General features: G+C 36.7%; 62 protein-coding genes (2 of these 62 cut by a window edge). 43 read left to right on the top strand and 19 right to left on the bottom strand.

Annotated features, from left to right (window positions below; genetic code table 11):
* On the top strand, positions 1–205 hold the 3' end of the coding sequence (locus HNP36_RS03595; RefSeq protein ID WP_184160340.1) for a transposase. Its footprint begins 233 nt before the window's first position; only the last 205 of its 438 coding nucleotides appear in the window; its start codon lies off the left edge, out of view; the stop codon is at positions 203–205.
* Positions 206–1,085: 880 nt separating this feature from the next.
* Complete coding sequence (locus HNP36_RS03600) at positions 1,086–2,522, top strand: tetratricopeptide repeat protein (protein WP_184160338.1); 1,437 nt, start codon at positions 1,086–1,088, stop codon at positions 2,520–2,522.
* Positions 2,523–2,744: 222 nt separating this feature from the next.
* On the opposite strand, the gene HNP36_RS19355 is transcribed toward HNP36_RS03600, so the two are convergent.
* From HNP36_RS19355 to HNP36_RS03610, 3 genes are all read right to left on the bottom strand, one after another.
* Entirely contained in the window at positions 2,745–2,891 is a 147-nt protein-coding gene (locus HNP36_RS19355) for a bacteriocin-like protein (protein WP_410494152.1), read from the bottom strand.
* Between the two features lie 28 nt (positions 2,892–2,919).
* Positions 2,920–3,063 (bottom strand): bacteriocin-like protein, encoded by a 144-nt coding sequence (locus HNP36_RS03605; protein WP_184160336.1) that lies wholly within the window; start codon positions 3,061–3,063, stop codon positions 2,920–2,922.
* 166 nt (positions 3,064–3,229) lie between these two features.
* Complete coding sequence (locus tag HNP36_RS03610) at positions 3,230–5,071, bottom strand: tetratricopeptide repeat protein (RefSeq protein WP_184160334.1); 1,842 nt, start codon at positions 5,069–5,071, stop codon at positions 3,230–3,232.
* A 237-nt stretch (positions 5,072–5,308) separates the two neighbouring features.
* On the opposite strand from HNP36_RS03610, the gene HNP36_RS03615 reads away from it, so the two are divergent.
* The 7 genes from HNP36_RS03615 to HNP36_RS03645 are packed head-to-tail and all read left to right on the top strand — an operon-like array spanning position 5,309 to position 8,221.
* Complete coding sequence (locus tag HNP36_RS03615; RefSeq protein WP_184160332.1) at positions 5,309–5,632, top strand: DUF4870 domain-containing protein; 324 nt, start codon at positions 5,309–5,311, stop codon at positions 5,630–5,632.
* 27 nt (positions 5,633–5,659) lie between these two features.
* Positions 5,660–5,836 (top strand): hypothetical protein, encoded by a 177-nt coding sequence (locus tag HNP36_RS03620; protein WP_184160330.1) that lies wholly within the window; start codon positions 5,660–5,662, stop codon positions 5,834–5,836.
* Between the two features lie 14 nt (positions 5,837–5,850).
* A complete protein-coding gene (locus HNP36_RS03625; protein WP_184160328.1) occupies positions 5,851–6,315 on the top strand; it encodes a hypothetical protein in 465 nt (154 codons plus the stop codon).
* On the top strand, positions 6,312–6,800 hold the full coding sequence (locus HNP36_RS03630; RefSeq protein ID WP_184160326.1) for a hypothetical protein: 489 nt from the start codon (positions 6,312–6,314) through the stop codon (positions 6,798–6,800). The genes HNP36_RS03625 and HNP36_RS03630 overlap by 4 nt, the downstream gene beginning before the upstream one ends.
* Positions 6,797–7,258: a hypothetical protein gene (locus HNP36_RS03635; RefSeq protein WP_184160324.1), complete on the top strand. Its 462-nt coding sequence runs from the start codon at positions 6,797–6,799 to the stop codon at positions 7,256–7,258. The genes HNP36_RS03630 and HNP36_RS03635 overlap by 4 nt, the downstream gene beginning before the upstream one ends.
* A gap of 2 nt (positions 7,259–7,260) precedes the next feature.
* The gene (locus HNP36_RS03640; RefSeq protein ID WP_184160322.1) at positions 7,261–7,725 is read left to right on the top strand and encodes a hypothetical protein; all 465 of its coding nucleotides are present in this window, start codon (positions 7,261–7,263) and stop codon (positions 7,723–7,725) included.
* The gene (locus HNP36_RS03645; protein WP_184160320.1) at positions 7,709–8,221 is read left to right on the top strand and encodes a hypothetical protein; all 513 of its coding nucleotides are present in this window, start codon (positions 7,709–7,711) and stop codon (positions 8,219–8,221) included. Before HNP36_RS03640 ends, HNP36_RS03645 begins: the two co-directional genes overlap by 17 nt.
* A gap of 97 nt (positions 8,222–8,318) precedes the next feature.
* Here HNP36_RS03645 and HNP36_RS03650 read toward each other — a convergent pair whose 3' ends face one another.
* The 5 genes from HNP36_RS03650 to HNP36_RS03670 are packed head-to-tail and all read right to left on the bottom strand — an operon-like array spanning position 8,319 to position 12,617.
* A complete protein-coding gene (locus tag HNP36_RS03650) occupies positions 8,319–8,786 on the bottom strand; it encodes a cupin domain-containing protein (RefSeq protein ID WP_184160318.1) in 468 nt (155 codons plus the stop codon).
* A gap of 9 nt (positions 8,787–8,795) precedes the next feature.
* Positions 8,796–9,863 carry an alpha/beta hydrolase gene (locus HNP36_RS03655; protein ID WP_184160316.1) on the bottom strand — a complete coding sequence of 356 codons (1,068 nt, stop codon included), beginning with the start codon at positions 9,861–9,863 and terminating at the stop codon, positions 8,796–8,798.
* 19 nt (positions 9,864–9,882) lie between these two features.
* Positions 9,883–10,602 carry a carboxymuconolactone decarboxylase family protein gene (locus HNP36_RS03660; RefSeq protein WP_184160314.1) on the bottom strand — a complete coding sequence of 240 codons (720 nt, stop codon included), beginning with the start codon at positions 10,600–10,602 and terminating at the stop codon, positions 9,883–9,885.
* Positions 10,603–10,611: 9 nt separating this feature from the next.
* Positions 10,612–11,721: an alpha/beta hydrolase gene (locus HNP36_RS03665; RefSeq protein ID WP_184160312.1), complete on the bottom strand. Its 1,110-nt coding sequence runs from the start codon at positions 11,719–11,721 to the stop codon at positions 10,612–10,614.
* 44 nt (positions 11,722–11,765) lie between these two features.
* On the bottom strand, positions 11,766–12,617 hold the full coding sequence (locus HNP36_RS03670) for an aldo/keto reductase (RefSeq protein ID WP_184160310.1): 852 nt from the start codon (positions 12,615–12,617) through the stop codon (positions 11,766–11,768).
* 178 nt (positions 12,618–12,795) lie between these two features.
* On the opposite strand from HNP36_RS03670, the gene HNP36_RS03675 reads away from it, so the two are divergent.
* From HNP36_RS03675 to HNP36_RS03725, 11 genes are all read left to right on the top strand, one after another.
* On the top strand, positions 12,796–13,692 hold the full coding sequence (locus HNP36_RS03675; RefSeq protein ID WP_184160308.1) for a helix-turn-helix domain-containing protein: 897 nt from the start codon (positions 12,796–12,798) through the stop codon (positions 13,690–13,692).
* 532 nt (positions 13,693–14,224) lie between these two features.
* Complete coding sequence (locus HNP36_RS03680) at positions 14,225–15,040, top strand: hypothetical protein (protein WP_184160306.1); 816 nt, start codon at positions 14,225–14,227, stop codon at positions 15,038–15,040.
* An 18-nt stretch (positions 15,041–15,058) separates the two neighbouring features.
* Positions 15,059–15,937 (top strand): hypothetical protein, encoded by an 879-nt coding sequence (locus HNP36_RS03685; RefSeq protein ID WP_184160304.1) that lies wholly within the window; start codon positions 15,059–15,061, stop codon positions 15,935–15,937.
* A gap of 18 nt (positions 15,938–15,955) precedes the next feature.
* On the top strand, positions 15,956–16,729 hold the full coding sequence (locus tag HNP36_RS03690; protein ID WP_184160302.1) for a hypothetical protein: 774 nt from the start codon (positions 15,956–15,958) through the stop codon (positions 16,727–16,729).
* Positions 16,730–16,879: 150 nt separating this feature from the next.
* Entirely contained in the window at positions 16,880–17,635 is a 756-nt protein-coding gene (locus tag HNP36_RS03695) for an SDR family oxidoreductase (protein ID WP_184160300.1), read from the top strand.
* A 94-nt stretch (positions 17,636–17,729) separates the two neighbouring features.
* Positions 17,730–18,080 carry a DoxX family protein gene (locus HNP36_RS03700; protein ID WP_184160298.1) on the top strand — a complete coding sequence of 117 codons (351 nt, stop codon included), beginning with the start codon at positions 17,730–17,732 and terminating at the stop codon, positions 18,078–18,080.
* A 2-nt stretch (positions 18,081–18,082) separates the two neighbouring features.
* Complete coding sequence (locus HNP36_RS03705; protein ID WP_228456240.1) at positions 18,083–18,517, top strand: nuclear transport factor 2 family protein; 435 nt, start codon at positions 18,083–18,085, stop codon at positions 18,515–18,517.
* Between the two features lie 18 nt (positions 18,518–18,535).
* Positions 18,536–19,909: an aldehyde dehydrogenase family protein gene (locus tag HNP36_RS03710; RefSeq protein ID WP_184160296.1), complete on the top strand. Its 1,374-nt coding sequence runs from the start codon at positions 18,536–18,538 to the stop codon at positions 19,907–19,909.
* Between the two features lie 33 nt (positions 19,910–19,942).
* The gene (locus tag HNP36_RS03715; RefSeq protein WP_184160294.1) at positions 19,943–20,599 is read left to right on the top strand and encodes a potassium channel family protein; all 657 of its coding nucleotides are present in this window, start codon (positions 19,943–19,945) and stop codon (positions 20,597–20,599) included.
* A 6-nt stretch (positions 20,600–20,605) separates the two neighbouring features.
* Entirely contained in the window at positions 20,606–21,622 is a 1,017-nt protein-coding gene (locus tag HNP36_RS03720) for a bestrophin family protein (RefSeq protein ID WP_184160291.1), read from the top strand.
* A 17-nt stretch (positions 21,623–21,639) separates the two neighbouring features.
* A complete protein-coding gene (locus HNP36_RS03725; protein ID WP_184160290.1) occupies positions 21,640–22,383 on the top strand; it encodes a hypothetical protein in 744 nt (247 codons plus the stop codon).
* Between the two features lie 76 nt (positions 22,384–22,459).
* On the opposite strand, the gene HNP36_RS03730 is transcribed toward HNP36_RS03725, so the two are convergent.
* Entirely contained in the window at positions 22,460–23,764 is a 1,305-nt protein-coding gene (locus HNP36_RS03730; protein WP_184160288.1) for a T9SS type A sorting domain-containing protein, read from the bottom strand.
* A 779-nt stretch (positions 23,765–24,543) separates the two neighbouring features.
* On the opposite strand from HNP36_RS03730, the gene HNP36_RS03735 reads away from it, so the two are divergent.
* The 6 genes from HNP36_RS03735 to HNP36_RS03760 all read left to right on the top strand — a co-directional run bounded on the left by HNP36_RS03735 (position 24,544) and on the right by HNP36_RS03760 (position 30,140).
* Positions 24,544–26,286, top strand: coding sequence for an ATP-binding protein (locus tag HNP36_RS03735; RefSeq protein ID WP_184160286.1), 1,743 nt, complete (start codon positions 24,544–24,546; stop codon positions 26,284–26,286).
* 3 nt (positions 26,287–26,289) lie between these two features.
* On the top strand, positions 26,290–26,943 hold the full coding sequence (locus HNP36_RS03740) for a LuxR C-terminal-related transcriptional regulator (RefSeq protein WP_184160284.1): 654 nt from the start codon (positions 26,290–26,292) through the stop codon (positions 26,941–26,943).
* Positions 26,944–28,438: 1,495 nt separating this feature from the next.
* Positions 28,439–28,990, top strand: a complete 552-nt coding sequence (locus tag HNP36_RS03745; protein WP_184160282.1) for a thermonuclease family protein — start codon at positions 28,439–28,441, stop codon at positions 28,988–28,990.
* 111 nt (positions 28,991–29,101) lie between these two features.
* Positions 29,102–29,272, top strand: a complete 171-nt coding sequence (locus HNP36_RS03750) for a hypothetical protein (protein ID WP_184160280.1) — start codon at positions 29,102–29,104, stop codon at positions 29,270–29,272.
* Between the two features lie 96 nt (positions 29,273–29,368).
* Positions 29,369–29,695 carry a Crp/Fnr family transcriptional regulator gene (locus HNP36_RS03755; RefSeq protein ID WP_184160278.1) on the top strand — a complete coding sequence of 109 codons (327 nt, stop codon included), beginning with the start codon at positions 29,369–29,371 and terminating at the stop codon, positions 29,693–29,695.
* A gap of 67 nt (positions 29,696–29,762) precedes the next feature.
* Positions 29,763–30,140: a hypothetical protein gene (locus tag HNP36_RS03760; protein ID WP_184160276.1), complete on the top strand. Its 378-nt coding sequence runs from the start codon at positions 29,763–29,765 to the stop codon at positions 30,138–30,140.
* A gap of 119 nt (positions 30,141–30,259) precedes the next feature.
* Here the strand turns inward: HNP36_RS03760 and HNP36_RS03765 are convergent, their stop codons facing one another.
* From HNP36_RS03765 to HNP36_RS03775, 3 genes are all read right to left on the bottom strand, one after another.
* Positions 30,260–30,676, bottom strand: coding sequence for a hypothetical protein (locus HNP36_RS03765; protein WP_184160274.1), 417 nt, complete (start codon positions 30,674–30,676; stop codon positions 30,260–30,262).
* A gap of 224 nt (positions 30,677–30,900) precedes the next feature.
* Positions 30,901–32,082, bottom strand: coding sequence for an MFS transporter (locus HNP36_RS03770; RefSeq protein WP_184160272.1), 1,182 nt, complete (start codon positions 32,080–32,082; stop codon positions 30,901–30,903).
* 111 nt (positions 32,083–32,193) lie between these two features.
* On the bottom strand, positions 32,194–32,805 hold the full coding sequence (locus HNP36_RS03775) for a response regulator transcription factor (RefSeq protein ID WP_184160270.1): 612 nt from the start codon (positions 32,803–32,805) through the stop codon (positions 32,194–32,196).
* A gap of 620 nt (positions 32,806–33,425) precedes the next feature.
* Between HNP36_RS03775 and HNP36_RS03780 the strand changes: the two genes are divergently transcribed.
* The 11 genes from HNP36_RS03780 to HNP36_RS03830 all read left to right on the top strand — a co-directional run bounded on the left by HNP36_RS03780 (position 33,426) and on the right by HNP36_RS03830 (position 44,263).
* Positions 33,426–33,776 carry a helix-turn-helix domain-containing protein gene (locus HNP36_RS03780; protein WP_184160268.1) on the top strand — a complete coding sequence of 117 codons (351 nt, stop codon included), beginning with the start codon at positions 33,426–33,428 and terminating at the stop codon, positions 33,774–33,776.
* Positions 33,777–34,181: 405 nt separating this feature from the next.
* Positions 34,182–35,438: an aminotransferase class I/II-fold pyridoxal phosphate-dependent enzyme gene (locus HNP36_RS03785; RefSeq protein ID WP_184160266.1), complete on the top strand. Its 1,257-nt coding sequence runs from the start codon at positions 34,182–34,184 to the stop codon at positions 35,436–35,438.
* A gap of 6 nt (positions 35,439–35,444) precedes the next feature.
* Complete coding sequence (locus HNP36_RS03790; protein ID WP_184160264.1) at positions 35,445–36,086, top strand: TetR/AcrR family transcriptional regulator; 642 nt, start codon at positions 35,445–35,447, stop codon at positions 36,084–36,086.
* A gap of 98 nt (positions 36,087–36,184) precedes the next feature.
* A complete protein-coding gene (gene dnaX, locus HNP36_RS03795; RefSeq protein WP_184160262.1) occupies positions 36,185–37,270 on the top strand; it encodes a DNA polymerase III subunit gamma/tau in 1,086 nt (361 codons plus the stop codon).
* Positions 37,271–37,368: 98 nt separating this feature from the next.
* Positions 37,369–37,881 carry a hypothetical protein gene (locus HNP36_RS03800; protein ID WP_184429252.1) on the top strand — a complete coding sequence of 171 codons (513 nt, stop codon included), beginning with the start codon at positions 37,369–37,371 and terminating at the stop codon, positions 37,879–37,881.
* A 429-nt stretch (positions 37,882–38,310) separates the two neighbouring features.
* Positions 38,311–39,390, top strand: a complete 1,080-nt coding sequence (locus tag HNP36_RS03805) for a chorismate mutase (RefSeq protein ID WP_184160258.1) — start codon at positions 38,311–38,313, stop codon at positions 39,388–39,390.
* Between the two features lie 121 nt (positions 39,391–39,511).
* The gene (gene rsgA / locus HNP36_RS03810) at positions 39,512–40,441 is read left to right on the top strand and encodes a ribosome small subunit-dependent GTPase A (protein WP_184160256.1); all 930 of its coding nucleotides are present in this window, start codon (positions 39,512–39,514) and stop codon (positions 40,439–40,441) included.
* 653 nt (positions 40,442–41,094) lie between these two features.
* The gene (locus HNP36_RS03815) at positions 41,095–41,511 is read left to right on the top strand and encodes a nucleoside-diphosphate kinase (protein WP_048507564.1); all 417 of its coding nucleotides are present in this window, start codon (positions 41,095–41,097) and stop codon (positions 41,509–41,511) included.
* Between the two features lie 421 nt (positions 41,512–41,932).
* Positions 41,933–42,145: a hypothetical protein gene (locus tag HNP36_RS03820; RefSeq protein ID WP_184160254.1), complete on the top strand. Its 213-nt coding sequence runs from the start codon at positions 41,933–41,935 to the stop codon at positions 42,143–42,145.
* Between the two features lie 3 nt (positions 42,146–42,148).
* Positions 42,149–43,243 (top strand): DUF692 family multinuclear iron-containing protein, encoded by a 1,095-nt coding sequence (locus HNP36_RS03825; protein WP_184160252.1) that lies wholly within the window; start codon positions 42,149–42,151, stop codon positions 43,241–43,243.
* 390 nt (positions 43,244–43,633) lie between these two features.
* Positions 43,634–44,263, top strand: coding sequence for a DUF4082 domain-containing protein (locus tag HNP36_RS03830; protein WP_184160250.1), 630 nt, complete (start codon positions 43,634–43,636; stop codon positions 44,261–44,263).
* A 74-nt stretch (positions 44,264–44,337) separates the two neighbouring features.
* Here the strand turns inward: HNP36_RS03830 and rpe are convergent, their stop codons facing one another.
* Complete coding sequence (gene rpe, locus HNP36_RS03835) at positions 44,338–44,988, bottom strand: ribulose-phosphate 3-epimerase (RefSeq protein WP_184160248.1); 651 nt, start codon at positions 44,986–44,988, stop codon at positions 44,338–44,340.
* A 132-nt stretch (positions 44,989–45,120) separates the two neighbouring features.
* Complete coding sequence (locus HNP36_RS03840) at positions 45,121–46,194, bottom strand: M42 family peptidase (protein WP_184160246.1); 1,074 nt, start codon at positions 46,192–46,194, stop codon at positions 45,121–45,123.
* 51 nt (positions 46,195–46,245) lie between these two features.
* Here HNP36_RS03840 and HNP36_RS03845 point away from each other — a divergent pair, with 51 nt between their 5' ends.
* Entirely contained in the window at positions 46,246–46,950 is a 705-nt protein-coding gene (locus HNP36_RS03845) for a DUF4294 domain-containing protein (protein ID WP_184160244.1), read from the top strand.
* A gap of 22 nt (positions 46,951–46,972) precedes the next feature.
* Here HNP36_RS03845 and HNP36_RS03850 read toward each other — a convergent pair whose 3' ends face one another.
* Positions 46,973–47,389 carry an NUDIX domain-containing protein gene (locus HNP36_RS03850; RefSeq protein ID WP_184160242.1) on the bottom strand — a complete coding sequence of 139 codons (417 nt, stop codon included), beginning with the start codon at positions 47,387–47,389 and terminating at the stop codon, positions 46,973–46,975.
* Positions 47,390–47,490: 101 nt separating this feature from the next.
* Positions 47,491–48,165, bottom strand: coding sequence for a tRNA (5-methylaminomethyl-2-thiouridine)(34)-methyltransferase MnmD (gene mnmD, locus HNP36_RS03855; protein ID WP_184160240.1), 675 nt, complete (start codon positions 48,163–48,165; stop codon positions 47,491–47,493).
* An 85-nt stretch (positions 48,166–48,250) separates the two neighbouring features.
* Here mnmD and HNP36_RS03860 point away from each other — a divergent pair, with 85 nt between their 5' ends.
* The 5 genes from HNP36_RS03860 (at position 48,251) to HNP36_RS03880 (ending at position 54,014) form a co-directional block, all read left to right on the top strand.
* Positions 48,251–49,324: a branched-chain amino acid aminotransferase gene (locus HNP36_RS03860; protein WP_184160238.1), complete on the top strand. Its 1,074-nt coding sequence runs from the start codon at positions 48,251–48,253 to the stop codon at positions 49,322–49,324.
* A 151-nt stretch (positions 49,325–49,475) separates the two neighbouring features.
* On the top strand, positions 49,476–50,714 hold the full coding sequence (locus tag HNP36_RS03865; RefSeq protein ID WP_228456242.1) for a spondin domain-containing protein: 1,239 nt from the start codon (positions 49,476–49,478) through the stop codon (positions 50,712–50,714).
* Positions 50,715–51,049: 335 nt separating this feature from the next.
* Complete coding sequence (locus tag HNP36_RS03870; RefSeq protein ID WP_184160234.1) at positions 51,050–51,562, top strand: FKBP-type peptidyl-prolyl cis-trans isomerase; 513 nt, start codon at positions 51,050–51,052, stop codon at positions 51,560–51,562.
* An 81-nt stretch (positions 51,563–51,643) separates the two neighbouring features.
* Positions 51,644–52,681: a peptidylprolyl isomerase gene (locus tag HNP36_RS03875; protein ID WP_228456323.1), complete on the top strand. Its 1,038-nt coding sequence runs from the start codon at positions 51,644–51,646 to the stop codon at positions 52,679–52,681.
* Positions 52,682–52,832: 151 nt separating this feature from the next.
* Complete coding sequence (locus tag HNP36_RS03880) at positions 52,833–54,014, top strand: retropepsin-like aspartic protease (RefSeq protein ID WP_184160232.1); 1,182 nt, start codon at positions 52,833–52,835, stop codon at positions 54,012–54,014.
* Positions 54,015–54,116: 102 nt separating this feature from the next.
* On the opposite strand, the gene HNP36_RS03885 is transcribed toward HNP36_RS03880, so the two are convergent.
* The 3 genes from HNP36_RS03885 to HNP36_RS03895 all read right to left on the bottom strand — a co-directional run.
* Positions 54,117–54,380 (bottom strand): hypothetical protein, encoded by a 264-nt coding sequence (locus HNP36_RS03885; protein WP_184160230.1) that lies wholly within the window; start codon positions 54,378–54,380, stop codon positions 54,117–54,119.
* Positions 54,381–55,107: 727 nt separating this feature from the next.
* On the bottom strand, positions 55,108–56,466 hold the full coding sequence (locus tag HNP36_RS03890) for a M20/M25/M40 family metallo-hydrolase (protein WP_184160228.1): 1,359 nt from the start codon (positions 56,464–56,466) through the stop codon (positions 55,108–55,110).
* A 3-nt stretch (positions 56,467–56,469) separates the two neighbouring features.
* A protein-coding gene (locus tag HNP36_RS03895) for a M20/M25/M40 family metallo-hydrolase (protein ID WP_184160226.1) crosses the window boundary here: on the bottom strand, positions 56,470–56,629 show its 3' end. Its footprint extends 1,199 nt past the window's final position; only the last 160 of its 1,359 coding nucleotides appear in the window; the start codon falls outside the window, past its right edge — the gene reads right to left on this strand; the stop codon is at positions 56,470–56,472.

Genomic DNA, 56,629 nt, shown 5'->3' on the forward strand with positions numbered 1-56,629 from the left:
TTCATGCGGAGTGAAAAAAAATGCCGCCACTAAATCTTCTCTCCCGAATTTCCGTAAAAATATATATACAAAAGAAATCATCGATTTCATTCTTGAAATGATAGAATCCGGGGAAAAAACAAAGAGGCAGGTGATAGAACAGTACAGAATCCCTAAAACCACCTTACACAAATGGATAAACAAGTACAACAACTTAAAAAGCTGATTAATGAAAACCTTCACAGGTCTAAATCTCAAATTCTGAGTGTTTTTGGAAAGCCATCCAAAAAATCGGATTGTGAAATTTGGTTTTACAGAAAATTCTACATTAGTTTTTTTAATGATGAAATAGCTTTTTTATTTGAAGAAGATACAGTTGTGGATATTTGCATAACCCGGTATTTTCTTTGGAAAGAAGTGAAAAGCATTTATTATTTTGAAGGTAAAAATCCGGAGTATAAAGTGGTTTCATTATTAATTCCCGGCAGATACAAAAGAACTTAGATCTTCCTTTGGTAAATCGTATTATTCTGTTTATAAGTTATATGGTTTTTTTAATAACTGTATATCAGTAAGATATACTAAAATAGATACTGTATAGATATGCCTTTTTTGTTACTGATTATGCTATTTAGCTTTCTTTGCCATCTTAAAATACGATTAAGAAATTAAAAAACACCCGATAATATTAATATGAAAAAATGGAATCTGTTATTTTCTCATCTGTCTCTTGAACATTGATTCACAAGTTGGTATTAATACAGGCAGATTATCTTTTTTGTAAAGAAATCATCACGGGAGTTTTGAAAAAATAAACCGCCATTTATATGATAAAACGTAAAATAGGTAAACTGATAGCTCAAAGATAATCCAAAAGATAAATAGTAACATGAACATAAAAATATTGTATGATTTTAAAATAAGTTATAAAAGGATCTGCTTTCCGGCAGAATAGAAATATTGAGTGTGTGTTGCACTTCAATAAAATTAAAATATTTCTAAATAATTAAGAAATATATTTTATTAATTAGGTTTTTTTAATAATATGATTAATTAATTTAGTTTTTAATAGCTTTATTGTTGATTGTAAGCCATGTGTGAAATTTATGTATTCAAGGAAATTATTAGTCATAGTTACAGTATTATTCTTAGGGTTTTGTTTTGGGCAGAACACGAAAAAAGAGCTTGATTCCCTATTTGTAAATAATGTCTCCCGTCTTTTCAATGACGGCAAACTGAAAGAATCACTTGCTTTGTGCGAAAAACTGATTGAAGGGTATGAAAAGATAGATGAAAAAAAAGAAGTGGTAAAAGTATATGTTTTTGCAGCTAATATTAATACCAATCTTTTTGAAATAAAGGAAAGCTTAAAATATCTGGATATAGCTCTCATAAAAAACAGCGATTTGAATAACCCGGCCATTGAAGCAAGAATATATGCAGAATTGGGACGCAATTATAAAATACTAGGCTTCCGGGATAAAGCCATTGAAAATTATAATCAGGGCTTAAGTATCGCGAAAACACTTCCTGTTCAGAATGTAAAAAGCATTCTCAAATATATTTACAGTGCCAGAGGAGTTATTTATGAAGAGGAAAATAACATCAAAGCTTTTGAAGGAGATCTGTACAGAGCCCATAAATTGGCACCTGATGTTTACACTTCCGCAAGACTTGCGAAGTTTTTTATTTCTTACAAAAAGAATTTGGATTCTGCGAAATATTATTTGGATTTCGGTAAGAAACTGTATCGTAAAAATATTACTCCATTATTTCAATACTCTGTTCTTCAGAGAAATTATGGGCGTTATTTCTTTGAATTACAAGACTATACTAAAGCAATTGCTTTATATGAAGAGTCCCTTTCCATATCCAGAAAGCTCAATAAACCCCAGGATATTAAAGATACCCATAAATTGTTGTTTGATGCCTATAAAGCAATGCAGAATGAAAAAAAAGCAGTTGAAAATATTGAGATTTATACAAGAATAAATGATAGCCTGGTAAATGAAACCCGAAGAGTCCAGGGAATTCCGGTAGAAAGGTTTATCAAAGAAAAAGAAGTTCATACCGAAAAATCCAAAAACAGATTCTACGTAATAATAGGTGCAATCATAGCATTGTTTTTAGCGGTATATATTTTCACCAGGAAAAAATACAATTCCAGAAGAAAAGAAAGTGACAACCTGATCAATATAAAAGAAGAAGAAAACCAGCAGCTTCAACAGAAGGTAAACGAATCATTTGATGATATTATTCAGCTTGCAAAAAATAACAGCCCCGAATTTTTCACCCGCTTTCAGGAAGTATATCCCGAGGTAATCAGTGAACTGCTAAAAATCAATTCTAAGCTGAGAGTATCGGAGCTTACGCTTTGCGCTTTTATTTATCTTGGGTTTAACACAAAAGATATTGCAGCATTTACGTTCAGGACAATAAGCACGGTGCGCAACCGTAAACATAACCTCAGAACCAAACTCAATATTCCCATCGAAGAAAGTACAGAACTATGGTTTAAAAATATCAGCAATAAACTATACTAAGGATAATAGCAGCGGTGCTTCTGCTGTAATAGTTATTCTTACAATTATTATCGTTTTTTTCAGTTTTTAGCAGGGAAGGAGTGATATGATACCTTGTAATTGATAAAGTGCAGTAATACATAGCATTATGAGGGAAGGCTCAAATTTCTCACTTTCCGCAAAAATCCCTTAGAATCTTTGATTCTAAGGGATTCCATTTCTGAATAATAATGTATTTAATTTCTAACTTAATATATCACACGGTGCCACGCAGATTATCCAGGGGCATCTTTTTATTCCCGGAGGAGGGCAGCATGCTTCAGAACAGCTCAGTGCTCCGCCATTAATACTCTTCAACTGATCTCTTGAAATTTTTTTAGAATTTTTCATAATAAAGTAATTTGGTTAGGTTTGAAGTTTAGGGTTGGTTTCCACCGCCACACCCGTCGTATGCTCTGCATTGCCATTTCCCATTGATCAGGCAAAGCTGCCCGCCTGTACAGTTAATACCGCCTTTAATGGCTTTCATTTCCTGTCTGTTGATTTTCTTTAAATTTTTCATAATAATTGAGTTTAGTTCTATTCGAAATTAATCAATTTTTACCAATTGAAGTGAAATTATTCTAAAAAACGTTTATTTTAAATGAATTTATTAAGGTTTAAATGGTTCTTTTCTCAGCATCAATGCACTTCTTTTTTCTTCCCTGAATACTTTCAATAACAGTTTCTTATCCTATTTCTTTAATATAATTCACAAGATCCTTTTCGGCATCCAGATCAAATTTTTGCTTGAGGCGGTATTTTGTCATTCGTACACTTTTGGGTTCAACATTCAGTAAGCCTGCAATTGTTTTGGTATCCATTCCAAGATAGAGATAGGCGCAATACTTAAGATCCAAAGTGGTTAGCTTTTGTTTTGCATGTTTGTTCAGATTGCCGAAAAAATCGGGATGCATTTCCTGGATATGGAATTTTGCTTTCTCAAAATCATTGTCATTCAGGGTTTCTTCCCGGATGATCTGCTGTATGTTGACAGGTTCCTGATTGGATAATTTCTCTTTAAGCTGCTGCAATACATCATTTTTGTGTTGCAGATGAAGCTGATTGGCCATTACTTCATTCTGCAGTTTTTGTTGCTGAAGGGCCAGCAATTCCTGTTCTGCTTTTAAGCGTGCCTGCTCTTCCTTTTCATATTTTATCTGTATAGCGGCTTCATTTTTCTCGGCAGTAAGCTGCTTCTCTCTGGCCAGAGAATACCTGAGATTGAAATGGTAGGAACGGAACATAAAAACGGCACCAAGCCCGCCAATAGTTATCAAGGCTATTAAAAGATATTTCTGTTTTTTCTGGCCGGAAGCTTTTTCCTGTAAAGATTCTATTTCCCGTTCTTTTTTACTCAGTTCAAACTGGGCTTCCAGTCTTTTGGTGACCGCTGCCGATTGTTCGTCAAAAAGCAGGCTGTTATATTCCGTTATTTTCTGCTGGTAAGTGAGTGCTTTTTCATAATCTCCCTTCTTTGTACTGAGCTTCACTAAAGATGTAAGTACATTGATAAGTGTATGATAATAAGGTTTTTTTCTTTGTGCTATCTGGTCATAAGCTATGGTAAGATATTTTTCAGCGGCCGGGAGATTGTTTTCTCTCATGCTTAGTTCACTCAGCATGCCATAGCTGTTGGAAATCACTACATCATTTCCCGAAGGGGTGGCCCGCAGTGCTTCTTTTATATTGTCGCGCATTTTCTGCTTAATAACAGGATCATCGGCATTATAATATTTAAGGTAATAACTCGCTTTGTTATTCAGGCAATGGGAATAGGTATTATTCATAACCTGTCCCGGATACCGGTGAAACAGCTCAATAGCTTTGTCCAATGGCTGCATGATGCTGTCCAGGTATTTTTTCTGTTTTGTTTTTTCATAACGGAAAGTATACACAACAGATATAGCCGAATAGACATTGGCAAGCATATTTTTATTGGAAGATTTTTGTGCATATGTTAATGCTTTATGGATATATTCCATTGATTTGTGCTCATCATTCCATTCAGTATAAATGCCATATAGAAAATAATAGATGCGGGCTGTAAGCAGGGGTTCTTTTTCCGGATCAGGAATGTTTGTAAGGGCAAGATTAAGATACTTTAAGGTAGCTTCATTGTCAAAAAGAGTACTTCTTAGCATAGCTGCAGCGTAGTTTGCATAAGCAAGCGCTAAAGGATTGTCCTGTTTCTTCGCCGAAATACTGGCCTTATCAATATATTCTTTGGCTTGATCAAATTTTTCAGTATTCGTATAAATGTTTGACAGTATCCAATACGCTTTTACAGTCCCCAGATTGTCTGCTGAAATCTTTTTACTGTTCCTGAGGCTGAGTTCGGCCATTTGTATAGCTTCAGGATAACGTTCGGCGGCGCGGTACCAGTCTGCCAATTGCTGCTGGACAGTGATTGCCTGTTCAGTTGCAGGATGGGTATTCAAAATATGCTGCAAACTGTCGGCAAAATTCTGCTGTGCCTGAATACTAACTGAAAAAAGAATGAAAAAGAGGAGTTGAGGGAATTTTTTCATATTCAAATGTACAGAAATCTGTAGTCATTAAAAACAAGAGGTAAAAATTTCTGCTATAATGATTTATTTGTATTGATTTGATTTATAATGGATTGTATTTTATTGTAGACATTCTGTAGTATCCAGGTTTTGTCATTGTAAGAATTTTGTAGTTGTAAAAGAATAGGATTATGGATTATAGCAGAGCATTTTTGTCCTGTAAAACTTTCACACAATTCTAATCCTAAAACTTTTATTATGAACAACAAAACTCTTTCAATTGTATCCTACATCACCCTTATCGGATGGCTGGTTGCTTATATCAGTGGAAAAGACAATGTAGACAGTCTTCTAAAATATCATTTGAAACAGTCACTCGGGTTGCTTGTTACAAGTATCGTTTTCAATATTGTACTGGGTATTCTGATAAGCATTATGCCTTCTTTATCCCTATTAAGCCTTATTGGGTTTGTTTTTCTTGCCTTGCTGGTTATTGGTATCATCAATGCTGCTAATGAAGTGCAGAAACCATTACCGATAATCGGGAAAATGTTTGAAGACAAATTTTCTTTTATCAGATAGCAGGAGTATAAATTTAAAACCGGAAAAATGAAAAAAGTAATTGGAATAATTCTTATTGTCATCGGAGCCTGTCTGGCTTTTATTATGAAAATGGGCCCTGCCGAAGAAACCGTGTGGATGTTTACTTATGGTATATGGCCGGTGATCATTGCTGCTCTTATTTTACTGATAACAGGCCTGTCATTATATAACAGAAACAGATAAATTATAATACATTAATGATGAATGAATATAAATACTACCAGGAAGTAAGCTCCGGGGTTTACAAAAGAGCAGACCGGAAATTACAGTATCTCTTATCTGCATTTATTCTGTTTGCCGTAGGAGGATTCTTTTTTATTAAATGGCCCGGTATTGAAGGATATATAGTAACCGTTATTACCACTGCATTCGGGCTTGGGTTGCTTAACAGAATGTTCAATAGCCTGCATATTGATGTCAACAGTAAGATCTTGATCCAAAAATCCGGTTTACTGGCCGGAACACGAACTATTTCTTTTGCAGATGTCCAAAACCTGAATATTAACAACAGCATTTATGTTTTGATATTGATATCGTCTGCGCTGGCTTTAACGGAAAAAAATGGTAAACGTGAACAAATCCTTTTAGGACAAAGCTTTATGAACAGCAAACATATGGAACAGCTTCTGCTGGAAACAGAAAAAATTACAGAAATACAATGAAAGATCAGATGATGCACTGGATGGGCAGCGATTTGGTACTGACTCCCAACCGTATTTATCGCAAAATAGGCAACCGTATTCTTATCGTTGCATTGCTGTTTCTGATCCTGGGATTATTCCTGTTTATCCGGTTGCACGATTTCTGGCAGATGCCCTTAGCCATCGCATTTTGCCTGGGACTACCCACGTTCATACATAAGATTGCTGTTGTACAGCAAAAGGTTATTATTCCTCCAGGGAAAGATGGTCAGATTGTCTTTTGTATAGGAAACCTTTATCAGTGTAATGTTGTACGGAAAAATGAAGCTGTTATTGTCCGCAATACACTCAATGGCAGGGCTTTTTATGCTGTTGCAGATCAACAGAACCGCTATGGGAAATCTTACCAGATCAGTCCTTTCCTGAACAGGCGGAAAAGAGCTGTTCAGTTTGAAGAAGAGGTATTTCCGGTGATTCGTAAACAATTAGAAATCTGGCATTCATGAAAACATTTCAATATCTTATTCCGGAAGGTGAAACCTATAAAATAAAACAGTTCTTTTCCTTTCATCATCTTATACTTTGTATGTGGTTTCTTATAGGAATTGCCGTTCTTACATACAGCGACTATATCAAAACAGGAATAGCCATCATAGTTATTTCCTCTCTAATCATTGTTCTACTGCTTTTGAAACCTTCAAAAATAAGAGTTTACCCTTACGGTAAGATCCTTAAAGTAGATGTACCAGGGAGAGGGCGGTATCAGGACACGTTTGATTTCAATCAGATATTGGGATTTGAGCTGGAAGCATTAAGTTTTGCCAGGATTCCACTGGGTGCCTATTTATATGTAAAAGCTACGGATAATACAGGGAAGGAAACGAAGCATTTCCTAGGAAGCTCTTTTGGGAAAAAGAAAATGCAGGAACTTTCCAATGAACTCGATCAGATTTTTAAGCAATAAAAATGCAGGAATTAAAAAATTTTAAACGGACAGGTAATCAGTATAAACTTACCTCTTCCAATAGTTTTAATATTGCATTGTGCAGTATTATGATGATGCTTTCAGTTCTGGGATTTGTAAAAATACCTGAATCCGGTTTCAAATGGTGGATGCTGGTACTTACCGTTTTACTGATTCTGTCTGTTGCAGCAAGCTATTGTATTATTGATATGGATGCAAAAGAAATCCGGATCAGGGTTGGATTTATTAGAGGCCCAGGAATTATTCCCATATCAGATTTGCAGGGATTTACTATCTGCAAAATAAGGCAATTGGGAATTCTTACCATTAATGTAAGCCTGATAGCAAATTATACTAAAAATGGTAAAGAATATGAAGCAAATATTGCCCAAAGAATTTTTACAAGACCTATCCAGAGTATATTAAATGATATTGAAGAAATCCTGGGTAATGAGTATAAAAGATAAGCTAAAGGTTGAAATCAGAGACGGCAGCATTTCACTGGAACCTAACAGGGGAATCTTTTCGAGCCTTATCAGGTTCGCCGTTACTATGGTAGGATCAGCCGTTATCCGGGCTGTTTTTCACGAGCAGCTGGGAGAGGGGGGAAGATTGCTCTGCCTTGGGATTATTGTTTATTTTTTTGTACATGGAGTCATAGACTTTGTTTTCCGTCTCAATATACGGTATGAGTTTAACCGTTATGACAATGCAGTTTACAGGGATAATCCTTTATTTGGCAGGAAGCATATTATGAATTTGGATGAAGTGGTGATCTTTGTAAATAACAGTTCCGGAGACTGGTATTACGCCATAGGAATTAAAAAGAAACAGTTTCTGAAGAGTTATAAAATAAGCCCCGGCTTCGGTGGAGGAAAGATTTCGCAAAGGAATGCTTTTGAGTATGAAAAAGAAATATTGGAGCCTATTGAAGAACTTATTTCAAAGGTACAACTGAGATAGTCTGCAATATTCTCATAATGTGATCAGATTACAACCGGAGATAAAAATTTTTAGTTAAATCGCTCAGATAATATGCATTGGTTTTTAATTCAAAAAATTAATTTACATAAGTATATTCTTCATCTGTTACGGGTTTCATCCAGACAGTTTCTCCTTTCTCCCTCCCTGTAATGGCTACCTGAACAAAAGCCATATCAGTACTTGCTCCGTGCCAGTGAGGAATATTGGGAGGGCATTTTATTGCATCCCCTTTGCGGAGTGTTTTTTTAGGTAGTCCTTTTTCCTGATAATAACCCACTCCATCTATAACAAGCAATATTTGTCCTGCCGGGTGTGTATGCCACTTACTTCTTGCTCCCGGCTCAAAGGTTACGTTTCCAACGGATATAGAATTAAGGCTATCGGCATCCATAAGCACTTGCAGGTAGGCCGTTCCGGTAAAATTTTCGTTCGTTATTTTCTTCCCTTTCGGAAATATGAGCGAATCGTTCGTTTCTTTCTCTTTATTACAGGCTACAAAAAGAATCATTAGGATAATAAGAATATATTTTAAACTATATTTCATTTTTCTGTTTTAAAGGTTGCTTTGATAAAAATCCACAAGCTTATGTACAGCCTGCGATACATATTCCGGCTTCCAGTAGGTTTGTATGTGAGTGGCTCCTTCTATCAGAAAAAGTTCCTTGTTTTTTACATTTTTTGCTTTGCTAAAGGCTTCATCCGTCATATATTTTGTATCTGCCTTACTTCCGGCCATCATTAAAAGAGGCTGATTAATCAGGTCCATGTCTGCAGTGGCATCCCAGGTCATTAAATCAAGCAGGCTGCTCATGGTATACAGAAAGGTTGAATTAGGATGGGCATGAGTTCTAAAATAATACTCATAACCTTCACGATATAAATCGGTCGGTATTTTAGCAATTTCCTCTTTTGTTAAATTGGGATTTGCTTCACCTGCATACATTATTTTGCCTCCTGCAGCTTCCTGGGCACGGGCCTCCGAAGCTTGCTTTAAACGTTCCTGAATAGTATTCAGCTGCGAATTTTGAAAACCATTCCGTCTTACTTCTCCCGAGTTGAACATACTCAATGTCGCCACCGCTTTAAACCGCTTATCCGATTGTGCTGCTTTTAAAGTATAACCGCCGCCGCCGCAGATGCCTAAAACACCTAATCGCGCTGTATCAACCCCCTTGTATTGGGAAATAAAATCCGCCATACCATGGATATCTTCAGTCCGGTTTGCCGGTTTATCCGTATGGCGTGGTTCACCGCCACTTGCCCCTTGATAGGCTGCATCGGCAGTAATGGTTATATATCCCGATTCTGCCAGACGCTGGGCATACAAACCTGCTGTTTGCTCTTTTATACCTCCGTTAGGATGGGCTACCACTATGGCCGGATATTTCTTTGAAGCATCATAATTTGCCGGTGTATAAACATTGGCAACAATTGTAATTCCATTCAGTTTATAGGTTACGGGATGGATATTTACTTTCCCCTTTTCATTCCTGGTTATTGCGTCATCATATACCAGTGTAAAAGGGTTCTGTTCATATTTTTTTTGAATAGATTGTGCGTCTGCAGTTTCTGTTGCCGCTACAGACATTGATAATGCAATTATTGAGGTTAGCTTTTTCATTTTTCTAATAGTTTAAAATTTATTTACTCTTTAACACTTCGTGCAAGACGGTCTGTGCTGCACTTGCTTCTTTACTGCCAATGGTTTGTTTGATAACATCTACAAACTGCAGGAGCTGTTCCGGCGTTAAACCAACATTCAGACAAATATTTAGATGGGAGCGGAGCATTGGTTCTACACCGCCAATACTGCTGAGTACAGATATGGTTACCAGCTCTCTTTCTGCGTATGACAAAACATCACGTTCAAAAATGTCCGCAAAAAGATGTTCTTTGAGGAATATCTCAATTTCCGGTGCGAATGCTGCATATCCGGTTTTAAGCTGAGTTTCCGGAATCCCGGTTAATTTTTCCAATATTGCTTTACCTCTTTCATACTTGCTGGCAGCGCTGTCAATTGGTGATGATTCTATTCCCGGCTCATCGGTAATACCACTGGTTTTCCTTTTATCCAGCACGACCATAAAAGTCTGCAATCCCCGGAGGCTTCTGGGAAATCCGGCATAAGCATAAACGTGAATAATGACTTCTTTAATCTGGTTTACCGTTAGTCCGGTTTCAAGTCCTGCGTTTAGCTCTGTTTTCAGCTCTGGTAATTTACCTTTGCCGGTGAGTGCAGAAATACGGATAATTGCTTGCTGTTTATCGTCCAGACTCTGTTTGACATTGGTTTGTGCATTTATAGTTGTTGATGCAATTACTGCTGTGCCAAATGCTATTAATTTTAAAAGCCTTTTCATTTTTTATTACTAATTATCCAATCCTTTTTCTTTTAACCATTTTGCGATCAGATTGGCTATTTGCCTATTGTTTAAATCCGACATTATGAAATGAGTATTGCCCTTAATTCCCATTTCAGGTAAATGAACAATCGTTGCATTACCACCGTGAGCATTGACAATTTTAGCCCATTGTTTTGCCGTGGCCAACACATTACGCCAGAAGTTGAGGGAAGCAGCGTTGGTTTCTTCTGCGGGAATGTAGTCCCCATAATAGACCACGATAGGGATCTCAGTAAGTTTCAGAAATTCGTTGAGCGGAACACCTTTTCCTCCACGGTTGCCTTGTGGAACTTCACCTTCAGGAAAGGTAAACCCGCCTGGTTCAATAGCTACAATAGCTTTCACACGATCATTCTTAATCGCAGTTTTCCAGCCCGGAGCCCCTCCTGCAGAATGGGTGAAGAGAATTCCATCACCTGATTTGTCAAATACGGCCGACAGAGCATTTACTATAGTTTCTTCGTCTGCATTACCTGTATTAGGTGTCATCATGCGGAAAAAACTGTCAAGATATTTTTCGCCTTTGGGAAACTGAACGCCTTCGTTGAATTTTGGATAAAGGCCGATACGGAACTGGGTATACCAGGTCTGATCATCGGGTGATGCTGAGATCTGAACAGGTTTTGTGGTTTGCCCCGCATCGCCACGGCCTGGCTGATCAACCAGATATACACCATAACCTGATTTTAAAAATATATCGGAAAAACCTTCTCTGCCATCGGCTGTAGTTTGCCAACTGCGGCGGGACTGCCCATAGCCATGCAGGAATACCATGGAATTATGTTTCTTGTTGACAGGGATTTGGTAGAAGACATCGGCGTGGTCACCATGACGTGTTTGTCCTCCTTGCTGCTCGTTCCATGGTTTTAATGGGTCAAAAGTGCCTTCGCTTTTGATGATGGTACCACCTGCTGAAAATGCGCCCTGTTCTTTAAGAATTATATTTCCACTTTGATTTGTCTTTGATGTAGCACATGATGAAATTATGACAATGGAACAGGATAACAGGGTATTCAAAAGGATCTTTTTACCAAATTTCAAATCGCTGTGCTTAATTTTTTCAACTGTTCTCTGCATGATTTTTTAAGTTTAGGTTTTTCGATTATTTTAGATATTAGTTTCTATATATCCAGCTTTCTTTCACTCAGCCATTTTACCATTGCTGGATCTCTATGATCAAAGAACAGGCTTGTACCTGTTTCCAGTAGAGTTATTGTTTGTAAATCTTCTGAAGAAAGCTCAAAATCGAAAATGTTGAAATTTTCAGCTATTCTTTCTTTACGGACAGATTTTGGAATGGCAACGATATTTCTTTGAATTAGCCATTTAAGAATTACCTGTGCCACAGATTTATTATATTTTTCACCAATAGCGGACAGTATTTCGTTATGGAATATATTGTTTTTCCCTTCTGCAAAAGGTCCCCACGATTGTATCTGTACTTCATTTTCCTGAAGAAACTTTTGAGATTCTGTCTGCTGATGGAAAGGATGGGTTTCAACCTGATTGACAGCAGGAGTAAAACCACTGTTCATGATTAAATCCATAATCCTGTCAGAATGAAAGTTAGCTACGCCAATAGCTTTTATTTTTCCTTCGTGATATAATTCCTGCATAGCCTTCCAGGAACCGAAAACATCTCCATAAGGCTGATGAATCAGATATAGATCCAGATAGTCCAATTGTAGTCTTTCCAAAGATTTTTGAAAGGCAGCTTTTGTTTTTTCATAACCTGTGTCCTGTACCCAAAGTTTGGTGGTTATAAACAAATCGTCTCTGGCAATGCCGCTATTTTTAATACCGTTACCAACTGCAGTTTCATTCAAATAGGATGCTGCTGTATCAATGAGTCTGTATCCTGTTTCAATAGCATCTATAACTGCTTTTTCACATTCGGCAGGATCATGTATTTGAAAAACACCGAATCCTAAAATCGGCATTTTAATTCCGTTGTTTAGTGTAACTGTTTGCATTTTTATTTTTTTATCTTTCCGGAAGAAGAATTTTAATACTACAAAGTTCCGGTTTGAGATTAAGTCGTTTAGTATACATATTACAGTTTTTACTACCAATATCACTGATTGGCAGATGGCCTCTGTCCAGGTTATAGCAGAATGGTTAATTTTGTATTGTTAAATAATGGGAAAAGCTATGGAAAAGACATATAATTTTGACACAGTAAGCCAGTACAATGCATTTAATAATCATGAAACTCAGCACCCTCTCGTTAGTATCCTAGATTTTTCAAAAGCGAAGGAAAGAACCGGTTCGAGGATGACTTTCGGGCTTTACTGCATTTTCCTTAAAGAAGTACACTGTGGAGATTTAAAATACGGATGTAATCATTATGATTATGAGAAAGGAACATTGGTATTCATTTCTCCCGGCCAGGTAATTGATGTGGAGAACAAGGTTGATTATTATCAGCCAATGGGGCATGGCCTGGTTTTTCATCCCGACCTGGTGAAAGGTACATCTCTCGGTAAAAATCTTGGCGAGTATAGTTTTTTCAATTATAATACCAACGAGGCACTCCATTTATCTGATAAAGAAAGGAAAATTGTTTTTGACTGTTTTTCCCAAATTGAAAATGAAATAAGGCAAATGGTAGACAAACACAGTAAAAAACTGATTGCCTCCAATATTGAATTATTCCTGAATTACTGTGAAAGATTTTATGACCGTCAGTTTATAACCCGGGAAAACGTTAATAAAGGCATACTGGAAAGATTTGAAGAATTACTGAACAGTTATTTCATATCTGAAAAACCATACCATATAGGTTTACCTTCAGTTGCTTACTTTGCCGATGAACTTCATTTATCAGCAAATTACTTTGGAGATCTTATTAAAAAAGAGACCGGGAAATCTGCTCAGGAATACATTCAGAATAAAATTATTGATATTGCAAAAAATAAAATTTTTGACAACAATAAGACAATCAATGAAATAGCATTTGAATTGGGTTTTAAATATCCGCAGCATTTTAGCAGGTTATTTAAAAACCGCGTTGGCTTTACCCCCAATAAATACAGAAATTTAAATTAATTTAGAGCTTAATTCTGAATTATTGAGCAAAAAATCCGGTTAAACAATTGTATTCTTTAATCTAAGTTTACATACAGCAGTAGATTTGAATGCATCAGCAATTACTTTTCCAGGAAAAATCGTTTCCGGTTGCCCTATTCTTAGAATTCAATATTTTTTTCCTAAAATTGACCTGAATGAGGTTTTTTCAGGTAAATTATTTAAAAAAGCCAGAGAATTCTGATTACTTATAATAAAATTCCATATTCATACCCCTAAAATCCGGTGTAAGATTTATGTATACAGATTTTGTATTTAAATACCTATAAAAAATCAATTTAAAATGGGTTCTTAGCAAAAATGTATCATTTTAAAACATCTGCCGGAGGGATTTATGACATCTGGCGGGAGCATAATGAAGTGATGGTTTTTTTCCGAATTTATAACACCTATTATAGCAAGTCACCCGTCTGGTGGCTTGTTTTCGTTTTGGGAATCTCTAATTTTATAATGTGATTTATGTGATAATATTTTCATTTAAAACCATAATGCGATGAAAAAAATATACATTATTCTTCTCAGCCTATTGGAAATAGGAGTGTATGCGCAGGTAAACATCTCTAAAAACCCTGCCGATCATCAGCCTCATTCTGACGCGATACTTGAAGTGAAATCAACATCTCCCGCAACAGCGGTTTTATTGCCCACAGTACCGCAAATAAGCAGTGCAGCTGACCCGGACGGAGATGAGGTCTTTAAAGGAGCCATAGTTTACAGTAAAAACAATGCTTCCATTTATGAGCACGACGGAACCAACTGGCGAAGCGTATACGATTATGTAGTGGAAACAAAGCCACAATATCTCGCCCACTTTTCAAGGCCTTCCAACCTGATTTTGAGCTGTACCGGAGGTTTTTTTCCTCCATATGGATGTACAAGTGATGGCATTATGTCCCTTACCAATTCCGGCCCGTCGGATTTTATGGGAAGCCAGATCCATTTATCTGTTGCCTCTAATGTAATTACCGTTAATGAAACAGGTTTGTATAGAATAACTTACAGATCTTATGCTTCTTTTGACGGATTAAACACAGATGAGATTCAGCTCAGGCTTCAGAAAGCAAATGCAGCCACACCGGGAACATTTGCTACCATTGATTATAAACCCTTTATAGATGCCAACGATGATCTTGGATACAGCCCTGTATTCAACGGTTCAATAGTTACACAGGTAAATGCCGGAGACAAGTTTCGGTTACAGGGCTATATGAGATCCGGCCTTTCTCCTGTAATTACTTCATCAACAACCTTTCAGAACAGCAATGTGCATGGAACAGGTGAAGTAATTTTTGAAAAAATAGTGCTTTAATCTAAAAAATATTGAAAAATGAAAACGAAGGTATATTTATTCATGGTTCTTCTTTTCAATCTGTATCAAATCCCTGTTTCAGCACAGATACGGATATCTAAAACAGCGGGAAGCCCTCATATTAATGCATTGTTAGATATAAAAGATCCAGGGAAGGGGGCCATCTTTACCAAGGCTGATAACATAGCCGCTTTTCCGTTGTTCAATGCTGCCGAAGAAGACTATTTCAATGATATTCCGGCTTTGGAAGGAGCTATTTTGTATAATAAAGAAGACAAACAATATTACAAATACGACGGAACAGTATGGATACCTGCCTTACAATTAGGCGGATTTCAGAACCCTTTCGAAACACGAAGAAAAGCAGGAAGCTCACAAAGCTGGGCGTGTATATGGCTTGGTGTCCCGCCTTTCGGCATCAATTCCTGTGACCTGACCCAGTTATTCGGAAATAACAATACAAAGGTCATTCCTGTTTCCAATACAAATAACCGTTCACAGTTACTGGTAAATAATCTCAGCCTCACAACCGGAACTGATTATGTTACCATACCTTCAGCAGGTTTGTATCACATATCCGGGGTTGTAGGATTCAGTGGAACCAGTCTTTTAGGACTTGGACAGGATGTATCTTACTGGGTAAATCTTGATGTAAGCTATGATAACGGGACTACATGGGCTACTTTAGCCTTTAGCGAAACCCTTCAGTACGGAGGAATCTTTATCGATATAGGACAAGCAGGCAATAAAAGCGCAAGTGTTTCATCAACCGTTACATTACCGGCCAATACAAGGATAAGACTGGCTGCATCCGTTTCCACAAGTGCTGCAATTTCAGTGTATTCCAGCTCTACAGATCATAGAGATACATTCATTAATGTACAGAAATTAAAATAACCATTTAGCTTTAAAACGATGAAAAAATATATATCATTAATTGGTTTAAGTATATTAGGATGCTCCTTGATGAGCGCACAGGTGATTATGGGAGGCAGTGCTCCTGCAAGTCCCTACACCCAACTGGAATTGCAGAACAATACCGGGCAGAAAGTGCTGATCCTTCCGGGAGCAGCCAACAATACTGCTTTACCTAAATATAATGCATTACAGGCAGACGGATATGATGATGATCCTGCTATGGAAGCTATGCTGATGTATGATAAAAATGCAGTAATGGCAAAAGTGTATGAGGGAACTACCTGGGAACAGGCATTTATATCTCAGGGAAAATCTGCTACATGGACCAGGGCAAGAATTGATGCAGCTTCAGCAGGATGTATTTCCATTTTATGCAGCTCAAATAATTTACCGTTATCCATTCCTGCCAATAACACACAGTTTGCAGATTATTTGTCCGTAAGGCACTCCGGAGATACTTTCCGTATACGCCAGAAAGGACTTTACAGGATCAACTTCAATGTACTGTTCAGTGGGATTAATGTAGGATTTACAGGGACAAGGGTAAACGTTGCCATTGTGGTGAATGGAGAAGAAAAGGCCTATATGTCTGCCAATGCAGCCTTCTTTAGTATAAACAGCTATCTGGCTTCTGCAGACACCGTTCTGTTTCTGGATGTAAATAATGATGTGAATTTCAGGATAACAATAGATAATGAAGGCTTTTCCCTGTCAGGTTATACATTCGGGGGAACACCGGAAAGTAATGTGAGCCTGGAAAGAATACTTTAAAAACTACAAAGAACATATCAAAAAGGCATATAGCCGAAAAATAGACAAAAGAAATTCGGAATTAAACACAACTTCCGAAAATTTCACCACGATTTGAAATCACTTAGTTCCCATATTTGTAATACGTAAAACAATTAAAAAAACATTATTATGTCAAGAAATGATTTAAACGGAAAAGTAGTACTTATAGCGGGAGGTGGAAAAAACCTTGGAGGATTATTAAGCAAAGACTTCGCTGCAAAAGGAGCAAAGCTTGCCATTCATTATAACAGTGACAGCTCAAAGGAAGAAAGCGAAAAAACCTTAGCTGAGGTAAAAGCTCTGGGAGCTGATGCTTTCTTATTTCAGGGAGATCTTACCAAAGTGGAAAATATTACAAAGTTCTTTGATGAAGCTGTAAAAACTTTCGGAGGAGTGGATATTGCCATCAATACCGTTGGTATGGTACTGAAAAAACCGTTTGTGGAAACTACCGAAGCTGAATATGATACCATGTTCGGGGTCAATTCCAAATCAGCATATTTCTTCTTACAGGAAGCGGGCAAAAAAGTAAATGACAACGGTAAGATCTGTACTATTGTGACATCTTTACTGGCTGCGTATACAGGACTATATTCAACATATGCAGGAGCTAAAGCACCGGTAGAGCATTTTACAAGAGCTGCTTCAAAAGAATTCGGAGACAGAGGGATTTCTGTAACAGCAGTAGCTCCGGGCCCTATGGATACCCCTTTCTTTTACGGTCAGGAAAGCTCTGATGCAGTAGCATATCATAAATCTGCAGCCGCATTGGGAGGATTGACTGATATTAAAGACATTGCGCCTTTGGTAGAATTTTTAGTAACTGACGGCTGGTGGATCACCGGGCAGACTATTTTTGCCAACGGAGGATATACTACAAGATAAAATTGGATTAATTCAGAAGTACTTGATTAGATAATGGATAATTGTGATTTTGAAGAGAATCCGTTATCCATTTTTACTTTAAAAACCTAAAATCATGATCATCAGAATAATTAATTCAATACTGATTCTCATAGCAGTGTTTATGGGAATTAAACAGGGATATGCCATGCTTGCCGGAAAATCTGAAATGATGGAAATGTTCGGTAAGTGGGGATTTAATAAAACCGCATTAGCAATAAATGGAGGTATTACAATGATTGCAGCTTTAATGATCTTATTCCCTAAAACCTTTGTCTGGGGAAACTTTCTGATGGCTGCCGGAATTTTACTCATCATTTGCCTGCACCTTCTGGGTAAGGATCTGAAAGGAGTTCTCATTGAGCTTCCGTTTTTACTCCTGAACCTGGCCATTATTTATCTGCAATACCCTTTAAAAAATGCATAACAATGAAAAGTATATTAGTTACTATGGTCATATGCATATTCAGCCTTACAGCATGTGGGCAGCAGAATTCATCCTCAAACAATAAAACTCATAAAACACAACAGAAATATAATAATATGGATACCGGTAAATTAACAAACAATACAGTAAAAGAAGCTTTCGATGCATGGCAAAAAGGAGACAGCCAGACTTTTTTATCTTTCTTTACGGCAGATGCAAAATTATACGATGACGGAAGCCCGAGAGACTTTCAGAAATTTGTAAAGGATGCTTGCGGGCATGAACGTTTCACCACCATTGACAAAGTGGAAAACGAAGGAAAAGATATCTATGGTAACTTCCATACAGAAAGCTGGGGCGATTTTAGAACCTATTTCAAATTTCATTTCGATGCAGATGGAAAAATCTCACGTCTTGATATAGGTCAAGCCAATTAATCCCCAAAATATAAGACTATGAATAATTATCAGTCGATTTTTGATGCACAAAAAGAATTCTTCTTTACAGATGCTACCAAAACCTATGAGTGGCGGATAGACCAGCTGAACAGACTGGAAAAAATGCTTGTTGAAAACCAGGACGTATTTTGCCAGGCGTTGAAGACAGATTTTAACAAACCTCCTTTTGAACAGCTTTTTGAAATTACCGTTCCACTGGGCAATGTAAAATATTACAAAGAAAACCTTCAACAACTAATGGCTCCAGAACCTGTTGCCATCCCTGAAGGGCTTGAGAAAACAGGTAATAAAGGCATCATTTATAAAGAACCTTTTGGTGTAACATTGGTCATAGGGCCATTTAATGCTCCCATATTACTGCTTTTGGATCCTGCAATTGCGGCTCTGGCTGCCGGAAACCCCGTTATTCTTAAACCGGCCAATACCACACCAGCCGTGGCAAAACTTTTTGCGGAACTTATCCCCAAATATTTCGAACCGGAAGCTGTGAATGTCGTGACCGGAGGACGTGAGGAAATTACAGAACTTTTAAAATTACCCTTTGATTTCATTTTTTTCACAGGAAGTTCAGCTGTAGGAAAGGTAATAATGAGAGCTGCCGCAGAAAATCTTACCCCTGTTATTCTCGAATTGGGTGGACAGAATCCTACCGTTGTGGATGAAACGGCCAACCTGGATATTGCGGTAGACAGAATTGCATGGGGGCACAATGCCATTTCAGGTCAATGGTGCATTGCGCCGGGCTATGTGTATGTACATGAAAGTATTGCGGATGTTTTCATTAATAAATTAAAAGAATCAACAATAAAAATGTACGGTGAAGATCCACAGCAGAGCCCTGATTTTGCAAGAATGATCAGTGAGCATGATGCAGAAAGGGTAGCTTCCTATATCATTCCTGAAAAGGTGGTTTTAGGAGGAAGGTATGATATCAGGGACAGGTATGTGGAACCGACCATCCTGTATCCAAGTACCTGGGAAGATCCCGCTTTGCAACAGGAGATTTTCGGTCCGGTTCTGCCTGTAATGGTTTATTCTGATTTTAAGGAAATTGTGAATATTATCAAAAGAAAACCTAAGTCACTTGCAGCTTACATCTTCAGTAAAAATCAGGAGAATATTGACTATTTCCTGAATTCGGTTTCATTTGGAGGCGGATGCATCAATCAGACGAATCTGCATTGCTGGATAGACAGTCTTCCATTCGGAGGAGTAGGCTACTCTGGCATGGGAAAATATTATGGAAAAGCAGGATTTGATGCATTAAGCAACACCAAAGCCATGTTAATCGGGAATCCTGATCTTGAACTGGATGTTTTTCCACCATATGCCAATAAGGATATTGCTAAAAACCTGAGTGTTTTTGGATAATTGCAGGAGGTTCTTTAATTTTATAAAACACAAATGATTAAAAAGCTACAGGAAAGAAAATACGAAATCCTTTTATTAGCCCTGATGCAGCACTTATTTGTAGGAATATTCCTCACAGATATGGATTTTTATACCCGTGTTGTATGGCCCGTTAATATGCTCGTTCTGGGGTTGGGATCTGTCTTTTTGTTTACAGGAAAGCACAGCTGGAGGCACTGGTTCAGGAACCTGCATTTTATTGTTATTTTGCTGTTACCCATCGGAATTCCGTTTTTTAAGGATTTTTCATGGTATTTCACATTTCTGAATATTAATTATGTAGTGTTTTTCTGCTTTCTTTTCACGGAAGTAGTAAGATTTCTGCTAAAACCGGGATATATCAACACCGATATTATTTCAGCATCCATATGCGGATATATGCTGCTGATAGAAATTTCGGTTTTTTCACTGCAATTTTTCCAGTACCGCGATCCTGCATCTTTCAAAGGAGTTGATCTGTCTTCACCTGCGCTTACATTTATGGATCTGGTCTATTTCTGTTCCATCACTTTTACAAGCATTGGCTTTGGAGATATTACCCCCAATACCCATGTTACGAAACTGATTACCGCTTTTGTGGGAATCGCGGGGCAGTTTTATACCGTTGTACTGGTAGGTATCCTGATCAGTAAATTTTCATCAAAAAATTAAATTATTATGAATACAGGCTCACATTATAAACTTTACCATTTTATTCCGTGGACGCGGAGAAAGATTTATAAAATGCTTATTTTAAGTATTGTTCCCACAGCACTGTTTTATTTTCTGGGATGGAAGTGGCTGGCTATTCCCTGGGTTCCGGTAGCCTTGCTTGGCACTGCCACTGCATTTATTTCAGGGTTTAAAAATACCCAGACCTATAACCGGAGCTGGGAAGCCCGCCAGATTTATGGGGCCATCATCAATAACAGCCGCAGTTTCGGCATTTTGGTTAAAGATTTCATAAGAGCAGATGATGAAGTACAGGAGAAAGCTTTGCATCAGCAGGTTATTTACCGTCATTTTGCATGGCTTACGGCGTTAAGATTCCAGCTCAGGGAAACAAAAAGCTGGGAACATGTAAAAACGAAAAGCTACAATAAAGAATACCTGCAATATTATAAAGTACCTGAATGGGAAAGTAAGCTTGAAGATGAGCTCAAAGTATTTTTAAGTGATGATGAACTTCAGTATGTGCTTTCTACCAAGAACAGGGCCACACAAATCATTGCTTTACAGTCTGCCCAGCTGAGAAAATTAAATGAGGAAGGCAAAATTTCAGAGTATAATTATACTGCACTTGAAAACCAGTTCAAGGAATTGTATGACCAGCAGGGAAAATGCGAACGGATCAAGAATTTTCCTTATCCAAGACAGTTTTCAAGCATCAATCTCTATTTCACGAATGCATTGTGTTTTTTGCTCCCTCTAGGATTTTTAGGGGAATTTTCTAAAATGATTGAAAAATTTGGAGATCATATAGTCTGGCTTACCATTCCGTTCAGTGTACTTTTAGGCTGGGTTTTCCTGGTTTTGGAACAGATAGGAGAGAGTACGGAAAATCCGTTTGAAGGCAATGCCAACGATATTCCCATTACCCAGATCAGCAGGAATATAGAAATTGACCTTCGTGAAATGCTGGGTGAAAAAGAACTTCCACCTGCGATACAGCCTGTTAATAATATTGTTATGTAAAAACAAAAAATAAAATTATGAGTATAGAATCAGTAAGAAAATGGTATCCGAAGGCTTTAACGTCTATTGATACAGTCAACCGTTTATTAGACACAATTGAAAAACATCTGGAATTAAAACCTAACCAGTTAATGCACGCAGACAGTATGTGCTGTGATGATGTGAATGCCATACAATATCCGCCAAGAGCCTATGAAATGCTGGGTCCGTTTCATTTGGGGGGACTTGATGGTTTCCCTTTTGCCGGACTTACGGGAATGGGAGCTTTTGCACACCATGTTCCGGAAGATGGGGCAGTAATTATTTTTTATGCTCCTCACATCGGGATTACCAAAGAAGGACAGATAGGAGAGATAAGCAGAATAGGGCAGAGCAGTAATTCAGCATGTTGTGGTGCTGCAAAAGGAGCGCTTGGAAAACTGGCGGCAGGACAGATTATTGAAGGAAATATCACATCGCTGGATTTCCAGATGAATACCATCGAACAAATCTTCCTTCACAGTAAAGAAAGAATCCTGAATGCGGAAAATCAGATTTTTGAGGCAACGGAAGTAATGTATGAAGCCATAGATGAGCGTATAGAAGTACTGGTAAAGGAAACCAGCTATCCTTGCAAGTATGTAATTCTTGTAGGAGGTATTTTCATCAACGGAGATAAAGATATGGGTTCATTCTGCCAGTATAAAAAGTTTGAGTATATCAACCTTGAAACAAAAGAACGAAAGAGCCTGATGGAACAGTATTATGAACAGTTAGTATAGAATATATTTTCATAAAAACAGTTTACAGATCTTATAATGTCTGTAAACTGTTTATGAAAAAACAAAAAAACGATATTTATTTTTTTAAGACTTTAAAAGATTTAATGCTTCCGTCTTCAAAAGTGGCCACTGCAATATAGTTGCCGGTTTTCAATCCTGATAAATCTATTTTAGCTTCTGTATTATTGACAGGAATGTTGGCAATAACCAATCTGCCGTCTGCTGAATATACGGATACGGATTTTATCCTTTTTCCGCTGGAAATATTGAGAAGGTCTTTTACAGGATTGGGATAAATGCTTATATTATGGGATGTTGTTTTTACTTCATTCGCTGCAAGTACAGATTCACCCAATCTGGCGACCCATCCTTCGGCAAAAATAGGAGGGATGGTATTGTCGAAGCCACAAATATATTTCCCATCTGAAGATATGCCCATTCCGGTACCGAGTTTTCCGTCAAATGTATTGAGTGTTATACCCTGAGACGTTAAAAGATCAGTCAGTAAAACAGGAGCAGGACCCAATGAAGGGTGATAGATAATTACTTCTCTGTCCCCTATCATTCCGCAATATCCCACAGCAGTACCATTTTCGGATACGGAAACAAATACGGCATCCGTATATCCTGCAGGAGCATCAAAAGACTGATAGGTATTGGTATTGATGTTATAAATGAATGCTTTACTGCCTTTGTTTCCTACAACCAGTCCCGCATTGTTTACATCGTTGGCTTCACCGTATTCAGGTGTACCGAAATCTATATAATGAAGTGCACCGCCTGCATCAAAATAGGCAGGAACCCTGAAAGTCCCCATTCCGAAGATATCTTCCCGGTCAATCCATCCGGCTGCCACTCCGTTATTGTTTACAGCAGCTCCCCGAGCGTTTGTATACAAGAGATCTCCGGTAAGTTTCGTGAGCGTGCCGGATTCTGTATTATAGATAAAAGGATAGCTGCTTCCGACATTGGATGAAGTCATTTGCCCCGTTACATATACACTGTTCTCTGAGATTCCTTTTGCGTCTCCGAACCAGCTGTTTCCGGGAGTGTCACCTGGAAAATATCCGATAGCCGTCCAGTTTCCGTTCTTCCGGTAAGCTGCCTGGGTTAGGTTGGAACCGTCGGATGCTGTAAAAGGCATATTTCCTGCAATATTCCCTGAATCATTTAGCCGGTTGGTTGCACTTGCTACAGATTCTATCGGGGTACTTGCACCGGCACTGTAACTGTAATATCCGCCAGAGTGTACGGCGTTGCCGTTGCTGTTAATGTCATATAATCTTGTGCCCATACCGGAAACTATTATGAATTCGGTTTGTGCGTTTAAAGCCAGGCTGCTTAGCAGTAAGCATACTGAAATAAGTCGATTTTTTCTCATATAACAAAGAGTTTATTCAGTGAAGTTCTTTTCTTTTATCAGGTAATACAAACTTTTATAGTGAGAATATCTGAATTACTTACGGTGATTTTGCTTTTAAATAAAATCCAGACTGTTGATACAGGGTAGATTTCCGCAGGTTTTATGTATTATTCTTCTGTAATCTTGTGTTTTTTTTTGAATTAACTAATTTTTTTATAAAGTTAAGATTGAATATGTAATAAAAATAATAATAAAAGGTTTTTTTTTCATATTTGTTAAAATGATAATCGTATATTAGTTACATGATATTCCGGTTAGAAAATGATCAGGATTTGGTTGGTCGTCCCAAAAAATGGATGTCAGGATATAGATTGTTTAATTACTGTGATATGCATAGTTTTATGCGTGATTAGAGGAAGGATTTGAGATTGAGAAGTGATAAATTCTGTTAAATTTTGGCTTCTGAATAGAACACAATAGGTATTTTGAAACTGAAAGAAAATTACGGACTTAGAAAAAACTGGCAATTATTATTTTGAATATTTATGTTAAGGTTTAAAAATATACTTATACTGAGTGGAATCCCGAAGTTTTATTATGTCTTCGTAATTTCATGGAAAATAACTCCACGGTATTTATCAGGTATTTACTATTCTGAAAAAACAAAAATTACTTTAACTTTGCAATAGAATGATATGTAATTATTATTAAATATTTTATAAGTCAATTATATAATTAAAAACTAACACCAAGAGAACTTTAAATAATCAGAAAATTAATTTAGCTGATAGACAGATATGAAATATAAATTCTTAGATTTTAAATTAAGGAAAGTTGTTCATTACTCATTGATCGTGTGTATATTACTGATACAGGTCATTATAGCCATATTCTTTTATAACGAATTTGTCAATGAAAAGAAACTGAAATTTATTAAAAATCGGCTGGATCAAAGCAGAGTATTAGGCGGATTAACAGATAACTCGAGAAAAGATTTCATGGATGCTCAGAATTACTTTCAGAAGTATATGCTCAGCCAGGATGACAAAGATCTGAAGCTATATTTTCAATCCCTTGAAAAGCTTAATAATAATTTCGAAAAAATAAATGATTATGGAGATAAAAATCCAGGATTGAAAAACAGACTCGCCCAGCAAAAAAAGGATACCCTGAAAATTATAAAACTGCAGACCGTTATAGATTCTGTATATCAATATTCTTTAAACCCGCCTGTACAAAAGGTCGAAGAGCCAAGTTTTGAGCTGGAAAGGTATAAAAATACCGATGATTTTGAAGACCTGAACATACAGACCCAGACCTATTCTGATACAGTTAAAAAGAAAGGTCTGATGGGGCGTTTAAGAGATGCAATATCTGGTAAAGTGAATGTGCAAAAGGAAAGCACGGTGATCACCATGACCAATAAAAAACCTGCAAACCTTTCCAAAATAAAACAAAGGATGGATAGTCTGGTAAACTCCATAGATAAACATTATACCACTGAAGTTAAAAAGATCCAGCGGTCAACCGTTCAGAACCAGCTTTCCACCGCCAAAAACAAACAGGAAAATATAACGTTTTATGGTAATTTCAGTAAATTACTGGTTTACAGCAACAGGCTGATCAATGTCTATGAAAAAGCTATTAAAGATTTTAAATCTGAGCTGGAAAAAGAATACAATGAGCAGAGTTCCAATAATAACAGAATCAGAACCTATCTGGTACTTGGGCTGATGACCCTGATGTTCATTGTATCCATTCTGATCATGTATTTCACAAGAATGGCATTCATATACGAGCAAAAGCTTAACGCTGCAAATGAAGAGAACAGAAAGAGCCTTAATTTTAAAAACAGGATCCTTGGAATGCTGAGTCATGAACTGATGTCTCCGCTGAAGATTATCAATATTTTTATTGATAAGATCAACAAGACTACAAAAGATGAGACCACAAAGGATTATCTTAAATCGATAAAATTCACCAACAGTACCCTGCTTATACAGTCTACCCAAATTCTGGAATATACAAAGAACCAGGAAACAGAGAAAAAACTGGTAAAAACGGTATTTAACCTTAAAGATGAAATTAATTCTATTGTAACCGCCATTACGCCTTATATAGAAACAAGGAATAATAAATTTCTGGTAACGGACAGGATTCCTGAGAATCTTATCGTAAATTCGGATAATATAAAAATTAACCAGATATTTATGAATATCCTGGGAAATGCAAATAAGTTCACAGAAAACGGACAGATTGATCTTACCATGTTCACCGAAAAGATAGATGAAAACAATATTTCCCTCATCACAACAATAGGGGATACCGGTGTAGGAATTTCTGAATCTGATCTTGGGAAAATTTTTGAACCTTATTATCAGGGAATGGTTTCTGACGAAATTGATAATTTTGGCGCAGGATTGGGATTGAACTTATGTAAGGAAATTATAGAGCTCTTCAACGGAGATATATCCGTTTCAAGTAAGCTTCATAAAGGAACAAAAGTAACATTCAGAATTAATTTAAATATCAGTAAATAGACTATGGAAGAGCCAATTGAAAATAAGGAGGTTGTAATTCTTTTAGCGGATGATCACAGTATTGTACGCCAAGGGATTGCCATACTGGTTGATGAAGTTGTTCCAAATTCAATAGTTTATCAAACCTCATCTTCACAGCAGATTGTGGAGCTGGTGAAAACAAAAGGTGTAGAAATAGCCATTATTGATGCTCATTTTCCGGATGGAAATAGCCTTCATATTATACCGCAAATGAAAAGTGTTAATCCTGATATTAGGGTTTTGGTTTTCTCCGGTCTGGAAGAAGACCTGCATGTGCTTAAGTTCATTAAAGCCGGAGCCAGCGGATATGTAAGTAAACTAAGTGAAGAGGTAGAGATAAGACAGGCAATTTCAGATATTGTACATAAAGGAGAATATTTTTCTCCGCTTTCCCGCAACTTAATGTTACAGCTGGTTCAGAATCCGGATCTCATCAACCCGCTTAGCCGTTTAACCGGCAGAGAACTGCAGATTGCAGAAATGTATGCAGAAGGACATGGGAATCTTGAGATTGCCAATGAACTGAATATAAAGCAAAATACCGTAAGTACGATCAAGAAAAATATTTTTGATAAATTAAAAATTGAAAACCTTGTCGAGCTTATTGACCTTATCAATACTCATCATAAAATATAAGATTCCTCTATTTTTTATAAACAAAATATATATCGATAAACATCTATAGTTTTATCGATATATATCGATGTTTATTATGCGGAATATTTTCCCATAATGTCGTTACTTTGCCTTAATAAAATTAACCAAATAAGAAGATTCATATTCATTGAAAATGTTTTCTGATTTATTACAACGGAGAATTTTATAATACACATAAATGATGAGATAAATATAAGTGTATGTGTAACCTTAAAGGGACTTCTTGAAAGCAAGTATTAAAAAACACAAATTAATATAAAGAAGTTAACTTGGTCTTTACAGGTTATTTTATACAGAAAAAAAGGGGAGGCAACAGCCTCCTTTTTTTATATTGATATCTTGACAACATTATCTCTGTTCTCAAAAGTGAATATATCGATAAATATCTATAATGTTATCGATATTTATCGATGCTAATTGTAGAAGATTTTCTTTCATAATGTTGTTACTTTGCCTTAATAAAATTAACCAAATAAGAAGATACATATTCATTGAAAATGTTTTCTGATTTATTACAACGGAGAATTTTATAACACACATAAATGATGAGATAAATATAGTGTATGCATGGCCTTAAAAGGAACTTCTTGAAAGCAAATTATTAGAAAACACAAATTAATATAAAGAAGTTAACTTGGTCTTTGTAGGTCATTTTTATACAAAAACAAAGGGAGGCAATAGCCTCCTTTTTTCTTGAATAATATTTGCTGAAAACAGGTAGAAATAACTAAAATATTTTACCAGTAAACATCTAATCCCCTATCGATATATATCGATGCAAATTGTGAGGAACTTTACCCTGTAAGGTTGTTACTTTGTCCCAATAAAATTAACCAAATAAGAGACGCATATTTATTGCAAAAGGGAAATTTTATAACACACATACAATGATGAAATAAATATAAGTGTATGCATGATCTTAAAGGGACTTCTTGAAAGCAAGTATTAAAAAAACACAAATTAATATAAAGGAGTTAACTTGGTCTTTACAGGTCATTTTATACAAAGAAAAAAGGAGGCAGCAGCTTCCTTTTTTTGTTAAAACAAGTTGAAATACTTAATTTTTTTTGTTAGTAAACATCTATCTATCAGTCGACATATATCGATACAAATCGTAAGGAATTTTATCCCATAATGTTGTTACTTTGCTTCAGTAAGATTAACCAAATGAAAGGTATATAAATTTAAATATCTTGACAGATGGAAAAATATTACTAAACACAAATGATGAAAATAAATAAGTGTATTATGGTCTTACAAACTCCTTGGAAAAAAATTATCAAAAACACAAATTAATAAAGGAGTTACTTGGTTTTGACAGATCATTTTACACACAAAAAAGGAGGCAACAGCCTCCTTTTTTCGTAATTGATGTTATTTAAAATGGCTAATATATCGTTATACTGATTTCTCTAAAAGATAAAATAAAAACTTTGTCTGGTTACAGGTTTTCGAAATAAATATATAATTTCGCATGATGAGAATACTTCTTCCTACACTATTGTGTTTCCCTTTTTTATTTTTCTCACAAACTACAGCCAAAGTAGTCGGAATTTCAGACGGAGATACCATCACGGTTTTATTAAAAGGCAATGTACAGAAAAAGCTCCGGCTTGCGGAGGTAGATTGTCCGGAAAACAGGCAGCCATTTGGAAAGAATGCTAAAAAGTTTACCTCTGATCAGGTTTTTGCCAGGCAGATCATGTTTACGGAAACCGATAAAGACCGTTATGGACGTTCAGTAGCTAAAGTATATTATGACAATGGGAAATATCTCTCGGCAGAAATCATAAAAGCAGGGTATGGCTGGTGGTATTATGCCTACTCTAAAGATTCCGGTTTGGGAAAAATGCAGGAAACGGCAAAAAACAACAAGCTGGGTCTATGGCAGGATAAAAAAGCAGTTTCTCCGTGGGATTTCCGTAAACAGCAACGTGAAAATGCTAAAAAGAACCGTCTTCAAAAACAGCTGGAACCTGTGAAAATGAAACAGGAATATGCCTTTGGAAAAGAAAAAACTGCCTGATTGAAGTAATAATATATTTAATCTCAGACAAATCAATTCCTTAATCTTAATACAAGGACCTGAATAGTCTCTCATAGCTTTAGATATAAATTATGCTAAAACTGTATTCGAATGGCAGAGGATATAAAAATTTACCTGGAACATATAAAAAGTGTTTGCCCCGAACTAACAGATGCAGAACTTGAACATTTTGACCGACAATTAACCACTACACAACTCTCTAAAGGAGCATATTATATTTACAGCCGGACAAATTCAGAAACAGGGTGGGTTTTTGGCTAAAGGACTTGTCAGGGCATTTTATAAAGATGATTCCGGGGATGAAAAAATATTTATTTCATTCCCGAAAATGAATATTCATTTCATTATGCTTCGTTTATGGACAAAAAGCCCTGTCCACTTACATTTCAGTGTCTGGAACCTTCTGTAATTATTAATTTTCCGATGGAACATCTTCATACCATCTACAGCCGGATCCCTACATTTGAAAAGTATGGACGACTTATAGTAGAAGGCAAGCTAAAGATCCAACAGGAAAGATTAGAAAGTTTTCTGCTCCAAAACGCAGAACAGCGATACCGGGATTTTATGAAGCAATATCCTCAACTGCATAACAGGATAACCGTTTCACAGCTTTGCAGCTATCTTGGTGTAGAAAGGCAGACGTTAACAAGGATCCGAAAGAAAATTTCGAAATTAAACTGATTTTGACACAAATGTGTCACAAGAAATTGTTTTCTGTTCATCAACTTTGCCCTGTAAAATTATAAAAATGATAACAACAGATTTAGAACAGTTTGTAAAAGCTTACATCGCGGCATGGAGTGCTACTGACCGGGAAGAAAGAAAATATCTTGTAGAAAAGGTATATAATATCTCTGCTGAATTTTTTGCAGATGAACCGGGAGATCATGCAGTAAAGCATTCCGGTATAGGCGTAATTCTCGAAAACATTACTCAGGTTAATAAGCGGCTTACGGTTGATAATGCACTAACCACTGAATGCACAGGGTTTTCTGAAAATCACAACATTATTAGAGTTGCATGGCAGATGAAAGACAAAGATGACAGAATAGCAATGAAAGGAATGAATTTTTTACAGAAAGACAATTCAGGCAGGATTGAAAAAGATTATATCTTTATTAATTAGAAAAAAACCTGGAGTAAGAAACTTTATTCAAATTAAGACTTCTAACAATTTAAAATTAAATAAAAAACCGCTGCAAAAAAGCAGCGGTTTCTCTATAAATAATAAACAAGAATGATAAACTAAGACTCTGTCTTTATTAGTCCGAAACTGGCAGTTGCAGGTTCCTTTCCAAAAAGACATGAGAAAATGTTCTGAAACTCATGGATATAGCGGCATTTAATAGAATTACCATATATTTTTAAGCCTTCAAGGATCTTTTTTGAACTTAGGTCAATATCATATTTGATAAATGTTTCTGGTCTTTCATAACGGATTCTCTGTGCCGAGCTGTACGTGCGTAAAAAGCCAAATTTTTCAAGCCATTCTTCCGTTATCTGGATAGGTTTGATAGAAACCGCCGGAACTGAAATACTTTGGATATCATTTTCAATTTTTACAAAATAATCATGACTTTTACCCTGAAATATTTCAGTAATGTTGTAAACCTGATTTTTATATTCAACTAAGTTTTTGATTTTAAGATCTGCTGCATTCATAATATTGTGAGTTAGAAAGGTGTGTTAGTACATATCTGACTGCAAATATTATGCCCTGCATTATAGTAAATATTCGTTGTTTTTATATTTGATGTTAATTTTTTATCATAAATAATTAATTTTGTGTTAAAATATACGTTTGTGATGCAAAATCAAGAGATAACCGGAAATCCGGTGTGGTATATATGTGGTATATTTCTTTGATGAGGAGTTTTAATTCGGCTTCAATCTTTATTTCCTGCGGCAAGTATAAAGGAAATTCCTACGGAAATGAGAAGTAAAATGATAAAAACATTCCAGGAAAAAGCATGAAGAATATATCCTGTACCACTTCCTAGAATACTGGACCCAAAATAGTAAAAGAGCCAATAAATAGAAGTTGCTGAAGATTTTCCCTGTTTGGCATGAAGCGCTGTCATCTGGCTGGCCATCGTGTGGGCTGCAAAAAAAGAAAGTGTAAATAATCCCAGCCCGGCAATAATAATATAAATATTCTCTGATAACAGCAATGCAGTCCCGGAAAACATGGAAAGAACTGAAGCCTTCAAAATAAAATTACTGCTGAATCTTCTTAACAGCCTGCCCGTAATCATTGTGCCAAATACCCCGAAAATATACATTAAAAAGATAAAAGCGATCACAAAATGGCTTAATGAAAAAGGAGCAGCTTCCAGCCTGAAAGAAAGGTAATTGTATACACTTACAAATGATCCCATCAGCAATGCTGCAATGAAGTACAACCGCAGCATATAAGAATCGGTAAGAAACTTTCCCATTTGTTTTACCTTCAGGGAATAATCTGTTTTTTGCGGATTAAAAAACTGAGATTCCGGAAACAGCTTCCAGAAAATGAGACCCAATACCAGGCTTTCTATTCCTATTATAAGAACAGCATTCCGCCAGCCGAATTCTCCCGCCAAAATAGTAGCTGCAATTCTTCCGCTCATTCCGCCAATGGTATTGCCGCTCAGATACATACTGATAGCAAGTCCCACCACAGAGACGTGTACTTCTTCACTGAGATAGGCAAGTGCTATTGCAGAAACGCCCGATACCACGAAACCCTTTAAAATACCGGTTGCAATAAGCATGCTGAGACTGGGCATCCATGCTGAAATAATAGTAAGTACGGCCGATGAAACCAGGGAAAAAGTCATGAGGCTCTTTCTGGAGTAGCTGTCCGCCTTAAAAGCAAAAAACAGCAGGCCTATCGCCATTCCTATAGTAGAGGAAGATACCAGAAGAGAACTGTCGCCGGCAGTCGTTTTAAAATATTCGGAAACCGTGGGAAGTATCGGCTGAAAAAGATAAAGCTGGGCAAAGACAGAAAGTCCCGAGAAGAAAATACAAAGTTTTATATACCGGAAACGCCTGCTCCCTTTTTCTGCTTTTTCAGTTAAATTCATGTTTTTTAAGGCTTAAAACACAATGTTTTTTATGGAAATTAAATTCCTGTAAATTACATTATATTTTTTTAATTCTGAAAATGCCATAATCAGTAAAACAAACCACTGTTATTAATGAACGGTTTCGTAGACTTTAATCAGTTCCGCAATATTGGAAATATTAAGCTTTTTAAAAATCCTTTTTTTATATGTACTTACCGTAGACATCTGGATATCCAGCTTATTCCCGATTTCGAGGTTTCCTGTTCCTTCAGCCAGCAGCTTAAAGATTTCATATTCTCTGGATGAAAGTTTTTCTGCAGGATTGCTTTTTTTGTTCTGGATAATAAGCCCGATCAGCTCGGTGGGATAGTAGTGACCTCTCTGAATGACAGATTTTACTGCTTCCCCGATCTCTTCTTTGCTGCTCTGCTTGCTAAGGTAACCTTCAGCACCTTCCCGGATATACTGTATGGCTATATCTTTGCCATGCTCTGAAAAGACAAGGATTTTCAGGTTTTTCTGAATATTTTTAAGTTCAGGGATCATTTTCTTATATCGTGTTCCGGGCATATCAATATCAAGAAGAAGGAGATCATAATCATCATTCGATATATGTTCCTTTACCTGATCATAATTCTCGGCAAAATCTACAGTAAGGCTGGGATATTCAGACTCTAATACCAAAGCGGTTCCTATTCTTACCACATAATGGTCATCAGCAATCAGGATTCTTTCATTCATATAAAACAGGCTTTAATAAGAATTGTTTCAACGGGTATTCCCGTTTCAGTATCGGTGGTTATTATAGTTGGTTTTTGTTTGTTTTTAATGGTATAAAACAGGATAGTTCCGGCCATGATCCATATAAAGCCATAGCAATCCTTAACAATGGCTTTCACCGTTTTCGGCAGAAATCCATTATTAACAGGGTAAGTCGTAAAAAAATGACGCTGTTTGTAAATGTTCGGAAACAGAATTACAAAAAACAATGTCCGGGCTTTCATAAATACATAAATGATCTATGCTTCCGCTTGATTAGTGCAGAAAATGATTAATAATAGTCATTGTACAAGCCGAAGTTTTTTAAGTATGGGAATAATTGAATAAATTTTATTAAATGTTTCTATGTTTTGTGTGTTGTGATTGAATTAATTTATTTTAAAATGTAAAATTAATTATTTTATACGCATCAATCATCATAATTAGGAATATTTTGATATGAGATTTATCCGGTAAACAGGATACTTAAGTGATTAATTTCTTTCTTTCGGTTAAGTCCGAAAAGTTCACCGTATTCTTTTTTATTCTTATCTTTAATTTTATAGATTAAAATCTTACTATAAATTAATGATGTCAGTGAAATGAAAAGAAGTGAAGAGATCACCATACGATATTTTAATTTTCTTGAAAAGCATATTCAGGAGGTAATTATGGGTATTGCTCCCGAATTTATGGAGCTTAATGAAATTGCAGGAGAGCTGGCGGTTTCCCATAAACACCTTACAGATACTATAAAAAAAGAGAAAGGGCAGCATCCATGCTTCTTTTATGATGAGAAAATCATAGATGAGGCGAAAAAAATGATTGCTGATTCAGACCGTTCTATTGCAGAAATTGCAAGAGTATTTACCTATGATCCCTCTAATTTTTCGAAATTCTTTAAAAAGTTAACAGGAGTTACACCGGGAGAGTTCAGGAAACAGCAGGCTTAAAATTGCAGAAAATTAAAATATAAGTTTCGTGCATTCTAGAAAAATATTAATAATAAGATGTTATTTTGGTTTTAATTTTTTATATCAGGAATAAAGAGAAAAAAATAATATTTTAAAAATGAGGCAATTGTAAAAACATTTGTCTTTTTTTTGTGACTTATTTATAAAAAGTAATTTATTGTTATTACTTTTTTGTTAAATTTAGATTCCGATAATGACTGATAATCTGATGATACTTATAACAGCTGTATTAATAAGTAAAATCATTTAATAGCCATATTATAAAGCGAAATATAGAATAATTATATTTCACATTATATACATCGGACTGATTTACAAGCTTCAAATAATATGTATTATTTATAACATCAAACAACTAATATTAAACAACTAACAACATTAAGGATGACCATTGATTTTACAACAGCAACATTTAAGGATTTTGAGAATATTCCGGATTATGATATTGCTCAAAGAGCAGAGTACTTTTATGAATTCCTGGATCACATGAAGTCCAGAGGACACATGAACTACAGACTGAAAAATACTTCAGGTACCAATGCAACATTAAATATAGATATTGAAAACAAAAACGATAAGTATATAAGTTTTGTTTCCAGCGATTATTTAGGATTTACACAGCACCCCAAAGTAAAACAGGCGGCCATAGAAGGAATTGAAAAATATGGAACAGGTACAGGAGCATCACCACTCATCGGCGGATATTTTGATTATCATAGTGCCATAGAAAAAAAGATTGCCGGTTTTTTTGGAAGAAATGAAGATGAAGTATTACTGTTCACCACCGGTTATGCCGCTAACAGTGCCACTTTACAGATTTTAATGCAGAAAGAAGATATTGCCATTCTGGATATGGGAGTACACGCCAGCGTGCATGAAGGATGTGCCTTTACCAATAAAAAAACATTTCCGCACAATAATTTGGAAGCTTTGGAACACATTTTGAAGGTATGTGAAAACACGTACCGTACAAAGCTTGTTATTGTAGACGGAGTATACTCTCAGGAAGGGGATACTTCACGCGCTAAAGAAATATATGCTCTTGTAAAAAAATATAATGCCTATCTCATGGTAGATGACGCTCATGGTGTCGGAGTTATGGGAAAAACCGGTAGAGGAGCCCTTGAGGACGACGGTCTATTGGATAAGGTGGATTTTATAACAGGAACATCCAGCAAGACCTTTGGTAATCTTGGGGGATATGTAATTGCTAATAAAAAAATAGCATCATTCCTTAAGTTCCAGTCAAGACAGCATATTTTCTCAGTAACACCCCCGCCTTCTTCCTTCGGAATTTTGAAAGCTATCGATCTGGTTGATGAAGAACCATTTTGGAAAGATAAATTGTGGGATAATATCAACTATTTCAAAAAAGGGCTTAATGATTTAGGTTTAGATACCGGAATCACCAATTCAGCTATTATTCCTGTGAAGATAGGGGATCAGAATAAGATGTGGGACATTGGAAGAATACTGCTTGAAGAAGGAGTTTATACAAACCCTATTATGTACCCTGCGGTAGCAAGAAAAGATGCCCGGATCAGGATGACTGTAACGGCAAGACACGAAAAAGAACATCTTGACAAAACACTCAATGTCTTTGATGATATTAATAAAAAATTGCATATTGCAAAAAAATAATAAATTATGCCCAGAAAAGTAGTGCAAGGCCCCATTAGGGACAAAGAAAAAACAAAGCAGAAGCTGCTGGCAGCAGTTGGCAAAATTTTGCGAGTAAAAGGTTATTCCGGTCTGAAAGTAAGTAAGATTGCGGCAGTAGCCGGGTTTGACAAAAAGCTTATCTATGAATACTTTGGAAGTACAGACAAGCTAATAGATGAATATATAAAATCCCAGGATTATTGGAGCAAATTCAGCCCGGATATTGAAGAAGAAATCCAGGTAGGTAAAGGTAAAGAAGCCTTAACCCAGGGAATTCTTATGCAGTTTGAAAGCCTGAAGAAAAACAAAGAACTACAGAAAATTATTCTTTGGGAACTTTCCGAAAGCAAGCCGATACTTAAAAACATATTGAAGCAAAGAGAAGACGTGGCAGCTAATCTGTTTGAAAATGTAACAGATCCTTACTTCGGGGAAAATGCTACAAACGTTAGAGCTATGCTGGCATTAATAGCAGCGGGAGTTTACTACCTGAACCTGTTTCCTGCATACAACGGAACAGAATTCTGTGGTATTGATATGAGAACTGATGAAGGAAGAGGCGAAGTTGAAAAAGTGATCGTTGAAATTATAGACCATTACTACAAAACGAAAAAAGCAAAAGGATAATCATTAAAAGTTTTCCAATTTGACCGAAAAAGATTTTTTGTTGATAATTTGAAAACTTTTAATTTTCAGATTAAAACTATATTTCTTATTTTTGACCAATGGAAAATTTTATCGTATCTGCAAGAAAATACCGCCCCCAGCAGTTTGACACTGTAGTAGGGCAATCTCATATCACAGATACCTTAGAACATGCCATTGGCGAAAATCAACTGGCTCAGGCCTTACTTTTCTGCGGTCCGAGAGGTGTAGGTAAGACTACATGTGCCAGAATTCTGGCCAGGAAAATTAATGAAAAGGACGGTTCAGTTTCAGAAGACGGCTTTGCTTATAACATCTATGAATTAGATGCGGCATCCAACAACTCCGTAGATGATATCAGGGAACTGATAGATCAGGTTCGCTTTGCACCTCAGGTAGGTAAATATAAAGTTTATATTATCGATGAGGTGCACATGCTGTCTTCCGCAGCCTTCAATGCTTTTCTTAAAACACTTGAAGAGCCGCCTGCCCATGCTATTTTTATTTTGGCTACCACAGAGAAGCACAAAATAATCCCTACCATTTTATCCAGATGCCAGATCTATGACTTCAAGAGAATCACTATTGAAGATATTCAGGGGCATTTAAGGAACATTGCCGAAAAAGAAAATATCCGGTATGAAGATGATGCTCTCTACCTTATTGCTCAGAAAGCTGACGGGGCCTTAAGAGATGCGCTTTCTATTTTTGACAGGCTTTCCACATTCTCCCAGAAAAATATCACACTGGCGAAAGCTGCTGAAGTACTCAATATTCTTGATTACGATCAGTATCTTAATATTGTAGACCTGGCCAAAGAAAACAAAATTCCCGAAGTACTTTTTGCCTTTAATGAAATTGTAAAAAAAGGCTTCGATCCCCATATATTTATTGCCGGATTGGGAAATCATTTCAGGGACCTTATGATGGCCCAGAATGCAAGAACAATAGAGCTTATTGAAGTCGGGGAGAAGACCAAAGTAAAATTCGTAGAGCAGAGTCAGAAATGGAGCGCCCAGGAACTGATTGATGCCGTTGAGATCTGCAACCATGCGGATATCAATTACAAAAACTCCAAGAATCCCAGACTTACAGTAGAAATTGCACTGATGCAGTTGTCTTCCCTGACGGCTCACTCAGGCGATACTAAAAAAAAAAGTTCTTAATACTGGCTCCGTTCCTCAGTGAGAAACAGGAAGTAAACATCCCCGAAAAAATTCAGGAGAAAAAAGAACCTATAACAGAAAAGCCTGCCCCACAGCCCGTGGCCATTCAGGAAACAGCTGTGAAAACTACAAAACCCTTATCAAGACAGGGAATTTCTTCCGGTTTCAGCATCAATTCTTTTCTGAATAAAGAAGAGAAAGAAGAAAAAGAAGAAACCGTTGTTGTAAGAACAGAAAACCTTCCCCAGAATCATTTTACGGAAACCGATCTGCAGATGGAATGGAACCTCATGCTCAAGCAGCTCCAGACTAGAAACAGTTTTATCTTTAATGCGGTAAAAACGTTCAAGCTGATAAAAACCGGAGAAAATGCTGTCAAAGTTCTGTACCCTTCAGATTCTGCCAAAGCTGAATTTGATAAGATTGCCGGCGAATTTTTCAATCACTTTAAGACAAAAGTTCACAATCACACCATTGAAATAGATTATCAGCGGGATTTTGACAGCCTTAAAATTGAAGTGGTTACCAAAAAGAAAATTTTTGAAAAATTCATTGAAAAAAATCCTCTTTTAAAAGATCTGGATGATTTAATGAAATTCGACCTGACATAACTTTTTGTATTTATCACAATTTTTTTTTGTCAGATTGAGTTTTTTTATATCTTTGTCAAAGATTTTTGTTAAAATTAAGTTTTTGACAAAAGCAAGTAAGATATAAAACTAAACAAACAGAAGTTTCAGAATCCAGTGGAAAAATTATTAATCCCATCTCTGTCTCATTTTGCACCCGCTAATTTCTTTAGCGGTTATTTTAGTTTTTCTGCTTTCTATTATAGAAATTTCAGAACGTATTATCGATTTTATTGGTATTACTAACTGAATTTCTTTCCAAAAAATACAGGAAAAGTAAAGTCCTTTTATTTTCCTGATTCCTTTAAAAATTTTGAACGGCATTTTTTGAAAAGAATTATAAAAATAAATTTTATAATGAAAGGACTATTGCTGTTAACTTAAAAATAAAAAAACAATAAATTTAAAAGTATGAATTTAAAAGATGTAAAAAACGAGTGGATCAATGAGCTTTCACAGCCACTGATGATCGCAGGGCCATGCAGCGCGGAAAGTGAAGCACAAATGCTTGAGACCGCTAAAAGGATAAAAGAAACCAATGCTCCTGTACCTGTTTTCCGTGCCGGAATCTGGAAACCCCGCACAAAACCTAACGGCTTTGAAGGAGTAGGAGTAATTGGTTTGAACTGGCTGAAAAAAGTAAAGGAAGAATACGGTTTTAAAACAGCTACAGAAGTGGCGAATGCTCATCACGTATTTGCTGCTTTGGAAGCCGATGTAGATATCCTTTGGATCGGAGCCCGTTCTACCGTAAACCCTTTTACAGTTCAGGAAATTGCAATGGCTTTAAGAGGAACTGACAAGCCCGTGTTCGTTAAAAATCCTGTAAACCCGGATCTTGCTTTGTGGATCGGTGCTTTAGAAAGGCTTTTAGGGCAGGATATTAACAATCTGGGTGTGATTCACAGAGGATTTTCAACTTACCAGAAAACAAAATACAGAAATAATCCCAACTGGCAGATCGCCCTTGATTTTAAAAGCCAGTTTCCCAATATTCCAATGCTGATAGACCCGTCCCACATTTGCGGAAACAGAACAGGTCTTGCAGATGTTACACAGGAAGCATTTAACGTAGGATACCAGGGTGCAATCATTGAAACCCACTGCAATCCGGACGAAGCGTGGAGCGATGCCTCACAGCAGATCACACCGGAAGTTCTTGCGGAACTGATCGGAAATCTGAAAGTAAGGAACTCAGGTCTTGCAGGTTTCGATAATGAAATGGGAAGACACAGAACTTTGATCTCCGATCTTGATTTCCAGCTGATCGAGCTTCTTTCCCAGAGAATGAAGATCTCAGAAAAAATAGGTAAACTTAAAAAGGAGAATGATATTGCTATCTTCCAGCCGGAAAGATGGAAAGTAATTACAGAATACGCTACTCAGAAAGCTAAGGAAACCGGGATGTCTCAGGAATTTATTGAAAAGGTCTTCAAAGCGATTCATGAAGAATCTATCGAAGTACAGAACAATATTATGATTGAAAGATAATAGGGATTAGAATTAAAAGTTAGGGCTTTGGGGCATTTGGATTAAAGGGAAAATTACATTTTGTTTTCAACTATATCCTGAACCCTAAGCCCTAATTCCTTATATTTGCACCACATTATTTATGAAAGGAAAAATCATTAAATCTACAGGCAGCTGGTACCAGGTCATGGAATTCGAAACAGATAAAATTTTCGAGGCCAGGATCCGGGGAAAATTCAAACTGATCAAGACCAGGCTTACCAATCCGCTTGCTGTGGGAGATTTTGTTGAATTCCAGTTGGAATCGGATGGTATTGCATGGATTACCAAAATAGAACCGCGTACCAACTATCTGATCAGAAAATCAGTCAACCTTTCAAAAGAAGCCCATATTATTGCCTCCAATATAGATTTAGCATGCTTTATTTTTACCCTGAAACATCCTGAAACATCCTTAGGTTTTCTTGACCGGTTTCTGGCATGCTGTGAAGCTTACAATATCACACCCCTGATTCTGTTTAATAAAATAGATGTTCTGAACGAAGAGGAAATAGAACTTGTAAAAGATATAGAATTCCTTTACCAGGAAATTGGTTATGGTACTCTTGAAATTTCATCTTATTCCAAATTGAATTTTGGGGAGCTTCAGGAGCTTCTTAAAAATAAAACCTCAGTGTTCTTCGGGCATTCAGGATGTGGGAAGTCTACATTGGTGAATGCATTACAGCCCGGTTTAAACTTAAAAACTTCTGAAATTTCAGATTCCCACCTAAAAGGAAAGCATACGACAACCTTTGCACAGATGCACTTCTGGGATTTTGGCGGCAACGTTATTGATACACCCGGCGTACGTGAATTTGCAATGATCGACATTGAAAAAGAGGAGGTACAGCATTATTTCCCCGAAATTTTCAAAAAAAGAGAAGAGTGTAAATTTCACAACTGTCTTCATATTAATGAGCCGAAATGTGCCGTTCTGGCCTCTCTTGAAACCGGAGAAATCCAATATTCCCGCTACGCTAATTATGTAAAACTGATGGAAGAAGCTGAAGAAGCCCAGAATATCAGATAAAAAACAGGATTCGAAAGCCTGTATTAAGACGTCCTGAAAGAAATTTCAAAACAAATTTTCCTTCTTATAAAGTAAACTTAGTGAAAATCAATTTTTAATTGATTCATCTTTGCTGTCTCAACTTTTGCTGTCCAAAATAAAACTTTGCTTTAAATCACATTTTTTTCAGGTAGCAATTTTATAAGTTTTACAACCGGAAAAGATTTCTTAATGTTCCGGCACGAGCAGAAGACGTTTGTATTCTATAATAATTCCATTTTTTGTCCTGATAATTTGTACCAAATGTGACTGTTTCGGATGAATTTACATTCTATTTAAAATAAGAAATAAAAAAATATCAAAAAATTAATATTATTTCATTGATTGAAATAGAAGCAATAATATATTAATATGCTTTTAATAGGTTTTTAAAATTATCAAATCTGCAATATAATGTATTGTTTTTTGCAAATAAAAAACCCAGCCGAAGCTGGGTAAAAACTAATAACCATGAAAACTCAAATTAAACATGAGAATCGTAATAGAATTAACAATTACTGTGCCAAAGTTTTTTTGTCATTTCTTAATAAAAGTTATTTTTATGTTAAAAAAAATTAAAAAATAAAATCAAAGATATTTTTTGTAATTTTGCGCCATTAAAAAAATATACATTTATGTCTAACATTACATTCACTATGATTAAGCCTGATGCAGTAGCAGACGGACATATCGGTGCTATATTGGGGAAGATTGCAGAAGGAGGTTTTAAGATTAAAGCATTAAAATTAACTCAGCTTACTGTTGCTGATGCTAAAAAATTCTACGAAGTACATGCTGAAAGACCATTTTATGGAGAGTTGGTAGAATTCATGAGCTCAGGTCCTATCGTAGCTGCTGTTTTGGAGAAAGATAATGCAGTAGAAGACTTCAGAACATTGATCGGTTCTACAAACCCAGCAGAGGCTGCAGAAGGAACTATCAGAAAAATGTTTGCAAGAAGTATTGGTGAAAACGCGGTTCACGGTTCAGACTCTAACGAGAATGCTCTTATTGAGGCTCAGTTTCATTTTTCAGGAAGAGAAATTTTCTAAGAAAATCACCTCAAAAAATATAAAAACCAGAGATTTTTCTCTGGTTTTTTTTGTGCCAAAATGACTGAAAATTAATTGGTTATCAATTGATTTTAATTGCCATTACCTGTATAGATTTATAAATTTGCCCAGTGATTTCACAATAACGATTATATTTTTATCAAGCCTTTCTTTTGAAATATCCATAATTCCCATATATCACTTTTTTCAAAAACTGAAACACTTCTTTCTAACAAGAAATTTTCATTAATTTTTGAAGATTTTTACCACATTAGGTTTTTGATTTCTGATTTTTTGTAAAAGTTTACAGCTTTACTATCAAAACCGGCCTTTAATATGGAAATACTCCTTAATAAATTGTTGTATTTTTAGCATCATCATAAATGGAATACTTATTGTAAGTTTCATTAAAAAATGTATTATGAAAGTTCCAGCATTAGTAATGGCCAGCTTACTGGCTGTAAGTGTATCAGGGCAGACGACAAAGCCTGTTAAAAAAGTGAAAAAGCCGGTAAGTAAAGTTAAAAAGGCAGAATCTCCAAAACCTTTAAAAACTGCCGGTACCAAGATTGTTCCGAAGAAAGATACCGTTTTTTTGAGAGGAGGCGGCTGTCCGGCCTGTGGAATGGGATAGGATATGAAGAAGCCGTTGTTAGGATTAGCTATGATGCCGGAAGCAGAATTTGTTTCCGCAATACTTCCTTTACTGCAGAATAACGATGTAGATGTGTTGGAATGGTCTTTCGATACATTATATGATGTAAAAGAACCGGAATGGCTTTCCGGACTTCTGGACTTTTATGCAGAAAATAACAGGCTTCTTGGCCATGGTGTTTACTATTCCCTTTTTGATGCCAGATGGACTGAACGGCAGGAAAGCTGGCTTAAAAAATTAAAGAAGGAATTCAAACACAGAAAATACAATCATATTACCGAGCATTTCGGATTTATGAATACCGAAAATTTTCATCAGGGTGTTCCACTGCCCGTTCCGCTTCATTCCAAAACGCTTCAGATAGGGAAGGACAGGCTCTGCAGACTTCAGGATGCTGTGGAAATCCCTGTTGGGATCGAAAATCTTGCCTTTTCTTTCTCTGTAGATGATGTGAAGGAACAGGGAGAATTCCTTGCTGAACTTATAGAAGATATTGACGGTTTCCTTATTCTTGACCTTCACAATATTTATTGTCAGTCCTGTAATTTTGAAATAGATATGCAGGACATCATCCGTATGTATCCCCTTGAAAAGGTCAAAGAAATTCACCTTTCGGGAGGAAGCTGGCAGGAGAGTGCTTATGGTAAAAAACCGGTAAGGAGAGATACCCATGATGATAACATTCCGGAAGTAATACTTAACGTACTTCCTGAAGTGCTGGCCCAATGTAATAACCTCGAATATATAATTATTGAAAGGCTGGGGCATACATTGGATACGGAAGCAAAAAAGCATGTTTTTTTCGATGATTTCTACCGTGTAAAAGCAATTATTGATATTTCTGATTTCTCTGCTGGAAGTAATAAAGTCTGGAATAAAAAGAACAAAGGGTATTCAGGGCCTGTAGAGGACCTGCTGCTGTATGATGAACAGACGAAACTGACAAAAATGCTGTTTGAAGGAAATAGTGTTCAAGCTGTTAAAAATGAAAAATTTCATTATTTCAAACCTGAAAACTGGGATGAAGAAATGATTGCAACAGCTCAGCAAATCATTAAGAAGTGGAATCCGTACTAGGATTTGTACTGCTATAAATCACAAATCAAAATATCTGTGCATACATCCGGAACAGAAATTTACCGGAATAAATTTACTGACTGCGTATAAATACTTAATAGCAAATTCAGTATTTATACGGATGCGTCATATGTGATTTTATTTGGAAATTTACATCAGTAACAGCACAATGGAATCTTAAGCATTTAAAGTCTTACGACAAAAAACTAATAACCACATAAGCTCAAATTCCGCAAGAAGAAGGCAGTCTCCCAAGGGCTGCCTTTTATTTTTTTTTAATTAATTCCATTAAAAAAGGTACAATAACTTATACTAAAGGGTGTTTTTCCTGATGCTTTGCTTTCCGGTTATTTTAATCTTTGTCTCATCAAATTATTAAAATTAAAACCCATGAAACATTTAGAATTTTTTTACATTTTGAGAAGCTTATCTCTTAAAAGTCTTTGTACAATATTAGTCCTGAATTCAGCATTCCTGATTACAAGCTGCAGTAAAGATGATGACGAGCAAGCTCCCCAGCCCATTGTGTATGCGGAAGAGAACCCGTTGAATAAATATCATGAAAATGCAGGATTTACAACCACAACCAATTTTATCAATTCCGGCAGCTATGAATTTGGTCTGACATTTTCCCCTAATGTTAAAGGTAAGATGAATGCAATTACTATAAAACTGCCCGATGTCAATCCAAGTTTAAAGGTAACAGTCTGGGATTACACAACTAAAACAGTACTGAGAACAGAAGTGATCAATGTGTCAGCCTCAAATACTTTAATTACAAAAGCTATTGAAGAACTGGCATTGGAGAAAGATAAAAAATATGTGATTACAATGAATTCCAATGACTGGTACAAAAGATCAAAACCGGATAACAGCGATGCTGTATACCCAATTACTGCCGGGAATATTAAATTTCTGGAATACAGATGGGTAAGCGGGGCAACCCAGGTTTTTCCTACTAATGTTTCACTGAACTATAACGGAGGTGATCTGAGCTTTAATTTTCAGCAGGTAGACTAATAACCAATATATTTCTTTAAGAAGAAAGGCAGCCTGTCAGGCTGCCTTTCTGTATATGAATGATTTCAAATTTTTCAGATTTTCAGTAATTCAATTGTTCTTTCCGGATTTTCTGCTGAGAAAACTGCATTTCCTGCGACAAGAACATCTGCACCTGCTTCGAAAAGCTTGGAAGCGTTATCAAGATTTACTCCGCCATCAATTTCAATTAAAGCTGTGGAATTATTGCTTAGAATAAGATCTTTCGTCTCTGCAATCTTTTTATAGGTGTTTTCAATGAATTTCTGTCCCCCGAATCCCGGATTTACACTCATCAGAAGAACAAGATCTACATCAGCAATAACGTCCTCAAGCATCAGTACCGGAGTGGAAGGGTTTAAAACAACACCTGCCTTCGCTCCTCTGCTCTGAATATGATGAATGGTTCTGTGAAGATGCGTGCATGCCTCATAATGTATGGAAATAAGATCTGCACCGTGATTGATGAATTCATCTACATACTTTTCAGGCTCTACGATCATTAAATGAACATCTACAAATTTTTTGGCATGCTGCTGTACGGTTTTCATCACAGGGAAACCGAATGAAATGTTGGGTACAAATCTCCCGTCCATCACATCAATGTGGAACCAGTCGGCCTGGGAGTTGTTCAGCATTTCAATGTCTCTTTGCAGATTCCCGAAGTCTGCGGATAAAAGGGATGGAGCAATAAGCTTCGTTTTCATTTTTACTTTTTAATACTTTTTACTTTATTTCTAGGATGTCAGATTTCAGATTTTTACATCAAGTAATAAACGCAATTATTTAAGTCCGATATCTCATATCTAAAATCTGAGATCTTGCATCTGAGATATCAATTAATGATACTTCAGCTTCATTTCCGGCTTGATCTTTAAAAGGGTTTCATAAATCAGCTGGATTACGTTGCTTACATCTTCTTTGGAAACCATTTCTACCGTTGTGTGCATGTAGCGCAAAGGTAAGGAAATTAAAGCACTTGGCACCCCGCCATTGGAGTGGGCAAAGGCATCTGTATCTGTTCCTGTTGCTCTGCTGGCCGCAGCTCTCTGGAAAGGAATTTTTTTGGATTTTGCCGTATCGATGATCAGCTCGCGGATGGTGTGGTGAATACTTGGTGCAAAGAAAACTACAGGTCCGTCACCACATTTCTGGTCACCCTCTTTCTTCTTTTCGATCATAGGAGTAGTGGTATCGTGGGTAACATCTGTTACGATGGCGATATTGGGCTTGATGGTGTCAGCAATCATATCTGCACCGTAAAGTCCTACTTCCTCCTGTACGGAATTGGTAATATACAACCCGAAAGGAATTGTTTTCTTGTTCTCTTTTAAAAGTCTTGCTACTTCCGCAATCATAAAGCCACCGATCCTGTTGTCTAAGGCCCTGCAGACAAAATATCTGTCATTCATTTCAAAGAATTCATCAGGGTAAGTAATCATACAGCCTACGTAGATTCCCATTTCTTCAACTTCTTTCTTGGAAATAGCTCCGCAATCGATGAAGATATTTTCTATTTTCGGGGTGGGTTCATTCTGGTTGGTTCTTGTGTGAATGGCAGGCCAGCCGAATACACCTTTTACAATTCCTTTTTCACCATGGATATGGACAACTTTTGAAGGAGCAATCGTCTGATCCGAGCCCCCGTTTCTGATTACATAGATCAATCCGTCATCTGTAATGTAATTAACATACCATGAGATTTCATCTGCATGGGCTTCAATAACTACTTTAAATTCAGCATCGGGATTAATTATGCCATAGCAGGTTCCGTAATGATCAACTTCTATTTTATCCACATAAGGTCTGATGTAGTCCATCCAGATTTCCTGGCCTTTATGTTCGTAACCTGTTGGAGAAGATGTGTTTAGGTATTTTTCTAAAAATTTCAAAGATTTCTTTTCAAATTTCATAAAAAGGAATGATTTTTGCGTGTAATTTTTGTTATTATAAGTGTAAAAATAATGAATTTTAATAAGATTGTCTGTCTTTTTATCTTCTTTTTTGGAGTCGGTGTTTTTGGTCAGAAGGATTCTATCATTGCAAAACCTCTTAACCAATATCCTGCTGAATCTTTAAAAACAGATGAGTTCGGTAATAAGTATTATTATGACGAGCGTCAGAAGATGAAGGTTTATGAAATTAACGGTGAACCCGTAGTAGTACTGGATGAGCTGGTACTGGTTAATAAACCGCGATTCAACAATCAGCTGGATAAAAATTATTATTATTTCCTTAATAAAAAGCTGAACAGGGTTTACCCGTTATTTGTAACAGCGCTTCAGCAATACAGAGATATTCAGGCAGACATGACAGATATGGACAGCAAAGCCAAAAGAAAGTTTGTAAAAGAAAGACAGAATATGCTTGCTGATCAGTATGAAAAACAGCTGAGAGATCTTACAACAACTGAAGGCCAGGTTTTTGCCAAACTAATGAACAGGGCAACCGGAAAGAATGTTTATGAAATCATTAAAGAAATGAGAGGCGGATGGAGCGCCTTCTGGTGGAATGTAAAAGGTAAAATGGCCGATATTGATCTGAAAGACCAGTATAACCCACATAAGAACAGAACAGATGAATTTATAGAATCTCTGCTTCAGTCCAACTGGAATTCCGGCTACTTGCAGCCTTATCCCGGAGCCTCCGATTTTAAAGTCAGAAAATAAATATAAAATTCCTGTAAACAGCTTACAGGAATTTTTCTTTTAACTTATCAAATACTATTTTGTCTACCGGAAGCGGAAAAGGATTATCCGGCCTGTCAATATCAATCCACTCTGTTTTTTCAATACATGGATCAAGGATCAGAAAATCTTCCTCGGTCGTAATGTTAACTATATAATATATGGTAAGCAGCTGTTCATTTGCTCTGAAACGGGAAACAAGGAAATCTTCCTGTGTATAAAAGTGTTCCACAACTTCTATTTTCACATTCAGTTCTTCATCAAACTCGCGGTGAAGACACTCTATCAGCCCTTCACCAAATTCCAGCCCTCCTCCCGGAAATTTCATTAAAGGTTCACCGGCATATTCTTCAAACAGCGTCAGTACTTTTTTATCCTTTACTGCACACGCATACACTCTAATGTTGATCTTATCAATCATATGTAATATTTTGTATAGCTAAAATAAGGAAATAAGTGGAAGGGGCAAAAGGACAGAATCTTAAATTTGCTTACTTATATAATCTTATTTCCCGGTTCAGATTATAGCTTCACCGCGTTAATCATCTCTCTTTTTCCCGGAGGGCCATGCTTTTTCTCTACCTTAAAATTCAGTTCCTGAAGAATCCTTCTTACACTGCCTTTGGAAGAATAGGTTGTTAATAATCCGTTAACGGACATTTTGTTGGAAACCATTTCAAATAAAGGTTTCTCCCACAAATCCGGCTGTACTCTTGCACCAAAACAGTCATAATAAACAAGATTGATTTCAGGTAAGTCTATGTCTTTCAGGTCGAAAAAATCGCATTCTATCTTTTTAAGGTTAAAACCTGTAATAATTTCTGATGATTTTCCCCAGTCTGCCTGATGAATTTTCTGATAAATATTTTTGAATTCCGGGTTATCAAAAAGCTCAAAATAGGCCAGATCATTAATCTCGGATTCATTTATCGGGTATTTTTCAAGGGAAAAGTAATTAATGACATGATTTTTGTCAGTTTTTAAATATTCATTAATTGTCACCAAAACATTCAAACCTGTTCCAAAACCGAGTTCTAAAATATTAATTTCGTAATCATTTGTCTGATTTAGTCCATTTTTGATAAACACATGTTCTGCTTCCTGAAGCGCACCGTGATGAGAATGATAGTTTTCGTTTAAATCATTGATAAACAGCGTTTTACTTCCGTCATTTGTGGTCTTAATTTCTCTTTTCAAGCTATTTTTTTGTCAAATTTACTCTAAAATTTTTATATTTAGAAAATTATGTTAAATTTGTAGAACATCGTAAAAATTTTAAAAAATGATAATTCAAAAAACCGAGAACTCCAGACTTCCGGATTTCGATCCGAATAATTTTTCATTTGGAAATACTTTTATAGACCATATGGTGATATGTGAGTATGAGAATGGAAAGTGGGGGGATGTAAAATTGGTTCCTTACGGGCCAATACCATTTACGCCAGCTATGATGGGTGTAAACTATGGACAAGCTTGTTTTGAAGGCATGAAAGCTTATAAAGACAAAGACGGGCAGGTTTTCCTTTTCAGGCCGGAAAAGAATTTTGAACGTATCAATAAATCCGCAAAACGTCTGGCAATGCCTGAAGTAACTGAGGAAATGTTTTTAGACGGATTAAAGGCGTTAGTGGATCTAGACAGAAACTGGATACCGCAGGGAGAAGGAATGTCATTATATATAAGACCATTGATTTTTGCTACGGAGGAAGCTCTGAAAGCAAGAGTCGCTAATAAATATATGTTCGCAATTGTTGCAACACCAGCAAAAAGCTATTATGCAGAACCGGTTTCTGTGAAAATTTCAGACCATTATTCAAGAGCTGCCAACGGAGGAGTAGGTTCTGCAAAAGCAGCCGGTAACTATGCTGCTTCTTTCTATCCTACACAGCTTGCCATTGAAGAAGGTTACGAGCAGATCATCTGGACTGATGATGCCACTCATGAATATTTTGAAGAAAGTGGAACGATGAATGTATTTGTAAGAATTAACGATACCATCTACACTCCGCCTACATCTGAAAAAATCCTTGATGGGGTAACAAGAGACAGCTTTATCCAGCTTGCCAAGAAAAGAGGAATTGAAGTGAAAATAGAGCCTGTAGCAGTAAAAACTGTTATTGACGCTCAGAAGAACGGAACACTGAAAGAAGTTTGGGGAGTTGGGACAGCCGTTGTAACTACTGTATTCCAGGCTTTAGGATATCAGGGCGTGAAGCTCGAACTTCCAAAATTATCTAATGAGGAAAGTTTTGCGGCAATTCTTAAAAAAGATCTTACAGACCTTCAGAACAATCTTAGCGAAGATCCTTTCGGTTGGAGAGTTATGGTGGAAAAAGATGTTTTGGAAACTGTTTAGTTTTACCATTATTTGACTCGATAATAGGACCGGCAGAAATTTTATTCTGCCGGTTTTTTTTTATTTTCTCGCTAAATAATGGTAATTTTTCCGAAAAATTTAGAATACTATGCGATTTGTAACGTTCAAATTCCCTCTAAATCTGCTCTCTATGATCAGTGTTTTGGCTTTTTCCTCATGCAGTAAAGATGATGACGGAGAGATGCTGGTAAACGAAACGGCCACTATAACCGTAGAAAATGTAATTGAAGGTAAAGCACTGACTCAGTTCGGAACTTTTCAGAACACGGGATCATCGCCTGTTATTAATCCTGGAGAATCAACTTCATTTACATTCTATGCCGGAAAAGGACAAACCATAAGTTTTGCTGCCATGTATGGGAACAGCAATGATTTATTTTTTGCCCCTGCTAACCCGGGAATAAAGCTGTATCAGGACAATGGTGATCCGGTAGAAGGAAATGTTTCCTCACAGATCAGGCTTTGGGATAACGGAACACGTGTGAATGAACCTACAGGTCCTGCTGTTACCCATCCCGGTGTAGCAGAAACCACTCCACAGAACATAACAGAAATTGGATTAGCCGTCCCTGCTTCACAATTACTGAAAGCTGAACTCACCCATGAAGAAGGAACTAAATTCACTTTAAAACTGACCAATACTTCAGGAGGTACAGCCAATGAAACACCTATCAGTGCCGGTATCTGGGCTGTTTCTCATATTTCGGGGACAGCACTATTGAAAGAAGATCCTATTTTCTCACCGGGAAAACCTTCAGCCAACGGCTTAACAGATCTTGCCGAAACAGGAAAAACAACAACACTTGCACAATATCTTACAGGTATCACAGGACCTAATTCTGCATTTTCACCCGTATTGGTTGTGGTATACAGCGGTAATGATAATCCTATCTTTAAAACAGGAGAAAACGACCGCGGACAAGGTTTAAAGGAGCTTTCACAACAGGGAAATGCAGATATCCTGGCAGCTTTTCTTAAAACAAAACCGGGAATTAAAGAAGTCTTCGTCCTTAAAGATCCGGCTGGAACTATTCTGAAGCCCAGAATAAATGGTAACGACGGAGGAAAAGCTTCACAGGTAATATCTGCCCGTAAAGGAGACCGTATTGCCTTGGCAGCAATGTACGCCCAATCCAATGACTGGTTTATTGCAGCAACCAACAATGGAGTAGATGGCTCAACGAGAGGCGATATTTCTTCAATCATGGGGCTTTTTGACAGCGGAACCCTGGTAAGCTCTTTTCCGGGTGCACATACAGGATCGGCACCGGCGCAGGCTGAAAGCAAGCCGGTACAGCAGTTAGCCAACCCGAACCAGTTCAATACACTTCCATCACTTCCGCAAATGATTAAAGTGACTATTCAATAAAATTGCTTAATATAAAACATATAATATCACCTCGTTATGAGGTGATATTTTTATTCTGGCCCAGATTTTTCAGATTTTCACAAATGATCGGGTGTCATGAAATTAAATATTTTAAGGCAGGTAGGTGTAGCTAGCTTAATGATCTTAAATACTTTCAACTCTTAACGGTTAAAAAAATTAAGTTTAAAATGATGATGAGCCGTTCTTTTAAAATGCCTGAGATTCATCACCCGCAGGATTGCTTATTTTTAAACTTTTTAATCTTTCAATTTTTCAATCTTTTTTCAAACCTATGGAACAATATTTCTCCGAAATGCGTATTTTCGCAAAAGTTTATGAAAAAATTACTCTTCATATCAGCAGTAAGCCTGTTAAGCTGCAACCGGAATGCACCCACGGCACATCCTCCTGTAGGTGGAGTGTTGAGCCAGAAGGATCTGGATGTTTCTAAGGAAAGGATGAGGAATCTGAATACTATAGAACGGGGTCAGATCCAGGAATGGATCAGTGGTCAGGCTGTGAAGTATTACCCTACACAGCTTAACTATTGGGTAACTGTTGAAGGTTTTGATAAGAGAGAAAGAAGAGCAGATAATACACCTATTTCTTACTCTTATGACCTGTATGATTTTGATGAAACCAAGATCTACGACAAACCTTTTGAAAGAAGAGATGCCAGATTCGGGCATTTTGATGAACTGAAAGCGGTAGAGAATGCTTTGCGTTTTATGCATGATGGAGAGGAAGTAACGCTTTTGGTCCCTTCTTCACTGGCCTACGGAACCTTTGGAGATGAAAAGAACATAGACAACGATATACCATTGATCATAAAATTAAAAGCGCTATAAATAATGAAATTGTTTAACAAGAATATAATTCTGGCAGCGGCAAGTGCTTCGCTGATGAGTTGTACCCCAATCTATAAAAAAATGAACGTAGACAAAGAAACTTACGAAAGTCTTAATAACGGACTTTATGCAAATCTTCAGACTTCCAAAGGAAACCTGATCGTGCAGTTCGAAGACAAAAAAGCACCGGTAACTGTAGCCAATTTTATTGGTCTTGCAGAAGGAAAAATAGATAACAAAGCTAAGGCAAAAGGAGTTCCTTTTTATGACGGAACTATTTTCCACAGGGTGATTAAAGATTTCATGATCCAGGGAGGAGATCCTCAGGGAACAGGAATGGGAGATCCGGGATATAAATTCGAGGACGAGAAAAACGACCTTAAGCATACAGGAAAAGGAATCCTTTCTATGGCAAATTCAGGACCTAATACAAACGGTTCCCAGTTCTTCATTACTGAAGTAGCTACTCCGTGGTTGGACGGAAGACATACGATCTTCGGAAAAGTAGTAAAAGGTAATGATGTGATCGATGCAATTGCCAATGTAGAAAAAGGAGCCCAGGACAAACCTAAAACAGACATTGTTCTGGAAAAAGTTTCTGTTTTCAGCAAAGGTGACGAATATAATAACTACGATCCTGCAAAAACTTTCAGCGAAGGAAAAGCTAAGATCGCAGAAAACAACAAAGCTTATATCGCCAAAGAAGAAGCTGACAAAAAGAAAAAAGAAGAAGAATTCAAAGCTAATCAGGAAAAACTGGTTGAAAATCTTAAAGCCGGAATGCAGAAAACAGAATCCGGATTATACTACAAGATCACAAAAACAACTACAGGAAAAGCTCCTAAAGCTGGTGACAACGTATCTGTACATTATGCAGGTAAATTGATCGACGGTACGGAATTCGATTCTTCATTCAAAAGAAACGAGCCTATTGAAATTCCAATCGGAATGGGAAGGGTAATCAAAGGATGGGATGAAGGTATCCTGTTGCTTAAAGAAGGTGAAACAGCTACATTACTGATTCCGCCGGCAATGGCATACGGAGAAAGAGGTGCAGGAGGTGTTATCCCGCCAAACGCATGGTTGATCTTCGATGTTGAGCTTGTAAAAGTACAGTAATCGAAAATTCAAGATATTTGAAAGCCGTCCGGAAGGATGGCTTTTTTGTTATTGTCAATTAAAAATCAAGTGAAAAAGCGTTCGCATAGGAGAACAAAAACAGACATTTTTAGTTTAGCTTAAATTCCCTATTTTCGTGTAAAATATCCACATGAAAAAAATCTTCTGCTCAATTCTGCTGATCTCTGCAATTTCCCTTTCCGCCCAAGGGAAAAAATTCTTTAAAAGTGGAGAAGTACAGCTGCAGAATCCGGTGGAAAAGATCAATCTGAGATATGCCAATGATCTGCCTTTCGTACAAGTGAACATTAATGGGAAGACTTATAACTTTCTGTTTGATACAGGTGCTCCAACGGTGATTTCCACTGCGGTGTATACAGAACTGGGACTTGAAAAAAAACATAAAAGCAAAGTAAAGGACTCACAGAAAAATAAACACGAACAGATCTTTACGATTTTGCCGGAAATGACTGTTGATAAAGTAGTTTTCAAAGATGTAGGTGCAGTAGTAATGGATTTTAGCGTTTCTGAATTAAGCTGTTTCAGGATCGATGGTATTCTTGGAGCCAATCAGATGGCAAAGCTTTTCTGGAAAATCAATTATTCAGAAAACTCACTTGAAGCTTCAAAAGATCTTACCCGGTTCAATCCTGCAGATTATGATATTGTAATTCCTTTTGATCCGAAACCACAAAAAACACCCGTTGTAGAAACAGATCTTCAGGGTAAAAAAATAGACCTCACCTTTGATACCGGATTTTCCGGAAGGGTTAAGATTGCAGACGATGCCTATGATGCTCAAAAAACATTAAAAAGTATAGAAGTCTACGGAACAAACTCTATCGGTGCTTACGGGGCTGCAAAACCAGCACAGGGACATATTTTCAGGGCTGCTGCTCTGTTGTTGGGCAATAAGAGTTTTTCAAATGAAATAATCGCTACCGGGAATACCAGCCTCATTGGAAATGATTTCTTTAAAAATTTTATTTTTATCCTCGACTGGTCCGGCAATAAAATCTATATGAAACGGATCAGAAATGAACCTGCCAGACTGGAATCTTTTGGCTTCGGATACCGTTTTATAGATACAAAACCAACGGTTGCTTTTGTATTTCAGGAAGAAAATTTTCCATTGAAGGTAGGAGATGGTATTATCAGTATCGACAACGTCAATCTGGATGGTCTTGACAAAGACAGTGCCTGTCACTATTTTCTCAACAGAGTGGAGAGTGGTAAGAATACAATTGATCTTAAGATCAGAAGAGATGGGAAGGAAATGCAGGTAAAGCTGGAGAAGAAAGAGTTTTTGAGTATCAAGGGTTTAAGTGTTTAAGAGTAGGGAATTTATGGTTAAAAGCCGACTGTGCACTTATTGCAAAATAAAAAAAGCCGTTCAAGCATATTGAACGGCTTTCTAGTAAAGTAGAAATTAAAGTTATATGTTTCTTGATTTCTTTCTCATATCGAAAGAATTCATTTTCCCGGTAAGGGAACTGATAAATACAATCCCAAAGCCAATATAAGCTGCAAATGCAGTCAGATATACTATTAAGCTGTTAAAATCAGGTTTTGAGGCATATACAAAATATACCAGTACAGAAAAAACAGCAAAGCTTAGCAGAAGCATCAGGCTCCAGATATTCATTTTTGCAGCATCTTCATTTCTCTTAAAAATCATTTCAAAAAAGTCTCGCATCATTAGTCACTTTTTAAGGGTTATACGTCTGTTTTCCACTCTTCAATAGAGCAGTCCGGAATGTTTCCGTTATATTAAACAGCACACAGATCATAGTTAAATCTGGTTAAGGTCATGGTCCTAAGGCTGTTTAGTTGTTTTACGTCAGGGCATACTTTAAGCAGCCCGGGAAATTTTAATTAAAAAAGCAGTATTGAATCACATGGATCATGAGCTTTACGACACCGTACACAATCATCATCGTAAATGGAATTGATAAAAGAATTATCTTTTCCGTTGCATACGGTATCTAAAGAAAAAGGAATCATATAAAATATGAAACAGCTTTTATCCGGCTCAGCGGAAACTGAAAATTCCGCGGTAACCTTTTCTCATCGTCTGTGCTTTAAATAATTTTTTTTCAGTAATTTACCTTACGAATTTCATGCCAAAGTGAATTCTTTAATGTATTTTTATAGATAAGTAATTTTAAGTTCGCCTAAAATTAATCGTAAATAGGTCGTGAAAATTTGAAAGCAGATAATGAGTTGGAATACAATAAAACGATAGAATTAAATTTTCAGAAATCATTTAAACAAATTAAAATCTGCTCAATCTGCAAAATAAGCGTGAGAGTTAAAAAGAAAAAATCAACAAGCTGATCCAGGAAAGCGTTAATATTAGCTTAACCAAATCAACTTGTTGAAGTTTATAATAAAAGTATTAAAAAATACTTCATCCCTTGAAAATCCTACCAGTTCTTATCAATCATGTAAATAAGCTGGCTCATAGCTGTGGCACCTAAAAGGAGTTCTCTTCTGTTCACTTTATCAAAAGTATCTTCTTCCGTATGATGGATATCAAAATATCTTTGGGAATCCGGCACCAGCTCGGCAGTAGGAACACCCATGTCATGAAGCGGATAAATATCTGTTCCTGAATATCTTCCTTCAAAATTGTAAACCCCGTATGGGAAAAATAAACCTGCCCAGCTCTTGATCTGGTTTCTTTTTTCATCATCCATTTCCAGAGCGATTCCTCTCGGAGCAAAGCCTCCAGCATCGGATTCTATGGCAAAAAGATGTTTCTCATTCTTTTCTTTTGCTGTTTTTCCATACTGAATACCGCCTTTTACACCGTTTTCTTCATTGGAAAAGCAAACCACCCTGATGGTATGATTATTTTTAATTCCCAGCTTCTTAAACGTTCTCAGTACTTCAATACTCTGTACAATTCCTGCACCGTCATCATGTGCTCCTTCACCTACATCCCATGAATCAAGATGTCCTCCGACTACAATTACACTTTGATCCTTTTTGCCTGTAATTTCACCGATAACAGAATGGGAGAGTTTCTCACCTTTCATTCCACAATTGGAATTGAGTTTGGCAGTAACTTTCTGGTTTTTTAAAAGGGTTTCAAGCTCGTCTGCGGTTGTGGTTCCAATGGCTATTGCGGGAATTTTCAAAATTTTATCCTCGTAACGCATTGCTCCGGTATGAGGAACGTCGTCAAAGGCTGAAGAAAGAGATCTGACAATTGCAAATTTCCCACCCTTTTTAGCAACTAATGAAGCTGCGGTTACCCTGTATTTTGCAGCATCGCTGTAGCCTCTGAATGTTTCTATAAAAGACTGGCTGAAAGGGTAGTTAAAGAACACAATCTTATCCTTTACTTGATCTGCGGGAAGCTTATCATATTCTTCCATAGATTTTACGATAATGATCTCTCCGGTCACATCTTTTCCGCCTGTACCTTCAGAATTGCCGAGAGAAAGCATCTTAAGGTTTTTCCATTTGCCATCTGCTGTTTTGATCTGGAAAGACTCTTTTCCTCTGACCCAAACCGGAATCATGACTTCCTGAAGCCATACTTTATCAGCACCGGCTTCACGGAGCTTTTGTTCAGCCCATTTTACAGCTTTCTCATAAGCGGGTGAACCACTGAGGCGGTGACCAACATTTTTGGTTAAATCCCTGAGATCTGTGTATCCTTTTCCATTATTCAGTATTTCTGTGGAAATTTTACTGAACTGTATGGAGTCTTCTTCAGACTGACCAAAAACAGCAATTCCTAAGAATAATAATGAAGCTCCTATTATCTTTTTCATAGTTTACCAGTTTTTATCGATCATATAAATAAGTTGAGTCATTACCGCGGCACCGAGAAGGAGTTCTCTGCGGTTGACTTTTTCAAAAGTATCTTCTTCTGTGTGATGAATATCAAAGTAACGTTGCGGGTCAGGAACAAGCTCGGCAGTGGGAACCCCCATT

The sequence above is a fragment of the Chryseobacterium shigense genome (genome assembly GCF_014207845.1).
In the GTDB taxonomy this organism is placed as follows: domain Bacteria; phylum Bacteroidota; class Bacteroidia; order Flavobacteriales; family Weeksellaceae; genus Chryseobacterium; species Chryseobacterium shigense_A.

What these genes read in the sequence shown, in the direction of transcription:
- HNP36_RS03700 (WP_184160298.1), top strand. Translation starts at nt 17,730, where the DNA reads ATGATCATCAGAATAATTAATTCAATACTGATTCTCATAGCAGTGTTT.
- HNP36_RS03650 (WP_184160318.1), bottom strand. Translation starts at nt 8,786, where the DNA reads ATGAAATATAGTTTAAAATATATTCTTATTATCCTAATGATTCTTTTT.
- HNP36_RS03770 (WP_184160272.1), bottom strand. Translation starts at nt 32,082, where the DNA reads ATGAATTTAACTGAAAAAGCAGAAAAAGGGAGCAGGCGTTTCCGGTAT.
- HNP36_RS03760 (WP_184160276.1), top strand. Translation starts at nt 29,763, where the DNA reads ATGATAACAACAGATTTAGAACAGTTTGTAAAAGCTTACATCGCGGCA.
- HNP36_RS03745 (WP_184160282.1), top strand. Translation starts at nt 28,439, where the DNA reads ATGATGAGAATACTTCTTCCTACACTATTGTGTTTCCCTTTTTTATTT.
- HNP36_RS03625 (WP_184160328.1), top strand. Translation starts at nt 5,851, where the DNA reads ATGATGAATGAATATAAATACTACCAGGAAGTAAGCTCCGGGGTTTAC.
- rpe (WP_184160248.1), bottom strand. Translation starts at nt 44,988, where the DNA reads ATGAAAACGAAGCTTATTGCTCCATCCCTTTTATCCGCAGACTTCGGG.
- HNP36_RS03830 (WP_184160250.1), top strand. Translation starts at nt 43,634, where the DNA reads ATGAAACATTTAGAATTTTTTTACATTTTGAGAAGCTTATCTCTTAAA.
- HNP36_RS03780 (WP_184160268.1), top strand. Translation starts at nt 33,426, where the DNA reads ATGAAAAGAAGTGAAGAGATCACCATACGATATTTTAATTTTCTTGAA.
- HNP36_RS03620 (WP_184160330.1), top strand. Translation starts at nt 5,660, where the DNA reads ATGAAAAAAGTAATTGGAATAATTCTTATTGTCATCGGAGCCTGTCTG.
- HNP36_RS03630 (WP_184160326.1), top strand. Translation starts at nt 6,312, where the DNA reads ATGAAAGATCAGATGATGCACTGGATGGGCAGCGATTTGGTACTGACT.
- HNP36_RS03665 (WP_184160312.1), bottom strand. Translation starts at nt 11,721, where the DNA reads ATGCAGAGAACAGTTGAAAAAATTAAGCACAGCGATTTGAAATTTGGT.
- HNP36_RS03615 (WP_184160332.1), top strand. Translation starts at nt 5,309, where the DNA reads ATGAACAACAAAACTCTTTCAATTGTATCCTACATCACCCTTATCGGA.
- HNP36_RS03705 (WP_228456240.1), top strand. Translation starts at nt 18,083, where the DNA reads ATGAAAAGTATATTAGTTACTATGGTCATATGCATATTCAGCCTTACA.
- HNP36_RS03890 (WP_184160228.1), bottom strand. Translation starts at nt 56,466, where the DNA reads ATGAAAAAGATAATAGGAGCTTCATTATTATTCTTAGGAATTGCTGTT.
- HNP36_RS03865 (WP_228456242.1), top strand. Translation starts at nt 49,476, where the DNA reads ATGATCAGTGTTTTGGCTTTTTCCTCATGCAGTAAAGATGATGACGGA.
- HNP36_RS03605 (WP_184160336.1), bottom strand. Translation starts at nt 3,063, where the DNA reads ATGAAAAATTTAAAGAAAATCAACAGACAGGAAATGAAAGCCATTAAA.
- HNP36_RS03785 (WP_184160266.1), top strand. Translation starts at nt 34,182, where the DNA reads ATGACCATTGATTTTACAACAGCAACATTTAAGGATTTTGAGAATATT.
- HNP36_RS19355 (WP_410494152.1), bottom strand. Translation starts at nt 2,891, where the DNA reads ATGAAAAATTCTAAAAAAATTTCAAGAGATCAGTTGAAGAGTATTAAT.
- HNP36_RS03840 (WP_184160246.1), bottom strand. Translation starts at nt 46,194, where the DNA reads ATGAAATTTGAAAAGAAATCTTTGAAATTTTTAGAAAAATACCTAAAC.
- HNP36_RS03720 (WP_184160291.1), top strand. Translation starts at nt 20,606, where the DNA reads ATGAATACAGGCTCACATTATAAACTTTACCATTTTATTCCGTGGACG.
- HNP36_RS03860 (WP_184160238.1), top strand. Translation starts at nt 48,251, where the DNA reads ATGATAATTCAAAAAACCGAGAACTCCAGACTTCCGGATTTCGATCCG.
- HNP36_RS03715 (WP_184160294.1), top strand. Translation starts at nt 19,943, where the DNA reads ATGATTAAAAAGCTACAGGAAAGAAAATACGAAATCCTTTTATTAGCC.
- HNP36_RS03880 (WP_184160232.1), top strand. Translation starts at nt 52,833, where the DNA reads ATGAAAAAAATCTTCTGCTCAATTCTGCTGATCTCTGCAATTTCCCTT.
- HNP36_RS03655 (WP_184160316.1), bottom strand. Translation starts at nt 9,863, where the DNA reads ATGAAAAAGCTAACCTCAATAATTGCATTATCAATGTCTGTAGCGGCA.
- HNP36_RS03675 (WP_184160308.1), top strand. Translation starts at nt 12,796, where the DNA reads ATGGAAAAGACATATAATTTTGACACAGTAAGCCAGTACAATGCATTT.
- HNP36_RS03610 (WP_184160334.1), bottom strand. Translation starts at nt 5,071, where the DNA reads ATGAAAAAATTCCCTCAACTCCTCTTTTTCATTCTTTTTTCAGTTAGT.
- dnaX (WP_184160262.1), top strand. Translation starts at nt 36,185, where the DNA reads ATGGAAAATTTTATCGTATCTGCAAGAAAATACCGCCCCCAGCAGTTT.
- HNP36_RS03820 (WP_184160254.1), top strand. Translation starts at nt 41,933, where the DNA reads ATGAAAGTTCCAGCATTAGTAATGGCCAGCTTACTGGCTGTAAGTGTA.
- HNP36_RS03685 (WP_184160304.1), top strand. Translation starts at nt 15,059, where the DNA reads ATGAAAACGAAGGTATATTTATTCATGGTTCTTCTTTTCAATCTGTAT.
- HNP36_RS03750 (WP_184160280.1), top strand. Translation starts at nt 29,102, where the DNA reads ATGGCAGAGGATATAAAAATTTACCTGGAACATATAAAAAGTGTTTGC.
- rsgA (WP_184160256.1), top strand. Translation starts at nt 39,512, where the DNA reads ATGAAAGGAAAAATCATTAAATCTACAGGCAGCTGGTACCAGGTCATG.
- HNP36_RS03670 (WP_184160310.1), bottom strand. Translation starts at nt 12,617, where the DNA reads ATGCAAACAGTTACACTAAACAACGGAATTAAAATGCCGATTTTAGGA.
- HNP36_RS03680 (WP_184160306.1), top strand. Translation starts at nt 14,225, where the DNA reads ATGAAAAAAATATACATTATTCTTCTCAGCCTATTGGAAATAGGAGTG.
- HNP36_RS03660 (WP_184160314.1), bottom strand. Translation starts at nt 10,602, where the DNA reads ATGAAAAGGCTTTTAAAATTAATAGCATTTGGCACAGCAGTAATTGCA.
- HNP36_RS03640 (WP_184160322.1), top strand. Translation starts at nt 7,261, where the DNA reads ATGCAGGAATTAAAAAATTTTAAACGGACAGGTAATCAGTATAAACTT.
- HNP36_RS03790 (WP_184160264.1), top strand. Translation starts at nt 35,445, where the DNA reads ATGCCCAGAAAAGTAGTGCAAGGCCCCATTAGGGACAAAGAAAAAACA.
- HNP36_RS03645 (WP_184160320.1), top strand. Translation starts at nt 7,709, where the DNA reads ATGAGTATAAAAGATAAGCTAAAGGTTGAAATCAGAGACGGCAGCATT.
- HNP36_RS03735 (WP_184160286.1), top strand. Translation starts at nt 24,544, where the DNA reads ATGAAATATAAATTCTTAGATTTTAAATTAAGGAAAGTTGTTCATTAC.
- HNP36_RS03885 (WP_184160230.1), bottom strand. Translation starts at nt 54,380, where the DNA reads ATGATGCGAGACTTTTTTGAAATGATTTTTAAGAGAAATGAAGATGCT.
- HNP36_RS03755 (WP_184160278.1), top strand. Translation starts at nt 29,369, where the DNA reads ATGGACAAAAAGCCCTGTCCACTTACATTTCAGTGTCTGGAACCTTCT.
- HNP36_RS03725 (WP_184160290.1), top strand. Translation starts at nt 21,640, where the DNA reads ATGAGTATAGAATCAGTAAGAAAATGGTATCCGAAGGCTTTAACGTCT.
- HNP36_RS03710 (WP_184160296.1), top strand. Translation starts at nt 18,536, where the DNA reads ATGAATAATTATCAGTCGATTTTTGATGCACAAAAAGAATTCTTCTTT.
- HNP36_RS03850 (WP_184160242.1), bottom strand. Translation starts at nt 47,389, where the DNA reads ATGATTGATAAGATCAACATTAGAGTGTATGCGTGTGCAGTAAAGGAT.
- HNP36_RS03845 (WP_184160244.1), top strand. Translation starts at nt 46,246, where the DNA reads ATGAATTTTAATAAGATTGTCTGTCTTTTTATCTTCTTTTTTGGAGTC.
- HNP36_RS03730 (WP_184160288.1), bottom strand. Translation starts at nt 23,764, where the DNA reads ATGAGAAAAAATCGACTTATTTCAGTATGCTTACTGCTAAGCAGCCTG.
- HNP36_RS03690 (WP_184160302.1), top strand. Translation starts at nt 15,956, where the DNA reads ATGAAAAAATATATATCATTAATTGGTTTAAGTATATTAGGATGCTCC.
- HNP36_RS03635 (WP_184160324.1), top strand. Translation starts at nt 6,797, where the DNA reads ATGAAAACATTTCAATATCTTATTCCGGAAGGTGAAACCTATAAAATA.
- HNP36_RS03815 (WP_048507564.1), top strand. Translation starts at nt 41,095, where the DNA reads ATGTCTAACATTACATTCACTATGATTAAGCCTGATGCAGTAGCAGAC.
- HNP36_RS03825 (WP_184160252.1), top strand. Translation starts at nt 42,149, where the DNA reads ATGAAGAAGCCGTTGTTAGGATTAGCTATGATGCCGGAAGCAGAATTT.
- HNP36_RS03775 (WP_184160270.1), bottom strand. Translation starts at nt 32,805, where the DNA reads ATGAATGAAAGAATCCTGATTGCTGATGACCATTATGTGGTAAGAATA.
- HNP36_RS03765 (WP_184160274.1), bottom strand. Translation starts at nt 30,676, where the DNA reads ATGAATGCAGCAGATCTTAAAATCAAAAACTTAGTTGAATATAAAAAT.
- HNP36_RS03695 (WP_184160300.1), top strand. Translation starts at nt 16,880, where the DNA reads ATGTCAAGAAATGATTTAAACGGAAAAGTAGTACTTATAGCGGGAGGT.
- HNP36_RS03875 (WP_228456323.1), top strand. Translation starts at nt 51,644, where the DNA reads ATGAACGTAGACAAAGAAACTTACGAAAGTCTTAATAACGGACTTTAT.
- HNP36_RS03740 (WP_184160284.1), top strand. Translation starts at nt 26,290, where the DNA reads ATGGAAGAGCCAATTGAAAATAAGGAGGTTGTAATTCTTTTAGCGGAT.
- HNP36_RS03870 (WP_184160234.1), top strand. Translation starts at nt 51,050, where the DNA reads ATGAAAAAATTACTCTTCATATCAGCAGTAAGCCTGTTAAGCTGCAAC.
- HNP36_RS03600 (WP_184160338.1), top strand. Translation starts at nt 1,086, where the DNA reads ATGTATTCAAGGAAATTATTAGTCATAGTTACAGTATTATTCTTAGGG.
- HNP36_RS03805 (WP_184160258.1), top strand. Translation starts at nt 38,311, where the DNA reads ATGAATTTAAAAGATGTAAAAAACGAGTGGATCAATGAGCTTTCACAG.